Origin of the sequence: Peribacillus simplex, from assembly GCF_001542915.1 — a bacterium.
GTDB lineage: Bacteria > Bacillota > Bacilli > Bacillales > DSM-1321 > Peribacillus > Peribacillus simplex_B.
In genome coordinates, this window is record NZ_LNNH01000056.1 from 1 (window position 1) to 57,294 (window position 57,294).

The window sequence follows — 57,294 nt, forward strand, 5'->3', positions numbered from 1 at the left end:
CTAACGGATTATTCGATTGTTCAGGTTTCGTTGCATGGGCTTATAAACAAGCGGGCGTGAATCTTCCAGCAAGTACGGGAGCATTGACAAGCGCGGGAACTCAAGTTTCTAAAAGCCAAATGCAGCCTGGGGATTTAGTATTCTTCAATACGTATAAAACGGATGGGCATGTCGGCATCTATGTCGGCGGCGGCAAATTCATCGGTTCGCAAAGTTCTACAGGTGTTGCAGTCGCCAATATGTCAAGCGGATATTGGGCGGATAAATTCAACGGCCGTGTGGTACGTGTAAACTAATCTTCTTTAATAAGCAGGGGGCCTGAGGCTCACCTGCTTATTTTTTTTAATAAAATATCAAAAAAAATGAAACTTATTTTGATATTGAACGTAAATACTATAAGATAAAACAAGGATAGGTGATGTGGACTTTCAGTGAATCCGGGAAAACAAATAAGGAAGCATTATTCCATACTAGTAAACGGAGGCAAAAAACATGATGAAAAAATTAATGGCTGCATTACTTACGATTACACTAGCATTCTCGCCAGTTGGTTCTTATGTATTCCAGGACCACTCGGAGTCAGTTGATGCAAGGGGCTACAAATCAGGAAAAAGAAGCTTCAATAGCAACAACAATAATAATTCGAATTTCCAAAATAAACAAACGAACAAATCGGATGCGACGACTACAAATAAAGCAAAAACGAATACGAAAACGGGAAGTTCTTTTGCTAAAGGCGGTTTAATGAAGGGAATCATGCTCGGAGGGTTGGCTGGCTTGCTGTTCGGTGGTCTATTTGCCAATATGGGAGCACTTGGTTCAATTCTTGGCCTAATGGTCAATGTGTTAGCGATCATTGCATTAGTGGTTGTAATCCGTAAAATATTCACTTATTTCAAAGATAAGAAGAAGAAAGAGGATCCAAATCCATGGAGAGGCTAAAGATATCGGAACAAGATATCATCAATGCCGTTTGCGTTTACATTGCTCGTAAAAAGCAGGTACAACCCAATGAAGTAGAAGTGGAATTGATGTATGATGATGATTATGGCTTTTCGGCGGAAGCATTCGTCGATGGGCGAAAACAAGTGTTAATTACCATCAATCTGATAGAAGCACTTCGTTTATGGCTTGATGAATATTTGAATAAAGATCCTTATTCCGGCATTGAACTCGTTCTGGATGATGAAGAAGGCATAGTGGCCATGGTAAGTGAAAGCAATAGATAAAAAAGGGGTGCCGAAAAGGCATCCTTTTTTTTCATGGGTTTAGAATTCTATGAAAAAAGGTGAGAGATTGATAAACTGTTGGGTTTACATTCCATTTGTTGCAAAAAAAGGCTGGTGGAAGTACGATGGAAATGTGGGAAAGCCAAAGGGGGAGAGTATGTGACAGGTTACATAGTAGATACGACTTTCATTAAGGAACAGGCCCTGAAATTCGGTAATGAACATGTGGAAGGAATACTTGTACCAGCATTGGGAAGCAATCTTCTTTCATTGAAGCTCAAGCATAAGGATATTCAAGTGCTGCGGACCCCCGATTGTTCTGAGGACTATAAAAAACTCCCGATATTATACGGGATGCCCATTTTATTTCCGCCAAACCGAATCGAAGATGGCCAATTTACTTATAAGCACACAACTTATAGGTTCCCTATCAATGAAAGGGAGAAGTCGAATCACATCCACGGATTTTTGCATGATAAGCCATGGAACGTCATTAAAAGGGAGGTAATCGGGAATAAAGTCCTCATCAAGACTGAGTTTTCTAGCCGGGATTTTCCTTATCTCAAAAAAAGCTTTCCGCAAGATATCTTGGTCAATATGTCATTGATATTAATCGATGATGGATTGGAGGTTCAATTGGAAATCCTCAATAACGGCCTTGAACCCTTTCCTTGGGGAGCCGGTTATCATACGGTATTCAATTTTCCTTTTGGAGAGGATAGCAAAATCGGGAATTGCCGCATAGCTCTTCCTGTCAACAAGCATTGGGAATTGAATGAACGGTCTTTGCCCACTGGTAAAATCGGGGAATCGGCCAATAAAAAAGAAATCCAAAATGGACTTTGCCTGGAAGGACGGCTGTTTGATGATATATTCAGCTATGATGAGGAAAGCAATCTGAATAACGAATGCATACTTTCGGATCAAGAGGCCGGCGTGCAGGTCATTTATCATGTCGACCATCATTATAAATTTTGGGTATTGTTCAATCAGGATGGGTTCGTATGCCCTGAACCCTATACATGGGTAACGAATGCACCCAATCTTGATTTGTCAGCTGGATTCACCGGGGTGAAGGAGCTGGGAACAGGGGAAAAAGTTTTGCTGAAAACGAAACTGGTGTTGAAGGAGATATGAAAAAACACCCTGGCAGAAGCCAAGGTGTTTGCGGTTATGCTTTTTTTCTCATCCACAGCGGGTATAGAAGCAGTCCAAGTACGTAGAGGGCAATGCCAAGTATGAATGTGTGCATATCGGCTGTGCCTGTCTTGACGACCCAGATGGAGTACACTAATGCTAGGATGGTGATGGCCCCATCGCGAACCCTTGAACCCTTCATGATGTCATAGGTTTCCCCAGTCAAGACCAACTTCAATTGATACAGGACCGATGCAAGATAAGGAATCAAGTAGGCAAGTGTTGCGACGATCATGGAGAATTTATAGGCTTCCAAAATCGTACCGGAAATGGTCGAGAATAAGAAAATCTGTGTCATGATATTCGTTATTGTCATGGATCGGACAGGAGTGCCATTTTTGTTCGCTTTGCCGAAATAGGCAGGAAAAAGATCTGATTTCGCTGCTTGGTATGGAACTTCAGATGCAACGACAATCCATCCGATCGTAGAACCCAATAGCGAGATGACGGCAAGAGCGGCCATCAAATAGGTGCCGCTTGAGCCGACTACCGATTGCAATGCGTCTACGAGCGGTTTTTGTGAAACCTTCAGTTCTTCTTGTGAAATGGCACCCATCGTCAATAAAGTGATGCCTATATAAATGGAAACGGCGATAAGCAAACCAATGATTGTCGCTTTTTTTACATCAGTTTGTGATTTGGCACGGTTTGAAAGCATGACGGCCGCTTCAATCCCGATGAAGGCCCATAAAGCTGAAATCGCAGCAGCATTAACTTGAGCACCTAAAGAAATCGATGTACCTGCCTTATCATAAAATTCGCCGCCGTTTCCTAGGTTGGAAGAATCAAAGATGAATATCGTGATGATGATGAAAAACAAGAATCCGATCACTTTTGTAATCGTAGCAAAAAGGTTCAGTTTACCAGCGCTGTTAAAGCTCCTTACGAGGATTGCCTGAATCCCCCAAAGGACGATGGTACATACTGCGAATGTCAGCGCTCTTCCAAGCTCCAGTTGGAAGGAACCCGCTGAATAAATCACTTTCGTACTATGCATCACAGGAAAAAACGTCGATAGATATCCAGCAAATGAAATGATGACGGATGCTGTCGCCGCCCAATTCGCCGCCCAATATCCCCAAGCCATGCTATAGCCTGAAATCCTTCCTTTTGCAGGGGATTTAAACAATGATTGAGCATAGCTTTGAGGACCTGCCTTCAACTCCGGTTTCCGGACAGCCAAGTTGCCGAATACGAGCGCTATTAAGAATACACCAAGTCCTGTAACGATCCAGGCCAATGTTGCCCCTAATGGACTGGATACCTGTGCTAATTGGGCAGGTAGCATGAAGATTCCGCCGCCGACCATATTTCCAACTACGAAAGTGGTTAAGATCAATAAACCCCATTTTTTATTTACCATATATAATCGTACCTTTCTTGAATGCAATGTGTGTTTGATTTCCGACAACTTATACTAATATAGTATATCGTAAACAGTTTAGTTTGGTAAAGTGGTAAATAAGTAAAATGTTAAAGACGGACTAATCAGAAAATTTCGTTGTGTTCTTGACAAAAGGAAGAGATTGGATTATATTAATTAATACCAAGTTAGTTGGTAAGAATAATAAGCTTTATAGCTTCGTATTTGGAAATTCCTTTAAATATTGCCGATTAGTCAACTAAAGGCGCCCTTACATCTAATTGATTAGATGCTGGGTGCCTTTTGTTTTTCAAGTGCAAGGGAGGGGCTATGTTCGGATTATTCTTATTTCCGAAAAATCAATGAAAATAAAATAGGTAAACCGTTTTCCTCAAGAAAACATGGTAAAGGGGAATCTCTTTTTGACATTAGGCATGTCCGAAGCTTTATTACCAGTAGTAAAGGGGAGATAAAATGGAAAAGAAAGAAGAACTGAAAATCAGGCATATCATTTCAAGTTTGGAAGCTCTTCAATATGGATCCGTGATCATAACGGTCCACGATGGGGAAATCACCCAGGTGGATACAACTGAAAAGAAACGGTTCCCATTAGGAAAGGGCCGGGCTGTAAAAGCTAGATGAATATCGGTGTTAGGGAGCTTTCATGCGAGAGCTCTTTTTTTCGTTCTGATATATAAATTTAGAGAAATTGGAATATTGCAGAAGAAAGTACTGCAATTGACATGGTAGAATAAGTTAGGGAATAGAACCGTCATTAGAGGGTTTGGTTAAACAAGGAGGAAGAGGGATTCGATGACATTACAAATGATCGAAAATGATATATGGGCATTAGTTGATGCATTTGACGGCAACATTGCTTATAAAATTGAATCTGGTTTTGGTGATATGATTGGTTATCAAGAGGAAGACTCGTTTCAATCTGCAAGTTTGATCAAAATACCAATGATCATCGAAGGGTATCGGCAAAGTGAACGAAAAAACATCTATTTGAATCAACCAGTGACCATACCCCCGAATGCAGTGACTGGGGGATCGGGGGTCCTGCATGCATTATCCAATAAAGTATTTTTAACGGTTGAGGACTTATTGACCTTGATGATAACGGTTTCCGACAATACAGCGACGAATATGATGATGAGCTTGTTGGGAATTGATGAAATCAATCGATGCATCCAGGAGCTGGGTTTGAAGAATACCATCCTTGGAAGGAAAATGCAGGATTTTAAGGCATTAAAAGAGGGGCGGGACAATACGATTTCGGCGGAAGATACGATTACTTGCCTAAAAGCGATACATACAGGGGACTTTTTAACGAAAGAAAGCCAGGAAAGAATATTGCGCGTTTTTGACAATCAGCAATTAAGAGATAAACTTCCATCACTGATGGGCAGAGGAGTGAAGGTCGCAAGCAAAACAGGCGGAATTCGGGGCGTTTCCCATGATTGTGCAATCATTCGCTCGGAGACTCAAACTGTTTATGCGGCGGTTCTTACTGAAAATATGAAATCGGAGGAAGAAAGCAGGCAAGTAATCAGCAAAATTGGCAAGCTGATTTACGATCATATGGTGGCGGAATAGATTGTCGCTGTTGTGCCGGGGTATCACGATCTTGGAAAAAGGGAGAGGAGTTTATATGCACGGCTCCCCCTTCCATGGTGATGCCGCTGTCTTATAGGAGGGTTTGGGGAATCATGTTGTATAACGAACGTAAATCGAAACGGTCAAAAGCGGTGAAGAAGGCAGTGAAATCATTAATAATCGTTGCTGTATTGGTAATGGTGTATTTTGGATTTCTGCACCTGAAAATCCAGGAAAGCAAGCACCAGGATATTCCTGAGGGGGCCGATTACCTGATTATACTTGGGGCAAGGGTCAAAGGCTCCGTTCCATCATTATCTTTACAATATCGGATTGATAAAGCGTCCGAGTACTTATTGGCGAATAAGCAGACAGTAGCCATCGTATCCGGCGGCAAAGGCCCCGGTGAGGACATATCTGAAGCACAAGCGATGCAGCGGGGGCTGATTGAAAAGGGGATTGAAGGGACTCGTATCATTATGGAAGACAAATCGACGACAACTTATGAGAATATAGTCTTCTCTAAAGAATTCATTCCTGATCAAGCATCACCCGGCGTGATTGTCAGTAATGATTTTCATATTTACCGGGCAGTTGCAATAGCGACCAAAGAAGGCCTGAATATAAAGGGAATACCGGCAAAAACACCAAAAGTGTCCGTGCCGAAATCATATTTCCGCGAATATCTGGCGATCACGAAATACTATTTGACAGAGTTGATACGTTCGTGAACTCTCCTTCGTCAAAATTCAAATTCCCTTCCCTTTCAAGAAAAGGGCGGGAATTTCTTTTTTTTCATTCGACTTCGATAACAACATGGGGCACTTCCCAAAATTCTTTTTCTTGGTAAATCTCCTGAAGTGTTTTATAAATTGGATAGCCTGTATAGGAAATCTCGACCCGTTCATCGGCATCCACTTCATCCACATCGATATCATCAACAAAGCCAAGTTGCTCATCAATTTCCATTAAATAATACCCAAGGGCTTCATACCCGCTATTGGCTACGATGACCTTACTATCAAAACCGCTATTGGAAACTTTGTAATATTTCATCGCCTGACCTCCTAAGTTGTTATTTTGTATGTTTATTCGCACTTTTTCATATACTCTGATATACCCGTTCTTCCACATCTGAATCATGGTGGGTAAAATAAAGAAAATTAATAATGAAGGATAAACAATGGATTTCCTATGGTCGCATTGAAAATATCATTGGATCATTTGCTATCTTAATCATTTCATGTTAATCTAATAAAGAATTGTTTTTGATTGTGGAAGAGGATACTAGTTATTTTCCAAATGATTGAAAATAGTAATACAATGTGTGTTATGCACTAGGAGGCAACAAATTATGGAACAAGGTACAGTTAAATGGTTTAACGCAGAAAAAGGTTTTGGATTCATCGAGCGTGAAAATGGAGACGACGTATTCGTACATTTCTCAGCTATCCAAAGCGAAGGCTTCAAATCTTTAGACGAAGGTCAAAAAGTAACTTTCGACGTTGAGCAAGGTGCTCGTGGAGCTCAAGCTGCTAACGTTCAAAAAGCTTAATTTATAATTAAATCGTAACCTATATGAACGGATCCCTTGATAGGGGTCTGTTTTTTATTATGAGAAAAAAGAAAAAAGGCATTAAAAAACCCACTCATGAGCCGAGTAGGGTTTTACGACATTATTAGGCCTTTTTTAATTCTTCCTCAAAGAAAAAAGTGGTCGGATGTTCTTTTACAGTATAAGAATATCTTTTCATATTTTTCACATATGCCCATTTATTAATGGTCACTAATTCATCAGTATCCTGAATGGTTACCGTTTCGCCAGTATTATACTTATTGCTTTTCAATTTATGCACCCTCTTTACTAATAGTATAACATATTTGGATATAAAAAATGTGTCCAAGATATTCCAAACATTCATTTAAGTAAAGGCAAGGGCGGAAATGGCGAGGCTTGATTTATGAGTGCCGTCAATTTCCCGCTCATATTTTTCAGGGTATGGGAAAAACTTCATATTCGTTTAACATAAAAGGTTTCCGATAGGGGCGATTTTGTCTCAAATGATGCGGCTTCAGCAGAAAACAGTCCGGCCATGTAGATGATTGCCTGAAGCGTTCCAATTAAACAATAACAGCCACGTGTATACCTTGTTCTAAGGCAACACGTGGCTGTTGCAATTGGGAATGAGTTAATTAAAACGCCCAATCCCCATTACGGAAGACAGGTTCGGAAGTGCCGTCCTGTTTGATGCCGTCGATGTTCATGTGCTCCGAGCCAATCATGAAATCAACGTGTGCAAGGCTTTCATTCAGGCCATTTTCGGCAAGTTCTTCTGGACTCATGTTTTTCCCGCCTTCAATACAGAACGCATAGGAGCTGCCGATGGCGAGATGGTTTGATGCGTTTTCATCGAATAGGGTATTGAAGAATAAGACATTGGATTGGGAAATAGGTGAGTTGAATGGAACCAGTGCCACTTCGCCTAGATAATGTGAACCTTCATCCGTTGCCACCAATTGCTTTAGGATTTCTTCCCCTTCTTCGGCTTGTACTTCGACGATCCGTCCTTCTTTGAAAGTCACGGAGAATTTATCGATGATATTTCCGCTGTAACTAAGCGGTTTCGTGCTTGAAACCGTGCCGTTAACGCCTGTTTTTAATGGGACGGTAAATACTTCTTCGGTAGGCATGTTGGCCATGAACTCATGCCCATGTTGATTGACGCTTCCTGCGCCGACCCAAAGGTGCTTGTCAGGCAATTCGATGGTCAAATCCGTTCCTGGTGCTGTATAATGCAATTTTTGGTAACGCTTTTCATTTAGATAATCAACCTTTTCATGCAGGGTGTCATCATGGCTTTTCCAGGCAGCTACAGGATCTTTCACATCGACGCGAACTGCTTTGAAAATGGCTTCCCATAGCTTGGCGACGCGTGTTCCTTCCGCTTCTTCAGGAAATACTTTAGCGGCCCAGGCCTCTGAAGGGACGGCGACTATTGACCAGCTTACTTTATCGGATTGCATATATTGGCGCCACTTCTTCAGGGCAGTCCCTGATGCTTTTTGGAAGTTGGCCATCCTTTCAGGCTGAACACCTTTCAATAGGTCCGGGCTTGAAGAGATGACGGAAAGATAAGCAGCTCCGTTTTCGGCCAGTTCAATCGTTTCTTCAGCACGCCATTTCGGATATTCATTGAAAACCTCATCCGGTGCCATTTCAAATTTGGTACGTGAAACGGTATCGTCATTCCAATTTACGATGACATTGCGGGCACCGCTTTCATATGCCTTTTTTACGATAAGACGGACAAGCTCTGCGCCTTCTAACGTAGTGTTGATGACTAGCGTTTGATCTGGTTGGATATTAACCCCTACCTTGACGGCAAGTTCAGCGTATTTTTCTAAATTCGTTTGAAAGTCACTCATCACTTCAAAACCCCTTTTCCATTTTCTACATTTATCATTGTACTTTTTGTCAGTAAAAAAAGAAACTTTTACGACATTCTGTGGGGAATAATCCCACAAGGGGTTCATGAAAACTGGCGGAAGTCAGATTCAATGAGCCGTTTTTTAGGAGCAAGATCATTTTTTCAATACATCATGGTCCACATAACGTTCACCATTGATTTCACTGAGGAGGTTAATGGCCACTCTGGCATTATCGCCGGCTTCCCGTAGGCCCTCCTGGTTATGCTGGCATCGGTATCAAGGAGCATGTTTTCCCGAAAAGGTGGCTGCACATCCCCCAGCGGTCCCTGTGCCGACACTAGCAATATCATACATAGGAAAAAAACTCCTTTTCTATCTTTCATTTTATCAAACCTAAAGAGGGAAAGACTATTGAAAAGATTCGAATAAACGAAATAATATAATTATTTGATTTTGTTGGCATAAAGAAAAGAGGATCCCTTTTGGGACCCCCTTTCTAAATCCGAATCAAAAAACTCACTTACTCAAATTGATCCAGACACTTTTGACTTCGGAATAGTTTTCAAGTGCATACGATCCCATTTCACGTCCGATTCCGGATTGTTTGTAGCCTCCGAATGGGGAAGCGGCGTCAAATGCATTGTAACAGTTCACCCAAACCGTACCGGCCCGGAGTTTTCCGGCAACATAGTGGGCATTGGCCAAGTCGCTTGTCCATAAGCCGGCAGCCAAGCCATATTCACTGGCATTTGCCCGATTGATGACATCGTCTAAATCCTCGTATGGCATTGCGGCAATGACCGGCCCGAAAATCTCTTCCTTGGCAATGGTCATTTCCTCTTCAACGCCAGCGAAAATGGTAGGGGAGACAAAGTAGCCTTGTTCACCTGGTTTATTGCCGCCGACAAGAACTTCAGCACCTTCGTTTTTCCCCTTTTCAATATAGCCCATTACCCGGTTTTGCTGTTCCGCTGAAACAAGCGGTCCGATTTGTGTATTGGGATCTAGACCTGCCCCTTGTTTGATGTTTTGGGCATGACTGGCCATATCGGCAACGACATTGTCATAATGTTTCTTTTGAATGTAGACCCTTGAGCCTGCACAGCATACCTGCCCTTGGTTGAACATGACTCCATTAAGGGCTCCGGGGATTGCTTTTGAGAAATCGGCATCGGGAAGGATGATGTTTGGAGATTTTCCTCCAAGCTCCAATGTGACCCGTTTCAAGGAATAGGAAGCGGAACGCATGATCAGTTTTCCGACTTCGGTCGATCCAGTAAAGGCAATTTTGTTTACTTGAGGATGGTCGACAAGTGCTTGTCCGGCCGTTTCACCAAAACCAGGAACGATATTGACGACGCCATCCGGGAAACCGGCTTCCGCGATTAATTCAGCTAAATAAAGGGCGGATAGGGGAGTTTGCTCCGCTGGCTTCAAGATGACCGTACAGCCTGTCGCAAGTGCCGCCCCAAGCTTCCACATCGCCATGAGAAGCGGAAAGTTCCAAGGGATGATTTGGCCCACAACACCGACGGGCTCATGTTTCGTATAATTAAAATAGTTTCCGCTAACGGGAATGGTCTGTCCGACAATCTTGGTGGACCAGCCGGCGAAATATCTCATATGTTCAATCGCCAAAGGAATGTCAGCATTGGTGGTTTCACTGATTGGCTTTCCATTATCCAATGTTTCCAGTTGGGCGAGCTCGGTTTTATTTTCTTCCATTAAATCTGCTAGTTTATACATAAGCCTGCTGCGGGTTGCTGCGCTCATCCTGGACCAAGGACCTTCGTCGAATGCCTTGCGTGCAGCTTTAACGGCTAAATCAATGTCTTCTTTATCGGCTTCATATACATCGGCAAGTTTTTGTCCTGTGGCAGGATTGGGCGTGGAGAAGGTTTTTTTTGAAGCACTTTCTACGAATTGGCCATTAATATAAAGCTTTTTTGGCCCGGTTAAAAATTTTTGCAGCTTTCCACTTACTTCTAACGTTAGATTTGTCATTAATTACCCTCCTGAATTTGATGATCTTGGGCAAAACATGATGACTTCTTGTTAACGCTATATGCCAATTATTATCATAAATCAAAAAGAAGGAATATTCAAATTATATGATTCCAGATTCTGTTAGCGGCGTTGTTTCTATCCGTCAAAACTTTTTGTCATGACATCTGTATTTACTATAGCAAAAAAGAAAGTTAATAGGTAAAATGAATAAGGATAAAATAACGAGAAGGTCTAAAGGTTTCAGGAGGATTATATGGGAAATGATGCGAAAACGATCTCACAGCGGAAATTGCTTGGTGTTGCGGGACTTGGTTGGATGTTCGATGCACTTGATGTCGGTATGCTTTCCTTCATCATTGTTGCATTGAAACAGGAATGGAGCTTAACCAGTGAACAGGTTGGCTGGATAGGAAGCATAAATTCCATCGGGATGGCTGTTGGAGCCGTTTTCTTTGGGATGATGGCCGATAGGGTCGGAAGGAAGAATGTCTTCATCATTACATTATTATTATTTTCGATTGCAAGTGGTTTGTCTGCAGCAGTCAGTACACTCAGTTTGTTCTTGATTTTGCGGTTTTTGATCGGAATGGGATTAGGAGGGGAGCTCCCGGTTGCCTCGACATTGGTTTCGGAAAGTGTTGAAGCAAGTAAAAGGGGGAGGGTCGTCGTCCTGCTTGAAAGCTTCTGGGCGGTTGGCTGGATATTGGCGGCACTGATTTCCTTTTTCATCATTCCGGCTTATGGCTGGCGGGTTGCACTTCTTTTAAGTGCCGTTCCTGCTTTATATGCGCTGTATCTGCGCATAAAATTGCCGGATTCCCCCAAATATAACGAGCTTGAAAAGAAGATGAGGCCTTCTGCATTCAGTAATTTGAAAAGTGTCTGGAAAAAGGAATATCTGCGCCAGACAATCGTATTGTGGATATTATGGTTTTGTGTCGTCTTTTCCTATTATGGAATGTTTTTATGGCTGCCGAGTGTCATGGTCCTAAAGGGCTTCAGCATGATCCAAAGCTTCGAATATGTATTGATCATGACGCTTGCACAGCTTCCGGGCTATTTTTCGGCAGCATGGCTGATTGAAAAGGCAGGACGTAAATTCGTTCTGATCACATACTTGATCGGTACGGCCATCAGTGCCTATTTCTTTGGCTCGGCCGAAGAGTTAGCTCTCCTTATTGCATCTGGAATGTTTCTGTCATTCTTCAATCTGGGAGCATGGGGTGCACTTTATGCATATACACCTGAGCAGTACCCAACCGCGGTTCGAGGTACAGGCACTGGGTTAGCGGCCGGCATCGGCAGGATAGGCGGTGTCCTCGGACCCTTGCTTGTCGGGTATTTGGTTGCTTCAAGCACTCCGATTTCAACGATTTTCACTATTTTTACAATCGCCATTCTCGTGGGTGCCATTGCAGTAGCCTTCGGTAAAGAAACAAAGAATACCGTTTTGACATAAAGATGGAGGGGACTGAATGTTAGTCCCCTCTTTTGCGTCATGTGAATACTTTTATCCTTTCTAAAAGGGATGTGGAAGCCTCCCGCGGATTTTTTGCATTCATGATGGCTGAAACCACGGCGGCTCCGGCCAGGCCTTTATCAGTAAGTGAGGCAATGTTATCGGCATTGATGCCCCCGATGGCCACGGCTGGAATCGATACGCTTCGACAGATTTCCTCCAATTCGCGGATCGCCATTGGCGTTGCATCTTGCTTTGTCTTCGTAGGGAAAACCGAACCAACGCCGATATAGCCCGCTCCATCTCGTTCCGCTTCGAGAGCTTCCTTCAGATTCGAAACGGATACACCGATAATCATTTCTTCTGGGACCATTTGCTTGATGACGGAAAGCGGGAGGTCATCCTGGCCAATATGTATCCCGTCCGCGCCAATAGCAAGGGCTATATCCACCCGGTCATTAATGATCAGGGGAGTGGACAATTCGTTCAACACCTGCTTTAAGGCCGCAGCTTTTCTATAAAAGGACAGGGATGAATTGTTCTTCTCCCTAAGTTGTACAGCCGAAACGCCACCAGCAATCGATTCCGAGATGATTTTGGTCAAGTTTACAATATCTATCGACTCTTCCGTAACTAAATATAGGCTTAAATCAATGTGTGATTTCTTCATTCATTTTCACCTCATTCATCCACATTTCCTTATCCATTCTTGATATTGCGTCAATTAAGCGCACCCGAAAGGTTCCTGTGCCTTCATGCTTTTGCAAGGTTTCAGCAGCGATCTCCCCTGAAATGCTCATCGTCGAGATCCCGGCAACTGCTGCAGCATAATAGTCGTCCGTGATTCCGGAAAAGGCGCCGATAAGTGCGGTGGCCATACATCCCGTGCCTGTTACATTCGTTAATAGAACGTTCCCGTTATCAATGAGGGATGTGTGCTTCCCGTTACTAACAGCGTCGATAGCCCCGCTGACCACGACGACACTATTCAACTCCTTTGCTGCAGAAACAGCAAGAGCCTCATTGCTAATCGCCAGTTCCTCTGAGTCGACTCCCCGTGTAACGATATCGCCGCCGATCAAACGGTGAATCTCGCTCGCATTACCGCGGATGATCTGGAAGGAGACCTTCTTTAGAAGCTCACTGGCTTTCTCTGTTCGATACGGTGTGGCGCCGACTCCCACAGGATCCAAAATGACCGGGATATTTCTGGAGTTTGCCGTCCTACCGGCTATCTCCATGGCTTCCAGGGATTTTTCATCAATCGTACCGAAATTCAGGACAAGTGCATCCGCCAACTTGACCATCGCTTCGACTTCCTTTGGACTGGATGTCATCACAGGTGATCCACCGATGGCAAGCGTGGCATTTGCACAATCGTTGACGGTAACAAAGTTGGTGATTTGGTGTACAAGTGGTTTTCTTTCTTTTACCTTTTCAAACAAGTCAGCTGCCGAAAACTTTATATTCATATGGATTCACTCCGTTCTTTTTTTGAAAATGAATGAAAATGATGGACAGGCCCATGTCCCCCTCCTATTGAAAAACTATTGCGTATCGCTTCGGAGATATACAGCTTGGCCTGCTCGATCGACTCTTGCAGCGATTGTCCATTCGCCAAGTTGGATGCAATGGCGGAGGAGAGGGTACAGCCAGTCCCGTGAGTGTTTTTCGTATGGATTCTTTCTCCTTTTATCCAGTGAAAGTTCTTCCCATCATAAAAGAGGTCGTTAGGGTTTCCCTCTGCATGCCCCCCTTTAAGTAAAACGGCATTGGAACCCAATTCAATCAAGGATAAACAAGCCTTGTAAAAGTCTTGCTCCGTTCGAATCGATAAACCAGTAAGTACCTCCGCCTCCGGTACATTAGGGGTAATGAGCGTTGCAAGCGGGAGCAATTTGGTTTTTAGGGCAGTAACGGCTTTTCCGTCCAGCAAATGGTGGCCGCTTTTGGAAATCATGACTGGGTCAAGGATGACGATGGCCGGTAAGTAGGTATTAAGAGCTTCAGCGACTGTTTCGACGATTTCTTTTGAACCAAGCATGCCGATTTTTACTGCATCGACGTGTATATCTTCGAAAACAGCAGCCATTTGATCAGTGATGATATCCGTGTCGATCGCCTGAACGGAACGTACTTCCTTTGTGTTTTGTGCAGTGACGGCCGTGATGACGGACATCCCGAAGATCCCATGTGCAGAAAATGTTTTGATATCGGCTTGTATCCCGGCGCCGCCCCCTGAGTCAGAGCCTGCGATGGTTAATGCTTTTTTCATGGAAAAACCCCTTCATATAAGTATTTTTCAATAATATTTTCAGTAAAATGAAAGCGAAAATGGCACCTGCCATTGAACTGAGCATAAAAGCTGGCATAAAGCCAAAAAGAGCTGCTTTTTCCCCCAAGAGGAGTACCGCGATCGGATAACAGGCAAGCGAACCTAGAAGGCCGGTCCCCGTCACTTCCCCTAGACAGGCGAAAGTCAATCGCTTTGTTTTACGGTAAAGGAACGCAGCCAGCAGTGCACCGATCATACTGCCAGGAAAGGCGAAAAGTGATCCCGTACCAGATATATTTCTCAACAAGGAAACGAGGAAAGCTTGCGTAACCGCATAGGCAGGGCCGAGTAAAACAGCTGTCAGGACATTGGCCAGGTGCTGAATCGGAAAAGCTTTCACAAATCCTACCGGGATGAATATAAAGGAACTGGTTATAGTCGTTATGGCTGTGATCATTGCCGTCAACGTCATTTTTCTGATTGTGTTGATCATCATGTCTACGACCTACAAGGGCCAATCCTGCTCATTTTGAACCATGTCCCAGAATAAATATTCGTAGCGGGAGGTCACCAAGAAGTGCTTTTCCAGTCTCTGCAGTTCTTTTTCAGGCATCCCTTCCGTCAATTCCTCCAATAAAGCAATCAGCCACTTATGTGCTTCACCGAATTCTGGGGAGGAATAGGATTCAATCCATTTTGCATAGGGGTTGTTATCCAAATTCTTGCCATTTCGTTCTTTTAAAAGCAGACCGATTTCATAATAATCCCAAGCACAAGGGAGAAGACAGGCGATTAAATCTGCCAAAGTACCATGTTGAGCAGCATTCAGCATGTAACCCGAATAGGCAAGGGTAGTGGGAGTAGGTTCCGTATCTTCCAATTGCTGTGAAGTAATTCCGAACTCCAAGGCATAATGCCTATGGATATCCATTTCGACCTGTATCGTTTCATTCAAGATTTCCGCAAACTTTGCCATGGTTTCAACATTATGCGCTTTAATGACACCTAAAGCGAAAAGCTTGGAATAATCCATTAAATAGATATAGTCTTGCTTCAAGTAATAAGCAAACTTATGTTCAGGAAGCGTTCCGGTTCCGATAGCTTGGACAAAAGGATGTGAATGGTTCCTTTCCCAAATTTCCTTTGCGCGTGCATGAAGTCTGTCACTGAAGGTTTCTGTTTTAATATTTTTCATGTTCATCCCCCTTTATATGGAAAGATTATTTAGGGCCAATAAAAAACCCCCGTTCCTGAATAACGGAACGGGGCAGATGGATATAGCCGGAATGGGCGATCTCATCCACTTTCCTCCGCCGGTATGAGCCGGTTCAGGTTCAAAGGGTCCGGAAATTACTTCCATCTCAGTCTTGACAAGACTCCCCTAGTGGTGTGCATTGTATGTAATTACTGCCATCATATCAGAAAGCCAAGAAAATGCAACCCGCCTTTGAAAGGGAAGAGAGTGGAAAAAAGGGGAACGAGGCAATTGACTTTTGTGAATTATTGGGATAAGATAATGTTCACATCATTTATATAATTGAATTCTTATCCAGAGAGGTGGAGGGACTTGGCCCTATGAAACCTCGGCAGCAGACCCATATGGGAACTGTGCTACATCCAACAAGCGATCGCTTGGAAGATAAGAAGAGCCGTCCGGACCCTGTCAGCCTCTTCTTTAATTGAAGAGGCTTTTATTTTTGTAAAATAGTGTTTAAGGACATAATAGAAAAGGTATATATAATTTGGTGAAATTGAAACTTGTTAAGGTAGCTTAGGCTTTAAGCTGACAAGGAAAGGAGCCATTAATATGGCAGAAGTATTTAAGTGGATCGAACAGAGGAAGGCGTTGCTGATAGAAGAGCTATTGGCGAAGGGTGTATACAAAACCTCTGATGAAAGGCACCTTTATGATGCCCCTTTAAAAGTATTGGAAGATGAATATAAGATCGTTATAAATAGGTCTGATAGCGAGTCTCCTACAGAATGGATGACATAGCAAGAGGCAGGCTATCATTCAATAAAGATCATGTATATAGAAGTATAGAAGGAAGCATTCGCAGTGTACAGTGGTGAATGCTTTTTTATATGGAAAGATTGTTGTCACAAAAAATACATATTTTAAGGATGGTATAGGATTTTTGTTACATTTGACCACTAAAATAACACATTTTTACCACTCGAAAATAGTTGATTTTAACTACGAGTTTCATTATGATGGAAAGTGTAAAAATATTGAATATATGGGAGGTGTATATAAATTGCTTTCCAAAAAGGTTACCCCTGAAAGAATAGAAGAGAAGAGACAAGAGATGATGGAGTTGGCAAATATTTTTGGTATAAACAGTCTTCTGACGATTCAAGCTAGTCAAGAATTGGATATCCTTTTAAACGCGTTAACGAAGAATAGGAAAGCTGAATATTCAGGAAATTCCTAGGTTTTCTTGAATTCGTGAATCTGGTATACACATGATGGTGGAGTTTTCCGTGTAAACAAAAAAACTATTGCTGAAAGCAATAGCTTTTGAATAATCATGCTTCTATACGTTTACCAAGGATGACCAAATCCCGTTCAACGCCATCGAGCTCGGCAACTTGCGGTAAGTGCGCCCATTCTTCAAAACCAAATTTGGAGAAAAGCTTCATGCTAGGTAAATTATGAGCAAATATGAAACCTAATAGAGTCTTCACCCCTAATTTTGGGCTTACTTCAATCGCCTGTTGAATCGAAACCTTTCCGATTCCTTTTCCCCGGAAATAATCATCGATATAGATGCTGATTTCCGCCGTAGCATTGTAGGCGGGCCTTCCATAGAAAGATTGAAAGCTCATCCAACCTGCGGTTTGTCCTTCAAAAGTAATGATATATAGCGGTCTGCTTTCTGAATTATGCTCCTCAAACCATTTAACCCTCGATTGTACAGATATCGGGTCCGTATCTGCGGTGACCATTCTGGAGGCAATTGTGGAATTGTAAATTTCCACAATTTTAGGCAAATCCGATAATTCAGCCTCTCTGAATTGTATGTACTCGTTCATCATAAACTCTCCAATCCATTCCTTTTATTAACATCCAGAAGTTCCTATTGCATAATTTGATAGTGAATTGTGGACATAACCAAATCATCTGAAAGTTTTATATTATCATACACTTTCTCCTCATTATCTGCCAATTCATTTTTATTGTTACTTATGCTCATTTTTGGGTATGTAACATATAAAATGCTTCTTAGATATAAAACAAAAGGAGAAACGAATGAAAAAATTAACTGGATTATTAATGATTGTCCTCATTATTTGTTTTGTCGTATATGAATTTCAGCAGGCTGGGGCGTCGAACCGTGTACAGCGGGTCATGGCTTTTGGCGATTCTTTAACATACGGTAAGGGAGATAAGCGTGGGGAAGGCTATGTAAAAGGCTTAAGAGAAGAACTAAACAATCCTGAGTCGAATCAAAAAGTCAGCTTTTGGAATTATGGGATTAAAGGGCAGGAAACGGATGGCGTCCTCGAACAGCTCGATGATTACCGAATCCATACAAAACTCGATAAAGCGGACACTTTCATCGTCTATATCGGCACGAATGACTTCATCAATAGTAACGGCGGCGACTTGACCGAAATAAACGATCGGAAAATCGACGAGGGCAAGCGGGAATACATCAGGCATCTAAAACGGATCACGGAAACACTTTTAAAGGAAAATGATAAGGCCGATATCCTGGTAGTGGGCCTGTATAACCCGATCATTGGCAACCGAAAGATCGAAAAGCACATTCAGGATTATAACCAATCAATCAAGGATGTAGTGAAAAAGGACGAAAGGATGGTATTCATTCCCACCGATGATTTGTTTAAAAAGAAAAAGAAAGCCGATTATTTCAGTGATGAAATTCACCCCAATGAAAAAGGATATAGGCTCATCACAAATCGGATACTGGCAAGCTACGACTTCAAATGATAGCCATGGAATGTAGACAAACTCTAAACTGCCCCTTACCTGTTAAACAACGAATGAACATGTAAGAGGTATTTTACTCTCCTTTTTATCAAATCTTTTCGTTTCATAAGTACAATTATTTTACACATTACTATAGAACATGGAATAATTATGGGAGATTAATCCGGATTATATGAGGAGATGCTAATAATGAATCAAAATGAAAAAACCAGGGAAGAACTTCTGAATGCAGTCAACGGGCTTTCGGATGAACAGCTGAATGCCCATCCTGAAGAAGGACGTTGGAGCATTATCCAAGTATTGGATCATTTATATTTAATGGAGCGGGCCATCACAAAGAGCATTACCGATAAATTGCAAAGTGATGAGAAAGTTCCAGCAGCGGACAAACCGATTGAGCTTACTGTAAATCGTGAAGTGAAGGTAGAAGCGCCTTCATATGTCGTTCCGTCGGAATCATTCCAAACCTTGCAAGAAGTCAAGGATAAATTGGCCGAGTCACGTGCCGCATTGGTACAACTTGTCGACAGCGCAGATGAAAAGGACCTTGAGGAAAAGTCATTTCCTCATCCGTTATTCAAGGATTTAAGTTTGAAGCAATGGATACCGTTCGTGGGATTGCATGAAAAAAGGCATTTACTGCAAATCGAAGAGCTAAAATCTAAATTATAAAAAAAGAAAAACTCATCCGAACCTGGTTGAGTTTTTCACTTTAGACAGAAAGGAACGTTCTGTGAAAGCTAACTGGGTTAAGGCATGTCTGGTCTTGTTTTTTTTCGGATGGTTGGCGGTTGTCTTGTACAAGAATATGCTTCCGCCTGATTTAGATGAAATCGAACTGGCAGATGAGCTGCATCCGATCGTCGCTGAAAAAAAAGATGAGCTCATTCAGCGGGCTAATGAATTAGACATCCCAATAATCATTACCGCCGGATATCGTTCTTTGGAAGAACAAAATAAACTATATGAAAAGGGTCGTTTAAATACGGGGAAAATCGTGACATATGCAAAAGGCGGCGAGTCGCTTCATAATTTCGGTTTGGCGATAGATTTCGCTCTCCTCAACAAACAAGGCGAGGCCATTTGGGATATGGACTATGACGGAAATGATAATCGGAAATCGGATTGGATGGAGGTCGTCACCGTTGCTAAAGGGCTGGGATTCGAATGGGGTGGGGATTGGCCAGGATTCAAGGACTACCCCCATCTGCAAATGACCTTTGGCTTAAGCTTGAGAGAGCTGCAGCAGGGCAAGCAGGCTAGAGGGCAGTGAGGCGGAATCAGCTCATTTCCCTTCTCGAATATTAGACGAAAAGCAGGAAAATAAGCTTGTATATTGCTTTACAGCCGAGAATTCGATAAAGTGGACTAGTGAGAAATCAGACATGAATGAAGGAGTGCAGTCACCATGGAAGAAATAAAGCATTGCCGGGACTCTTTGGTCATCAAAACAAGTCTTGTCCTCCCTCCCGATACAAATAATATTGGTACGATGTTCGGAGGCAAGCTAATGGCATATATTGATGATGTAGCGGCCATATCCGCCATGCGTCATGCCAGGAGCAACGTAGTTACCGCCTCTACCGATTCGGTTGATTTCCTCCACCCTATCCACGAAGGAAATGCCGTTTGTCTGGAAAGCTTCGTGACCTATACGGGCAGAACATCGATGGAAATCATCGTAAAAGTGATTGCTGAGGATTTAGTTACAGGAGATCGCAATTTATGTGTCATTTCCTTTTTGACCTTTGTCGCCATTAATGAACAAGGTAAACCTATACCGGTTCCCCATTTGGTTCCGGAAACCGAAATGGAAATCAATTTAAATGAATCGGCAAAACAACGGGCTCAAATAAGGAAAAAAAGAAGAGAAGATACACAGTTCATTGCAAGCACTTTTGGTGTCAAGCTGCCATGGAGCGAACAATCGAATCCAGGATTATATAAAGATGAAACTAATCATTAAGTGATTGGGCCATTGGCAGACAAAAGGTTTCAGAAAGGTATCCCTTTCCGAAGCCTTTTTGATGTTATTGGACTTCGCTTTTGTTCAGAGGTGTGCATAAGCAAAGCTCGTCCCTGGAAAAGCTGATGCCTGCAAGGGAGACAAACGGGCAAAAGGTACACACCCATAAAAAGAGACGATCGACAAACTCGATTTTCACCTAGTTTTTCAATCGTGTTTGCCAAATCAAACAGAGATTGGGTCTTTTTAACATGGAGTTAAAAGGTATCCAATTCGGAGACTGAACGTCAAAAGACGCTTGGCTGCCTTCCAAGCGTCCTTTTGATCGGAACTAGTCATCACTTGCCAAAATACCAAAAAAGCGTAAGATGTTTATGAAAAGGTTAATGAAATCAAGATAGAGATTCAAGGCCATGAGCGGAACTTCCTCGGCCGTTACACCGTAATGCTTCATTCGATTGAAATCGTAAAGGATATACCCGCTGAAAACCAAAATCCCGATAAATGAAAAGACCAACATGGCTGTAGAGCTTAAAGGAAAGAAAATGTTGAAGATACCGATCACCACTAAAGCAAGCAAAGCGGCAAAGAGCATTCCTCCCAGGAAAGAAAGGTCCCTTTTGGTGGTCGTAGCATAAATGGCTAAACCTCCAAATACGACTGTCGTCGTTACACCGGCTAAAATCACTACATTAGCACCGGCAGCGGCCAAGTAATGAGCGATGATCGGATAGGTGGTGATCCCGGAAATCAACGTGAAGCTATACAGAAATGTGTATCCGATCGCTTTTTTCCTCCGCATGATGAAAGCCCCAATCAACATGGCAATCTCGAGGATCGCTAACGGGATGAACAAGGCCGGAGGAACAAAAGTACCTATGGCCATCCCCAATACTGAAATGGCCAGTGATAATGCGAAGGTCCGCATCACGGATGGCATATAGGTTTGTACAGTTTGTGAATACATGTTTTCACCTCATCATTATTCTTCTACCGATACTTACGAATGGGTTTTAAAAAGGTTTCATTGTCCATAGGGAAATTTAGGTGTTTTTTTTAAAGCTTCTGAAATATATATATGAAAGAAACCTATTTTTATGAGCATCCTACCTTCGTCCTAATTTTTCTGAAATATTAAAATATTCATCTGATTTGTTTACTGATACCCTTTCGCCCAATAATATCAAACAATTCCAATATTTATTGTTTTTGTTATATTAAAATAATGAAGTAGGGAATGGTTAGTCCAAGCTTTTTAACCAGCTTCATGACTTTACTGTGTAACAGCTATAAAGGAAAAGATTTTTTATACCAGAAAATTATTCCTAAAGTTATAAAAAGAGAAAAAATTGTCATTATTTTGTATAAAAACTATTGTGTAAATGTAAAAAATTGATTAAAATCTTAACTAATTATCAGAAGATTAATTATTTTCCCGATAAAATAGTTTAGGGGGAGCAAGGATGAATAAAGCTATTTTGGAAATAGAGAATCTGACAACTTCATTTCGAATCGGAAGTACATATCATGCTGCTGTGGATGATGTTTCGTTTACGGTAAATGAAAACGAAATTGTAGCCGTGGTTGGAGAATCAGGTTGTGGAAAAAGTGCTTTGGCCTTATCCATTATGCAACTACATAATAAACAAAGGACTAAATCAGAAGGAACCATACATTATAACGGGCAAAACCTGCTGAAGTTGAATGAGACACAAATGAATAAAGTCCGCGGAAAGGAATTGGGGATGATCTTCCAGGAACCTTTAACGGCCTTGAATCCGCTCATGACGATCGGAAAACAAATCGAGGAAAACCTTGATTACCATACCAAACTTTCCAAGGATGAAAAAAAGAAAAGGACAATCGAGCTTCTGACTCAAGTGGGAATTCCTTACCCTGAACGTACGTACAAGCAATTTCCGCATGAGCTATCGGGCGGAATGCGGCAAAGGGCGATGATCTCGATTGCCATTGCCTGCAACCCTGCACTGGTCATTGCCGATGAACCCACGACCGCCCTGGATGTCACGATTCAAGCGCAAATACTAGACTTGCTGAAAGATATCCAAAGCAGGACAAGGATGGGAATCATCTTGATTACACACGACTTGAGCGTCGTGGCAGAGGTTGCGGACAGAATCGTTGTCATGTATGCGGGTCAGGTAGTGGAGACGGGGAGCGTCAAGGAAATATTCAACAATCCGCTTCATCCGTATACGAGGTCTTTATTGAATTCGATTCCTTCGGCATCACATGAGAAAAACCGTTTGCATGTTATTGAGGGAATCGTTCCATCCATCGCGAAAATGGATAGGATTGGATGCCGTTTCCAAGACAGGATTCCATGGATTCCAAGGCATGCACATGAAGAGAGGCCTCAGCTTCACGAAGTGGCCAAGGGCCATTTTGTACGGTGTACCTGCTATAAAGAATTTTATTTCCAAGCTGAAGGAGATGAATCGACCCATGACATTACTCAAAGTAGATAACTTGAAAGTGCATTTTCCGATTAGGGGAGGTTTTTTTCGAAGGGTGGTCGATCATGTAAAGGCAGTGGACGGCGTTTCCTTTGAATTGCAGCAAGGAGAAACATATGGATTGGTCGGGGAATCGGGCAGCGGCAAATCGACGACAGGTAAGGCAGTTGTCAAGCTGAATGATGTGACATCGGGACAAATCCTGTTTGAAGGCAGGGATTTAGCGGGCCTAAGTAGAAAAGAGATTAAACCATTCCGAAAAGATATCCAAATGATCTTCCAAGACCCGTATTCTTCATTGAATCCGAAGAAGCGGGTGCTGGACATCATTGCAGAACCGCTGAGGAATTTCGAACGGCTATCACCGGCGGAGGAAAAGAAAATCGTTCAGGACTTCTTGGACAAGGTAGGACTCAGTCCGGAATCGATCCATAAATATCCCCATGAATTTTCAGGGGGACAGCGCCAGCGGATCGGGATTGCCCGTTCATTGACATTGAAGCCAAAGTTGATCATAGCGGATGAGCCGGTTTCGGCGCTGGATGTTTCCGTACAGGCACAGGTATTGAATTTTCTTCAGGACCTTCAGCAGGAATTCAATTTGACTTATTTATTCGTCGGCCACGATTTAGGTGTCATCCGGCATATGTGTGACCGGATGGGTGTCATGTATCGCGGTAGATTGGTTGAGGAAGGCAAAAGCGATGAAATCTATGAAAATCCCCAACATATATATACGAAACGGCTGATTGCCGCCATTCCGGATTTAGAGCCGGAAGTTCGCGGGGAAAAGGTGAAGCTCAGAAAGAAGCTTACGGCGGAATACGAGTCTTCCTATTCAACATTTTTCGATGAAAATGGCCGGGCCTATGATTTGAAGCCAATCTCATCGACCCATAGAGTTGCATTACAATAAGGAGGTGGAAAGGATATGTGGAAGTTTATCCTCAGACGTTTTTTAGTTATGATCCCGCAGCTCTTTTTATTGAGCCTCATCGTTTTCATGATGGCAAAAGCCATGCCGGGAGATGCCCTGTCGGGGCAAGAACTCAACCCTAAGGCCAATCCTGCCGAGCTTGAAAGAGTAAGGGAAGAGCTGGGCTTGAATGATCCTTGGTACCAACAATATGGAAGGTGGGTATCGAATGCTGTACAGGGGGATTTCGGTATTTCCTATACACATAAAACACCTGTTATCGATGTTATCGAGGACAGACTGTGGAACACGGTGTTCCTGGCGCTGGTCACGCTGATCTTTACATATATGCTGGCAATTCCGTTAGGCATACTGAGCGGCAGGTACAACGATACCTGGATCGACAAATCCGTGACGGGCTATAGTTATTTGGGCTTTGGCACACCGATTTTCATCTTTGCCTTGATCATGTTGTTCATTTTCGGTTTTGCCCTGGATTGGTTCCCGTCTGGAGGCAGTGTCGATTCCAAGGTGGATGAAGGGACATTCGCTTATGTGGTAAGTAAGATCAATCATGTGATTTTACCGGCGTTAAGTACGGCTTTAATTGCCACGACAAGCACGATCCAATATTTACGAAATGAAATCATCGACAATAAAATCAAGGACTTCGTCAGGACGGCCCGTTCTAAGGGAGTGCCTGAATCGAACGTATATTCCCGTCATATCCTTAGAAATTCGTTTTTGCCGATCGCGGCATTTTTAGGGTACGAAATTACTGGTTTGATCGGGGGCTCTGTCATAATCGAGACCATTTTCAGTTATCCGGGTCTTGGGCAGCTTTTCCTCAGTTCAGTGAGTCTGCGGGATTTCAGCGTTGTCACGGCCATTGTCATGATGACTGGATTTGCCACGCTGCTTGGCACACTTCTTTCGGACATCATACTCAGTGCGGTCGATCCGCGCATACGGATAGAATAGGAGCGGGGTGAGTCGTATGGAAATGAAAGTGGAGACAGGAAAGAACATACAAGTGCAGGATGTGAGCCCCTCAGGCATGAAAATCATCTGGCAGGAGATTAAAAGGGATAAGCTTGCGATGGGCTCATTGATTATATTGGCAGCTATATTGATTTTTGTTTACGGCGCGGCTTTATTCATGGATGCGAAAGAAATCGCCAAGGTCGATTTTCTCTCCATTTATTTGGAGCCATCTTCCGATTATTGGCTCGGAACCGATTATGGCGGACGTGATGTATTCGGACAGCTGATCGTAGGTACGAGAAATTCATTTACGATCAGCTTGTTCATTACTTTATTCACGGCGATCATCGGGTTGTCATTTGGATTGCTTGCGGGTTACTTCGGCGGAGCCACCGATAATGTGATCATGCGTGTCATCGATTTCGTGATTGCCCTACCGCAATTGATGTTCATCATTGTGGTAGTGACAATCGTTCCGGTATTCAATGTGTATGTTTTCATCTTGATCATGACGATGTTTTTATGGACAGGAAAGGCGAGGCTGATCCGCTCCAAGGCATTGTCAGAGCGTGAGCTGGACTATATCCATGCCTCACAGACACTGGGAACGCCGCATTGGAAGATCATCCTTTTTCAGCTTCTGCCCAATGTCAGTTCATTGATCATCGTGAACTTCATCTTGAACCTGGCAGGCAACATTGGCCTGGAATCCAGTTTGACTTTCTTGGGGTTCGGCCTTCCGGAGAGCACCCCGAGTCTTGGAACGCTCATCAGTTACGCGCGAAATCCAGATGTTCTGGAAAATAAGTGGTGGATTTGGGTACCCGCATCAATCATGATATTAGTGCTGATGCTGAGTATAAATTTTGTTGGCCAAGCGTTAAAACGCGCCGCCGATGCAAGGCAAAGAAGAGGATAAAAAAAGGGGAGTGTTTGATATGAAGATCAAAGGCTATGTTAAAGTACTTAGTGCATTGGCAATTTCATCTCTACTGCTTGCTGCTTGTTCGGATGATACCGAGAAATCGTCAACGCAAGAGAAAAAGGGGAAAGCGGTCCAACAGGTCGATGCTTCTAAATTCCCGACAAAGACGACTAATCAGGGAGAGCCGATCAAAGGCGGACACCTGACATACGGATTGGTATCTAATACACCGTTCGAAGGAATCCTGAATAAAGTTTTCTATCAAGGTGAACCAGATCACCAAATAATCACATTTTTGGATGATGAAGATTTATTGGATACAGATGAAAACTATGTATTCACGAATGATGGCGCCGCTTCTTATGAAATTTCTGACGATCATAAAACGGTTACGCTGACGATTAAAGATAATGTTAATTGGCAGGATGGCAAGCCTGTTACAGGTGCCGATTTGGAATATGCCTATCTTGTAATCGGAAGCAAGGATTATAAAGGTGTGCGCTATGATGAACAAATGGCATTAATTGAAGGTATGGAAGAATATCATGCCGGAAAAGCGGATAGCATTTCAGGCATTAAAGTAGACGGCAAGAAAATCACCTTCACATTCAAGAAAGGAAATCCATCCGTAACGACAGGCTTATGGACATATCCGCTTCACAAAGAATACTTAAAAGATGTGCCGATTGCCGATTTGGAATCTTCGGATAAAATCCGGAAAAACCCAATCGGGTTCGGGCCATTCAAAGTGAAGAAAATCGTCCAAGGCGAAGCCGTGGAATTCGAAGCGAACAAGGATTATTATCGCGGGGCACCTAAATTGGACAGCGTCACTTTGAAAGTCGTGAATCCTTCCGTTGTCGTTAAATCACTTGAAAATGGTGATATTGATGTGGCGGAGGTCCTGGCTGAGCAATATGAACAAGCCAAGGAACTCGATAATGTCGAATTATTGGGGAAAGTTGAATTGGCTTATTCTTATATCGGCTTCAATTTCGGTCAATATGATAAGGAAAAAGAAGAAAATGTCATGGATGAGAATCCAAAATTCAAAGACAAGCGCCTCCGTCAGGCGATGGCCTATGCAATCAATAACAAAGAAGTGGGCGAAAAGATGTTCAAGGGGCTCCGTTTCCCTGCCAACTCGGTCATTACACCTAACTTTAAATATAACAATAAAGATTTAAAAGCCTATGAATACAATCCAGAAAAAGCAAAAAAACTTTTGGATGAAGCAGGATTCGTGGATACAAATAATGATGGCATTCGTGAAGATGCAGATGGGAAAGAATTCAAAATTAACTTTGCATCAATGAGCGGATCCGATGTTTCCGAGCCATTAGCAAGATATTATATTCAACAATGGGAGCAAGTGGGCATAGACGTTGAATTGCTCGATGGAAGGCTTCATGAGTTCAATTCCTTCTATGATCTGTTGAAAAAAGATAATGACGATGTTGATATGTATCAAGCTGCATGGGGCGTCGCTTCCGATCCTGATCCATCCGGTCTTTGGTCAAGATCTGCAGAATTCAACTATACTCGCTGGGTGAATGATAAAAATGACGAGCTTCTGGCGAAAGGAATTTCAGAGGAAGCCTTCGATGATCAATATCGGATCGATACGTACAATGAGTGGCAAAAACTGATTCATGATGAGGTTCCAGTCATTCCGACATTATTCCGTTACCAATTGACGGGAGTGAATGATCGTGTTACTGGTTACGACTTCCTAGCAGGACGCCAATATCAATGGCATAATGTAGGTGTTACTAAATAAGATGATCGCTGATTCCAATCGGCCGCCTGAATGGGCGGCCGATTTTTTTTGTGTTTCAAGGAACTGCATTACGGTTATATAGATAATAGTAATTAATTGGAAGGATGATTTTGATGGAAGTGAGAAATCCTAATGAAACAAAGAGAGAGCTGGAAATATTGTTTACTGAATCGGTTGGCCGATTATTGAAGCCGCTGGAAGAGGAAATCATTGCGGACATTGTTGCCTATCCAGATGAAAAGCGCATAGCCTTCTTGGAATATATGAAGGAAATGTCCAACAAGCAAAGACAATTAAAATAGTAAGGTGAACTTTCATCATCCATCGAGGAGGGTTCTTTATGGGAAGTGAAGATAGAAGCAGATATAAAGTTTGGCGGGATAAGTGGAAAAGGCAAATGAATATGGAGAATATCGCTTTATACGGGATCACGACATTGGTGATGGCGATCATGCCCGTTGTTGCACATATTTAGATAAGCGATCGGAGGGCCGTCTAATGACGGTCCTTTGTATGTTAAAAGCTGGCAGGAAAAGTTATAATAAATAGGAAGGGAGAGATAATCATGAGCATGATCAACGAAAAGGAAATCGTTTCTTACATAAAAGAGTTAGTGACGATACCAAGTCCGTCGGGATATACGGAGGAGGCGATAAAGTACGCGGCCGAATTCATGGGGAACAGGAAGGTTCCATACGAGATCACCAATAAAGGGGCATTGCTTGCTTCAATTAAAGGTGAAGATGATGGCAAACATCGCTTGCTGACGGCTCATGTCGATACGCTGGGAGCGATGGTGAAGGAGATCAAGCCGAATGGCCGCCTTAAGTTGACGATGATAGGCGGTTTCCGCTGGAATTCAGTGGAGGGGGAGTATTGCAAAATCCATACTGCTGATGGGAAAATCATCACCGGGACCATATTGATCAATCAAACCTCTGTGCATGTTTATAAAAATGCCGGGGACGCCAAGCGTGATGAAGAGACAATGGAAGTCCGGATAGATGCTGTCGTGAAAACGAAAGCGGAAACCGAGGCGATAGGCATTTCCGTTGGCGACTTTGTCTCCTTCGAGCCAAGAGTGGAAGTCACGGATGGGGGATTTTTGAAATCAAGGCATTTGGATGATAAAGCAAGCGTCGGAATCCTACTTCATATCATTGATCTCATTTCTGCAGGGAAGATAAAATTGGCCTATACGACCCATTTCCTGATTTCCAACAACGAAGAAATCGGCTATGGCGGCAATTCCAATATCCCCGGGCAGACAGTCGAATATCTGGCGGTCGATATGGGAGCGATCGGTGATGGACAAGCGACGGATGAATTCAGCGTTTCGATTTGCGCGAAAGATTCCTCGGGTCCGTATCATTATCGATTGCGTCAGCATCTTGTCGCCTTGGCCCAAGCCCATGAGATTGACTACCGTGTCGATATATACCCCTATTACGGTTCGGATGCTTCCGCTGCCATCCGCGCAGGACATGATGTCGTCCACGGTTTGATCGGGCCGGGAATCGATGCATCCCATGCCTTTGAACGGACTCACCTTTCATCATTAAAACATACGGCCAATCTGATCCTGCATTATATCGAATCAGAGATGATGTAAACAGTAAAAAGCCCACACTCCTTTCATAGGAGGTGGGCTTTTAAGTGGGCAAATAAAATGGGTATAGCCACGTCCGTTTCTATAATGATAATTCTTGTGGAGGCTCACCATTGTTATTCATCAATCGGATGCTGTCAGGTTTAATTTGCAGAATGATATAGTTAGGGTCTTTGGGACCTTCGAACCAATGTTCAAACGACTCATGCCATAATTTATCCTTCAGGTCCTGTGAATCGTTCACTTTCGAGGTTCCGGATATTTCTAAATAAGAATCACCTAATCCTTCATTTTCATAGCCGATCAGGATATGGACATTAGGGTTTTTTTCGATTTCATCAATTTTTTCCGTCTTGGCACTTGATGGTGTGTATAAAGTCAAATCGTCGTTAAAAAATGTCATGTAGCGTGAATGTGGTTTGTTATTTTCTACAGATGATAAAACTCCAGTCTTAGAATCACTGAGGATATTCAATACTTTTTCTTTTAATTGGTTTTGGCTCATCTTCGCACACTCCTTTTATTTTTTACTCTAATACTTTTCCTCTTTTTTCATAAAGTTAAACAAAATTCTGCAGTTTGCCAATTTAATGAATGAATACTGGCTCAAGATGCCATACTAGTCATTATGTGTTCTGACAGAGTAATTAATGAAGTAAGGGTGATTATAGGAAATGAATTGTGGTGAATTGCTTATCATTGGCGGTGCCGAGGATAAGTGCCTTGAAGGTGAAGTGTTAAATAAATTTGTCGAGCTTGCTCTCCGTCGTTCCGATGGCGGGATTGGAATCCTGCCTACAGCGAGTGAAATTCCTGAAGAGATGAGCAAACAGTATATCAAGATTTTTAGAGCTTTAGGAGTTGACAGGGTTGAAGTGATCAAGCTGGATTCGCGGGAAGAGGCAGATGATCCCCTCATGTGCGAACAGCTGGAATCCCTTTCTGCGCTTTTCATAACGGGAGGCAACCAAAGCCGGCTATCCGAACGGATCGGTCAATCCAAATTCCACCAAGCACTATCCAAAGCATGGCATCAAGGCATGGTGATAGCAGGGACAAGTGCCGGTGCTTCCATTATTGGCAAGCATATGATCGTCGCCGCCGACACGATGCTGAATGATGATAAGTTAAAGGTCGAGATTGGAATAGGTTTCGGGTTCCTGGATGGTTTGCTAATCGATCAGCATTTTTCCCAGCGCGGCCGGTTCGACCGTCTGTTAAGTGCAATAGCGGTAAACAAGGAATTGCTGGGCATTGGCATCGATGAAAATACAGCCATTTTAGTTAAAGACGGCCTTTTTGAAGTCTATGGGCAACATGAAGTACTGGTGCTTGATGGCAGCAAAAGTGATTATATTCACGTCACGACCTCCGATAATGGAAGTGAAGAGCTGACTCTCTCGGGATTCTGCCTTCATGCTCTTACAAGGGGCTATCGTTTTGACCTGGTGACCAGAAAATTGTTAATGAAAAAGGGGATCCAACCATGATAATCAAGAGAGTCCGTTACTTAAAAGGACCCAATTATTTTGCATATACTCCGACGATCTGCATCGATTTGGATTTGGAGGAACTGGAAGAGAAACCTTCCGATACCATTCCAGGATTCAATGAAAACCTGTTGAAAACGCTCCCGAACCTAGGGAATCATACATGCTCCAAAGGGTATCGGGGAGGTTTTGCCGAGAGGCTGCGCAAAGGTACTTGGATGGGGCATGTTTTGGAGCATATGGCGATCGAGCTACAAAACCTGGCAGGAATCGATGTCATTCGCGGAAAAACGATCATGATGGAAAAAAAGGGACATTACCAGGTTACCTTTGACTATCAAGAGCCGGAATCCGGTCTCCAAGCCTTCTTGGCAGCAAAGGAAATCGTCGAAGCCATCCTTAATGATGAGAAAGAGATAAATGTCCAATTCCATGTAAAACAAATAGAAGATTTATATTATAAAAATAAATTGGGACCAAGTACAGAAGCGATTTTTAAGGCTGCATATGAAAAAAACATCCCTGTCGAACGTATTGGCGATGATAGTTTGCTGCGTTTAGGAACAGGTTCAAGGCAGAAGTATGTCCAGGCGACCATTTCAAGCCAAACCTCGAATATCGCCGTCGAAAATGCCTGTGATAAATCTTTAACAAAATCGATCTTAAAAGGGTGCGGCCTTCCGGTTCCTGAAGGGGAAATAGCCCATTCAATCGAAGAGATATTCGAAACGGCGGACAGAATCGGTTTTCCGCTCGTTATAAAACCGTATAACGGCAGGCAGGGACAGGGTGTCATCACCCATATCAAGAATAAGGATGAACTTTTCAATGTCATCAATTGCCTGGAAGCGTACGTGAAGAAATATATCGTCGAACGGCATATTGAAGGACATGATTACCGTATGCTAATCGTGAATGGGGAGCTTATAGCGACCAGTTTGAGGCTTCCTCCCTATGTGATTGGAAACGGAAATGAAACGATACGCAGATTGATAGAAAAGGAAAACCGCAATCCTTTGCGGGGCGATGGCCATGAAAAACCAATGTCTAAAATCCCGCTGACACATACCGTGACATGCTACTTGGAAAAAACGAATCGGACACTCAACTCGATCCCGAAGCAAGGGGAGCTGGTCCAAGTTGCCGGCAACGCAAATCTCTCGACTGGCGGCAAGGCTATCGATGTAACGGAGCAGGTCCATCCAACCATTAAGAAAATGGCGATTGCAGCTGCAAAAGCGATTGGATTGGATATTGCCGGAATTGATTTTATTTGTGAGGATATTTCAATGCCGCTCAATGACTCACGGACGGCAATCATTGAAGTCAACGCTGCTCCCGGTATCCGGATGCACCATTATCCGAGTGAAGGGGAAAAACGGGAGGTAGGCAAAGCCATCATCGATTATTTATTCCCGTCCCGGGAAGATGCGGCGATACCGGTCATCGCAGTGACGGGAACGAATGGAAAAACGACAACGACCAGAATGATTCATTATTTCCTTTCGAATGATGACACCAAGGTTGGAATGACCAATTCAGATGGGGTCTATATAGGTGAAGACATATTGGATCAAGGTGATTGCAGCGGACCGATCAGTGCAAGGATGGTGCTGTCCCATCCTGAAGTCGATGCAGCGGTTTTGGAAACGGCACGAGGAGGAATCTTGCGTGAAGGCCTGGCCTTCCGCCAATGTAATGTGGGTGTCATTACGAATGTGAGTGAAGATCATCTCGGCTGTGATGGTATGGATACGATGGAGGATCTTGTGAAATTAAAGCGTCTGATAGCCGAAGTCGTTCTGGATACGGGGTACTGTATCCTGAATGCCGATGATCCGAAGGTGGCCGCAATGGGGGCATATACAGATGGGGAAGTCATTTATACCTCGACGGACGCCAATCAGCCATTAGTGAAGGAAGCGATTAAAATGGGTCAAAAGGTTTGGTTCGTAAATGAACAAGGGATGATCCTGCATTCATCAGCAGGTGTCACACAGCCGTTCATGGATTGTACCATGATCCCCATCACGATTTCGGGGATGGCCCGTCATAATATCGCCAATTTGCTTCAGGCACTGGCTGCAGCCCATACACAAGGCGTATCCATGGAAGAACTACGAAAGAAGGCAGTGACTTTTATGCCTGATACCAACTTGTCAAAAGGACGTTTCAATTTAAAGAAATTGAATGAGCGGACCATCATCATCGACTATGCCCATAATGAGGCGGGGTTGAAGGCAATATTCGAAACGGTGGGTGCCTATAACAGAAATCGACTTATCACCGTTTTGGCAGGTCCGGGAGACCGTGTTGATGAGGAGCTCATCAGGCTTGCCAAGGTGGCGGCCGTCCATTCCAATTTATTCATCATTAAGGAAGATGACGATTTACGGGGAAGGAAGCCATGCGAAGTAGCCGGGCTGCTCCAGGAAGCTGCGGAAGAAGCAGGGCTGCATAAGAATCGGGCCAGGATCGTTTTGAATGAGTTGGATGCATTCATGGACGCTTGGGAAGCATCTCGACCAGGTGATCTGTTACTTTTCTTCTACACGGATTTCGAATATGTCGAGCAGTTTTTTCAAAAGGTTTCCAGCGACAGCTTATCAAAAAAATGAAAGAACGTGCATTTCGCCCTGCGAAGTGCACGTTCTTTCATGTATGCTTGTTTATAGAGAAACGTACCCCCTAAGCAGAGTTGTTTTAAAGCAACAAGCAACTGCCTTCGAGGGTACGTTTCATGATGAATTAGCTTTTTTTGATAACCGTCTCATTCCCGGCAGGGACACTGACGTGGTCTTTTTTATATACGCGTTGCAGGACGATCGTCTGGGCGATCATGAATAATCCACCGATTGACCAATACAATGGCAAGGCGGCAGGAGCGGAGAAAGAAATGAATAAAATCATCACTGGCGAGAGCAGGCTCATCAGCTTCATTTGTTTCTGCTGTTCCTCGGGCATTTGTCTCATGGATATGACCGATTGGAAATAATAAATGACACCGGCAATAATCGCCATGGCAATATTCGGCTGGCCAAGGCTGAACCAAAGGAAGTTATGTGTCGCAATTTCATGGGATCCTTTAATCGCATAATAAAAACCCATCAAGATCGGCATTTGGATCAATAGTGGCAGACAACCCATGTTTAACGGGTTGACTCCATGCTTTTGGTAAAGCTGCATCATTTCCTGCTGCAGGGCTTTTTGTTTAGCCGGATCTTTCGTTTCCTTAATCTTCTGTTGGATGGCAGTCATTTCAGGTTTCAGGCCATTCATTTTCGTTTTCATGCTGAGCTGTGTTTTATATTGCTTGGCAGTCAATGGAAGCAGGACAAGACGGATGAAAAATGTCATCATGATGATGCTCAACCCATAGTTACCATTAAATAAATTGGCATTGAATTCAAGCATTTTCGTCATTGGATTAACCAAACCTGTATGAAATGGACCGCTTGCAGCTGCAGAGCAACCTGACATAAGGACCGTTGCCAGGATCAGTACCGTAATAAGTAACACGCTTTTCTTTTTCAAATTAATTCCTCCTCAAATTGTTTTTGTTTAAACAACTAGTAGGAGGCTTGGCTCATCGGAATCATCGGGTGAATCCTTTTGCCTGATAAATGTGAAAAAGCGCTGTGCACCGCGCCAGTCAAAAGTGCTGCCTGTATGAACAGGGGATTTACTTTGATCGGAATGGACGGAAGCTTGATATTTATCATTCAAGTGTGATTGCTTTTTATTTAAGAAGTAAAACGCCGCCAGTGGAAAGACAAAGGTCAACAAGTAACCTGCCCATACCGCATGACGAACGGTTTGATAATCAAATTCTAATAATAATTCCCACATAGGAATCCCTCGTTTTTGTCTAAGATAGGAAAATGTCATTCAGTTGACCGCTAAAATCAAATCCGATCTTACTGAGTTTAAATCATTAAGAACACTATATCAAATTCTAATGCAATCATGCCAAAAAATATAGGGATATTTTCAAAAAATAAACAGGGAATATTTTCACTTCGATGAAGTGGATGAGAAAGGCCCAAGGATATTCCAGAAGCATGGAATGGAGGCGGCCATGGCACATATGATCCTTCGCCGACATAAGAATAAAAGGAAGTTCAATCATGAGGTGAAGATGGATGAAACCGTACGATTCGTTCAATCAACATAATAACTATTACCAACCTGAAAATGATGTTTATCAAAATATACACCCACAAACCAATGCTCATGATTTATGGGCAGCACCAGATTTAATTGAAAATCAACAATTGGCTGAAAGGATGCCTGGACCTCCTGGCCCGTCAGGCTCTTACCAGGGCGGGGGACAGGCAAGCCCGCCGCGGCCTCCACAAGGAGGGGGCCCGCCGCATATGGCGCCGCCTTTATTCATTCCAAAGCTTACTGGAAGTATGCTGCAGGCGTTAGATCCTGGTTCAATGAAAGGGTGCTTATACCAAAATACGTATGTTTGGCTAAGAAACGGCCGCTCGTTTTGGTTTTACCCCACTTATGTCGGCTATAATTCCGTAGCGGGCTATCGCTGGAGAAAAAGTCAGCAGCGATGGTCCTATTATGGAACCGACGCAAGTGAAATACAGGCCTTTCAATGCTTTTAAAAGCAATCGCCTTAAGTTGCGCGAACCATCCATAGTTTTGGAGAAATGGGACTTTGAGCGTGTCATTTCACTTTTGCGTCTGTGGAGTCTTCCTTGGACTTGGATTCCCGCAGGAATGTCATTGTGCAACAATTTCATTATGAAAAACAAAAAAGTTACGGAAGCAGCCATTCCGTAACCTTTTTGTTTATTAACCGAACAGAGGGGGCAGGTCCTTCAAGCGTTTCAATCCGAGAAATAATCAGGGAAATCTGAAATGATGCCATCTACCTTCATTTTCTCGAACATGCGCATCCGTTTTTTATTGTTGACTGTCCAGGTATATACCTTCATCCCATGCTTTTGGATCCGCAGCTGAAGCTTCGAATCCAGGATCGTTTGCTTGGGATTTAAAAATGAAGCGAACTTCGCTATTTCCTTTAATGCTTCGTCATTGATCCTCCGCTTTATCAGTACCCCAACTTGTACTTCCGGCATCAGTAAATGAAACCTTCTCATGGAATCCGCATCGAACGAGTGAACCATGATCGGATTGTTAAAGGATGCGCTTCCGATGTACTTCCTTAGCTCTTCCGCTAGCTTTGCTTCAATGCCGGGATAAAGGGATGGGTGTTTGATTTCGATTAAGAACCCAGCCTCGGTCCGGAATCTTTCGAATACTTCACTTAATAAAGGAATCCGCTCGTTTTTGAAACGTGAATGATACCAGCTCCCGGCATCGAATTCCTTTAATTCGGCAGCTGTGTAATCGCGGAGTCTTCCTTTACCGCTTGTCGTCCGATCCAGCGTCGGGTCATGATGAACCACAAGTACATCATCCTTACTGAGATGAATATCCACCTCAAGCACTTCAGCTCCCAATTCGAGCGCCTTCTTATAAGAAGCGACCGTATTCTCAGGGCAATGTCCGGCAGCGCCGCGATGTCCGATTTTGAGGGGGGAATGCTGGATATTGAAGTTCTCTTGGTAGACACTCTTCGAACCGTTCAGCTTAAGGGCGAAGAGGAAAAGTACGATCATCAAAATTATCAAGAAAAATCCAATCACCATTGACACTCCTTTTAATAACAAAAATAAACTTCCTGGTTATCCTTTACCCTAGCTTAAAGAAAATAAAATAAGTTTGTCCATTGTCAGCCTCATTTCATCATTTTACATGTTGGATAAGGAAAAAGCATGGATCTTACTACAGTGATGTCAACCATTGTTCGAGAATGAAAAGGATTTATTGATCAGTGATGGAATACATATAGTTAAAGGAATAATAAGGGGGGAAGCTGATGAAACAGAACCCTGGAAAGTGGAAGGGGAATCTTGGTTTATATTTTTCGGTTCCCGTTCTCTCTTGGGCATTATACGATTTTGCCAATACGATCTTTTCTTCAAATATCAATACGATTTTCTTTCCGTTTTTCCTTCAGGAGCAAATTGGGGATAATGCTGTTCTTGATCAAATTGCCAGTACCTTCATTTCCTACGCAAATGCGATGGCCAGTTTATTTCTTGTTTTGTTTTCACCGTTGTTTGGCGTCATGATCGATCGAACCGGAAAGATGAAAAAATATATCGTGATTTTTACACTCATTTCCGTTATAAGCACATTTTTCATGGGGGTTTTCGGGGGAGCCTCGTTTGATCGACTGTTCCTTGGCATTCCCGTTTCCTTGGCCATTGTCATTCTATTATTCGTCATCGCTAAGTTTTTCTATCATTCCAGTCTCGTTTTCTATGATACGATGATGAGCGATTTAGGTACGAAAGAGCAAATGCCGCTTATATCGGGATTTGGCGTGGCCGTTGGCTACCTAGGAACGTTAGTGGGGCTGTCCATTTATCCATTCATCAGTAAAGGAAGCTCACATGAAGCCTTCATGCCTACGGCCATTTTGTTTCTCGTTTTTTCCCTTCCCTTGTTCTTTTTTGTGAAGGAGACGCCAAAACCGCAAAAAGCAAAACAACCGTTCATATCCGGTTATAAGGAAATCAAGGCAACATTCAAAGAGATGAGGTCCTATCGCTCGATATTCACTTTCATGATCGCCTATTTCTTTTTAAACGACGCCATTGCGACGACGATTGGCATGATGGCTGTCTATGCCAAGACTGTCGTGGGCTTTTCCTCAAGCGGGTTCATTTTGCTTTACTTGGTATCGACGATATCGAGTATTGCCGGCTCTTTCCTTTTTGGATATATCACACAGTCGAAGGGACCTCGGCTTGCTGTGACATATGTGGGGATGCTGCTCTTGGTCGCTTTATTTATCGCGGTATTCGCACAAACCGCTCTTTGGTTCTGGGTTGCAGGGAGTATGTTTGGCGTTTCGCTTGGCTCGATGTGGGTGACCTCAAGGACGTATATCATTGAACTGACGCCCAAGAAGAAGCGAGGTCAATTCTTTGGATTATTTGCTTTCTCTGGAAAGGTTTCTTCCATAATTGGCCCTCTATTATATGGAACGATTACGTTGGTTTTTCATGAGCTTGGGACATTGGCGAGCCGGATGGCATTGGGGTCACTGATCATCATGGCGGTCATAGGACTGGGCTTTTTGTTCAAGTTGAAGAAATTGGAAGAAGTCAAATGAAAAAGGGAATGCCCCCTTTTAACCGGGGGGCATTCCCTTCATCCATCTGTCCTTATACCAAATTAAGGGTAACGTCGACATTCCCGCGAGTTGCTTTTGAGTATGGGCAAGTCGCATGGGCCTTTTTGACAAAGTCTTGGGCTTCTTCCTTGCTCAGGTCAGGAATCGAAATATCCAGCCTTACAGCCAATTTAAAGCCTCCGTCTTGCTCATCTTTACCGATCGTGACATTTGACGTCACGGAAGTATCGGCTTTTTTCTTTTCCTTTTGCAGGACAAGATTCAAGGCACTATCAAAGCAGGCAGCATAGCCAGCTGCAAATAATTGTTCAGGGTTCGTTGCCTTTTCACCGGAACCGCCTAGTTCCTTAGGTGATCTGACATCGAAGTCAAGGATTCCGTCCTCTGACTTAACATGTCCTTCTCGTCCTCCGTGTACGGTAACTGTAGCTGTATATAGTGGTTTCAAAGTAAACATCTCCTTTTTAAATGATTACTACCATTAGTTCCCCACAATACGTCTTATTAAACAAAATGAATGAGAGTTTATGAATGTCAGACGTAAAAGTATTGTTTAAAAATGGTTTTAAATTGGAAGAAAATGTTTTATAATGAACTGTATTAGTATGTGTAATACACCAATATAAGAGGGAGGCTCCTGATGATCGAGTTGGATGTTCAAAGCAGGAAACCCATATATGAGCAATTGATGGATAAATTTAAGGAACTAATGATCAATGAGGTTTTACTGGAGCACAACCAGCTTCCATCGATCCGATTATTGGCACAGGAATTGACCATCAATCCCAATACCATTCAGAAAGCTTACAAACAGCTTGAATCTGACGGATATATATATACACTGCCCGGAAAAGGGAATTTCGTCGCCCCTCCTAAATCCATCAAGAATTCCTTGAAGGAAGTGAAAATCAGAAACGAGCTTGAAAAAGTGCTTGCTGAAGCTATGTATATCGGCATCGAGAAACATGAAATCCATCGATTGGTAAAAGATATCAGTCCATTGAGAAAGGGGGGAGATTCATGATTGAAATAAAGCAGGTGAGTAAGTTATATGAAGGGAAAGAAGCGATCAGGAACGTCACCTTGGCTATAGGAAAAGGCACCATATTCGGTTTGCTGGGTTCCAATGGGGCAGGGAAAACGACTCTTTTAAAAATGCTTTCAGGCAACCTGATTCAGGATAGTGGTGAGGTACTGATTGACCGATTACATGTTTTCGAAAACCGTGAAGTGAAAAATCGTTGTTTCTTCCTTCCTGATACGCCTTATTTCTTGGCTAACTATACGATCTTGCAAATGGCCCTTTTTTACAGCGGTGTTTACCGTAAGTGGAACGAAGAACGCTTCTATCAACTGCAGGAAATATTCCCGATACCCCTCCAATATAAAATACATAAACTTTCAAAGGGGATGCAGAGACAGGTTGCTTTTTGGCTCGCCCTCGCTACGATGCCTGAAGTTCTGATATTGGACGAGCCTTTTGATGGGTTAGATCCGGTCATGCGGAAAAATGTGAGACAGTTATTGGTTCAGGATGTTGCTGAAAGGGACATGACGATCTTGATTTCTTCCCATAATCTCCGGGAAATTGAAGATCTGGCGGATCATGTAGGAATCTTACATAACGGCAAGCTTGTTATCCAAAAAGATCTGGCTGATTTAAAAGCGGATGTACACAAAGTGCAAATTGCCTTTAAACATAAAATTCCTCACGGGATTTACCGCGGAATCCAAATTCTTGACAAGCAAAGACAAGGAAGTGTGATCGTGTGCATCGTTAAAGGAAAGGAACCGAGCATCAAAGCGCACTTCAATCAGTTTCAACCTGACATCTTCGATATGCTTCCCCTTACTTTAGAGGAGATATTCATTTATGAAATGGGGGATATAGGTTATGTCATCCAGAATACCCTGGCCTAATCGGGAACTGATCATCTATATTTTCAGAAGTACCGGCTGGATTGGCTTTCTCTATTTAATTGGCCTCATGTTTGCACTCCCTTTGCAAATATTGACGTATATTTTGAATGAAAAAAATGAATTCGTGGAATTTGAAAACCTTTTCTCCAGTCAGCAAATGATCCAATTTGTCCTGGTCATCGTTATTCCAGTCTTACTTGCAATCTTTCTCTTTCGTTTTTTACAGATAAAACAAGCATCGGACTTTATTCATAGTTTACCCATCACTAGACGTACCGTATATCTTCATATGGTCGGGATGGGCTTTTTGTTCTTAGCCTTGCCCATTATATTCACCGGTTCAATTTTGATCTTGTTCCAATCTGCCATAGATATTGAAAGACTGTTTTCGCTGGCGGATATTTGGTCCTGGATGGGAATTACATTCATTTTGGAAGCGGTCATCTTTTCCGTTGCCGTTTTTATAGGAATGATAACGGGGTTATCGGCTCTGCAAGGCTTGCTGACTTATATATTTCTAGCACTGCCTGTCGGCTTATTTGTGTTGTTTGCAGCAAATATGAAGTTTTTTTTAACAGGATTTTCTGCGGATTACTATTTAAGGACCAACCTGACAGGAATTTCTCCCTTGTTGGCTGCAACCGAGATGGAGAAAATCACATTTTTCTCCTCTCAAACAGTGATCTATGCTTTATTGACCTTGCTTTTGTCGTTTCTGTCGCTGGTCATCTACCAAAGGAGGAAGCTGGAACATGTTTCGCAGGCCTTTGTTTTCCCGAAGCTCAAGCCATTATTCCAATTCGGTCTGACGATTTGCATGCTACTGTTTTCAGGATTTTATTTTAGCGAAACGACCGGTGAAAGGGGCTGGATTTTCTTCGGATATGTCATCGGCTCTTTGTTCGGATATTATTTAGGGGAAATCGTCCTGCAAAAGACTTGGCGAATCAAGTTCAAGCTGAAAGGCTATCTAGTATTTACGATGATCATCATTGTGCTGGCGATCATTTTGAAAATAGATCCCATTCAGTATAAGTCCAACATTCCGGATAAAAGGGAAATCAGCCAGATCTATATTGGCAGCTCCCCTTTGTATTTTGAGGATGAAACCACATATATCGGTCCCACTTTCCTTAAAGAGAAGGGAAACATAGAGGCGGTCACGTTATTGCATCAAGAAATTATCGAAAAGGGGAAAACAGTTTCCGTCGGTGAATTGAATGACGGCCAATCGGTATTCATCCTGTATCAACTAAAGGATGGAAAACGGATAGCGAGAGAGTATCATTTGCAAAACTATGAATCGTACCTGCCGTTACTGGCGAAAATTTATGAATCGAGTGAATATAAAAAAACGGTGAATGAATTGCTGAATGTGGCAGCTAAAGATGTCACTAACATAAGGATAAAAGCGAGCGGGCAAGTGGATAAATCCGTCACGATCAAGGATGGCCATCAGCTCCAAGAAGCCGTCCAGGCACTGTCCGAGGATCTCAAAAATCAGTCGCTCTCACAAATGACGAATTCTTTCGGTGACTATGCCACGATTGATATATATTTGGATCATAACAAAATCATTTATATGAATTGGGATTCCTCTTTCACTCAGTTTTCAAAATGGATGGAGCAAACCGGTAAAGCAGACGAAGCACGACTAGTGGCTAGTGACATCTCCTATATTCTGATTGCCAAGACAGATTCGCCCATTTATAATTCGGTCTCGGCAGAGGAGCTCGCCCGACAAATCGAACAAAAACCCAACCGATTGAAAATCAACACCCTTTCAGAAATCGATACGCTCATTGCCAACGCCCAAGTTGAGTGGAGTGGTGAATATGTAGCTGTTTATCATTATAAAGATAGCAGGGAGGTGGATATCAAGAGTTTTTCCGGCGACCATGTACCCGATTTCGTTTTGGACCATTTTAATGAATGAAGGGCTAAGGAACGAAATCAGTACGTAGACAAAGAGAATGCCGCCCCATTAAAGTGGGCAGCATCCTCTTTGTTTGCATTTGACCTATGATGATGTTTCCAAACTTTATAGTTTTACGACGTTTTTTGCTTGAGGTCCACGGTTACCTTCTTCAATCTCAAACTCGACCTCTTGTCCTTCATCAAGTGTTTTGAAACCATCTCCCTGAATCGCAGAAAAATGTACGAATACATCATCTCCGTCCGGAACTTCAATGAATCCAAACCCTTTGTCACTATTAAACCATTTTACCTTTCCAGTTACTGTCATTCGATGAATCCTCCTAAAAATGTTAAAAAATTAATGGTGAAAATTTTTCCTCGATGGAAGAATCCATTTCACACATTATCAAGAACCCTCACTCAAGCTTGGAATCCATATGGGAAGATGCTTAATAATAAGTGAATGCTAGAAGGCTTTCTTATGGGTGAATTTCCAAACTTTTTACTATATACCCACCTTTATAAAGGATAAAACAAATGAAGGTATTTTATACCTTTTTTCAGGGGAATAATAATGAGGGATGTCCATTATTAGCGCTTAACTAGGTGCCTAATGTTGAATTTTCAAAAAAAAACAATAGCTCAAACACGTTTTCATTGGGAAGTAAGCGGGTAAAGGTTAACGAAGAAAGGACTGATGAATAATGAAGAAACTTTTGAAAAGAGCCTTAATTTTTGCTGCGCCGATCATATTCAAAGAGGTAAAGAAGCGCTGGAAAAATAAACGAAATCAAAAAGCGATGAAAACTGCAAGATAAGTTGCGAAATGAACAAATCATAGAAATAATAAGAAAGGGCGCTGAACAGGCGTCTTTTGTTTGGCTTCGAACAAATCCTCATATGATTCATTCACCTCTACATCTTTCCTTCATATCGTGTTAAAATAGTAAGGTTGATTGAAATGAATGCCAAGTAGACAAGGCTTTAGCCTTGTGATATATGTTCCTAACATATCTTGTGTATGATCAGGATTTTTTACATACAAAGAAAGGTTGACATTCCAATGTAAAAATACAAGAAGTTCACCTATAAATTTTTCTCGAAATTGTTGACTCCACTAACGAAAGGAACATTTTATGACTACATTAAAAGATGAGGTCCAATCGCGTCGGACCTTCGCAATCATCTCCCACCCGGATGCCGGGAAAACGACTTTGACCGAAAAATTATTGCTGTTTGGCGGTGCGATTCGCGATGCCGGAACAGTTAAAGCGAGAAAGACTGGCAAGTATGCAACAAGTGACTGGATGGAGATCGAAAAACAACGTGGAATTTCCGTTACATCCTCCGTCATGCAATTCGATTATGATGATTTCCGTGTGAATATTCTTGATACACCAGGTCACCAAGACTTCAGTGAAGACACCTATCGTACACTGATGGCTGTAGATAGCGCCGTGATGATCATCGATTCGGCAAAAGGAATCGAGGATCAGACGGTTAAATTATTCAAAGTATGCCGCATGAGGGGCATCCCGATTTTCACGTTTATCAACAAAATGGACCGTCAAGGTAAAATGCCGCTCGAGTTGCTTGCCGAGCTTGAAGAGGTATTGGGCATCGAGACATATCCAATGAACTGGCCAATTGGAATGGGAAAAGACTTTGTCGGCATTTACGATAGATTCAACAATCGCATTGAACAGTTCAAGACGGAGGGCGAAGAGCGTTTCCTTCCATTGAATGCTGAAGGTGAACTTGAAATCGACCATGCACTTAAGGATTCCCAGTTGTATGAGCAAACTTTGGAAGAAATCATGCTGCTGACCGAAGCGGGCAACCAATTCTCTGAAGAAAGCATCGCCAATGGCAAATTGAGTCCTGTATTCTTCGGAAGTGCCTTGACGACTTTCGGTGTCCAAACGTTTTTGGATGCTTATCTTCAATTTGCACCAGCTCCACAAGCACGAATGACGACATCTGGTGAAATGAGCCCTGTCAGTAATGATTTTTCAGGTTTCATTTTCAAGATTCAAGCGAATATGAATCCAAAACACCGTGATCGCATCGCTTTCCTGCGCATCTGCTCCGGTAAATTCGAGCGCGGAATGAGCGTCAACTTGAGCAGGACGGGCAAGCCGATCAATCTTTCTTCTTCAACCCAGTTCATGGCTGATGATCGGAATACGGTAAACGAGGCGGTAAGCGGGGATATCATCGGTTTATATGATACAGGGAACTACCAAATCGGCGACACGATCACAACCAGCAAGGATATGTTCCAATTCGAGAAGTTACCACAATTCACTCCGGAACTATTCATGCGGGTTACGGCTAAGAACGTAATGAAACAAAAACATTTCCATAAAGGAATTAACCAACTGGTCCAAGAAGGGGCAATACAGCTCTTCAAGACGGTCCGTATGGAAGAATATCTCCTTGGTGCCGTCGGGCAGCTTCAATTCGAGGTGTTTGAGCATCGAATGAGGAACGAATACAATGTTGAAGTCCTGATGGAGCGCATGGGCAGTAAAATTACCCGCTGGGCCGAAGATGAAAAGCTTGATGAAAATCTTCATAGCTCAAGAAGCATACTTGTTAAAGACCGCTTTGATAAATACGCATTCTTATTCGAAAATGAGTTTGCACTCCGTTGGTTCCAAGATAAAAATCCTGATGTGGAATTATATAATCCCATGGATTTGAAATAATCATGAAAGCCCGTGTCGTATACACGGGCTTTTTTTGATTGTGGAGCCTTTTCTTGCTTACTTTCATTAGTTCTGCTAGCTCGGGAGCCGACTATAGAATCAAACAGCATGGCAAATCCATCTCATCCGAATAATGATGCTCCTAAATTATTCCTTTGACAAACTGCAGCAACTCCTTTATATTTAGCTGGTACTTTAACGCTTAAAAGCGTATCAGTAGACAATGATCGATAACAGTCTTACCTCAAGAATATACAAAATGAAAGCGGGGAAAATACATCATGCGTCTCGAAGATGCCAAGCTAAAACTCTCTTTACCTGAAGCTATTTGTGTTTTAGCGATGCTGTTTTTAATTATTGCAATAGGAATCATCCATTATGAACTTGTACCACATATTCCGATTATTGCCGCCATCCTTTTTTTATTCGTTTATGGAAAAATCAAGAAGCTTCCATTTTCGATCATGGAGGCGGCCATCGTCAAAGGTGCGGTTTCTGGTATGGGAGCCATCTATATATTCTTTTTCATTGGCATGCTCATTTCGATCTGGATGGCAAGCGGGACCATCCCTACCATCATGTACTATGGGTTTGACTGGATTTCTGGGGAATATTTCTATGCGGTCACATTTCTGGTGTGCTCGCTAATCGGGCTCTGTATCGGGAGTTCACTTACAACATCAGCGACGGTCGGTGTTGCTTTCATTGGTATGGCGGCGGCGATGGATTTATCGCTGGCGATTACAGCCGGTGCTATCATTTCCGGTGCATTTCTTGGCGATAAAATGTCTCCGCTATCCGACTCGACCAACCTTGCTTCGGGAACGGTGGGAGTGCCACTATTTGAACATATTAATAATATGCTGTGGACAACGATTCCGGGGTTTTTGCTATCACTTATCTTTTTTTACTTCCTTTCACCGGATGTCAAACTGTCTCGTGTTGAGGAAATTGAAGCCATGACGAAAGCCTTGGAAATGGAAACGAACATTAGCGTATGGAGTTTGATTCCGTTTGTCGTCATCCTGGTCATGGCATTGAAAAAAGTGTCGGCGATTCCGACATTGTCAGCTGGAATCGTTTCGGCGGCTGTCATTGCTTTCATGCAAACGCCAAATATGACCGTTGCAAAACTGGCGGATATTTTATACGGCGGATTTGTGCTGAAGAGCGGGATGGAACAACTTGACACCATCCTATCGCGGGGCGGCATCGAAAGCATGATGTTCTCCGTTTCTATGGTGTTGTTGGCTTTGGCGATGGGTGGACTATTGTTTGAATTAGGAGTCATCCCTTCCATCCTGCATGCGGTCCGGGATTCATTGACGAGTGTAGCAAAATTGATTTCAGCTACCGTTTTTGCAGGAATCAGCGTGAATTTCCTGGTGGGGGAACAGTATTTGTCAGTTATCCTGCCTGGGAAAGCCTTTCAGCAGAAATATGAAGAGCTAGGGTTACAGCCAAAAACGCTTGGGAGGGTACTTGAAGATGCCGGAACAGTCGTGAATCCACTTGTTCCATGGGGAGTCTGCGGTGTATTCCTGACAAAGGTATTGGGTGTTCCAACACTTGAATATGCGCCCTTTGCATTCTTTTGTTTAATTTGCCCTTTGCTCAGTTTGATTTCGGGCTTTACGAAAGTAGGCATCCACTATAAATGAAAAAAACAGGCGGTCGAATTGCGACTGCCTGTTTTTTCATGAAGAATTCCTTATTTCGTTGAAGCGATCTCATCCTTTGGTATGGAGATGACCTTTTCTTTCTGTTCCAGTAGATTCATTCGCATGATGACATTTTGGAATATCCCCATAGAAATCATGAGCAGCAATAGGGATGAACCGCCATAGCTGATGAACGGAAGCGTGATCCCGGTGATGGGAATCAGTCCAGTCGCCCCGCCAATATTGATGCCAACCTGAATGCCGATCATGGAAGAGATCCCGATCAATAATAGGCTGCCAAATGGGTCTTTACACTTTGCTGAGAGTATGAATCCTCTAAGGACGATAAAACCTAAAGTCAATAAAACGAAGCCCACTCCGAATATCCCAAGCTCTTCTGCAATGACGGAAATGATGAAATCCGTATGGGATTCAGGCAGGTACCCGTATTTTTGTACACTATCACCAAGCCCGACACCTGTAAGGCCGCCTGATCCTATCGCATACAATGAATTCACGAGTTGGTACCCATTTCCACCCTCTTGGCCAAAAGGATCTGCAAACCCTGTAAAACGGGACACTTTATTTTCCGAGAAAACCGATGACAAATTTCCTGTCAGAATGATCCCCAATGCAAATATGGCAACGAATATCGAAGTAATCAATGAGAGCTTGAATATACTCTTGAAGGACATGCCAGATGATATGATCATGGTACTTGAAATCAGGAAAATGACAGCTGCCGTTCCATAGTCAGGTTGTATCCCGATTAAAAAACAAATGAATACGAGAAAGAAAATCGGGGGGATGACGGCTTTATCAATGCTGTTGATTCGATCCTGCCTTTTTCCGTAAATGGCTGCAAGATAAATGATCATGGCAAGCTTCGAAAATTCTGCTGGCTGTATCGATTTTGTTCCTATCTTAAACCAGCTTGTGGCATTCCCGGCTGTATGGCCAAAGATAAAGAGCAGCAAAAGGATACCGGCCATTCCCAACATCATAAGCATTAAGAAGTTTTTGTTTTTGTACATCTTATAAGGAAGAATCATCGTCACGATCATTGCTAAAAATGAGATGATAAAAGCCATTTTTTGTTTCTCAAAGAAGAAATCCATGGGCTCCTTGTATCGAGCGACAGCCGTGATCATGCTCGAGCTATAAATCATCACTAAACCAAACAAACAGAGTAATACGACAGCAATGAAAATAGGGAAGTCGTATGCTTTAATTATTCTTTTCACTTGTGCGCTCACCTCAAATATGTATGCGCGAAAAAATCGCCTTCTTATATAGTAACGGAAAATCAGTTATTTAGATAATAATTTTTATTGTGTAACATGAATTTATCCTCCAAGAAACAATAGTAAACACTTTATCCGATGAAATTGAAGTGATTGTCATTTCAACTACTCGCAAAATATCCATTCCTACATCTATTATCTTCGATAGAATAGATGAATTATCCTTTAGGAAAACAAAAAAATTTACTATATATTCCATTTTGATAGTACTATTATGTCTAGAAGAACATAAGACAAGTGAAATGATGAGAGGGTGGATTTCATGGGGCACATTCATTTTTTCACCGGGTTTCCAGGTTTCATCAGTAATCAATTAATCAGGGAGCTGGTTCGGCGTGATGAAAGGATAAATAAGATTTATTTGCTCGTTTTACCTCAGCAAAGGGCAAAAGCAGAAAAGGAGACCAAAAGGATTGAAGATGAATGGGATGGTATGAAAATCGCCTTTGAAATCGTGACGGGGGATATTACGAAGGAGCATCTTGGTTTTTCATTGGAGGTATCCATGAACTTCAGCAACAAGTCACGCAACTTTTCCATCTTGCCGCGATATACGATCTGGCTGTCCCGGAAAAATTGGCCAGGCTTGTCAATGTAGTGGGAACCAAGCAAGTAAACGAATGGGCCAAAGGGGTGATTGCACTTAAGCGATACACCTATTTCAGCACCGCTTATGTAGCGGGGATGCGGGAAGGGTGTTTATACGAGCGTGAATTGAAGCTGCCGATGAGCTTCAGGAACCATTATGAACGGACGAAATAGGAAGCTGAATTAATGGTAGAGGAGCTTAAAAAAGAAATTCCCATCACGATAATCAGGCCCGGTATCGTAAAGGGACATTCTCAGACAGGGCAAACGATTAAATTCGATGGCCCCTATTTTATCCTTAATTTTCTTGATCGCTTAAGCTTCCTTCCTTTTTTTCCATACATCTCTTCGGAGAGGGAAACGGTCGTGAACCTTGTTCCAATCGATTATATTATACAGGCAACTGCATTTCTGGCATTATATAAAGAAGGTGCAGGAAAAACCTATCATCTGACCGATCCCAACCCGTGTACGGCTAAGGAAATTTATGAGCTTTTCGTTGCTGAATTGTACAAGAAAAAACCAAAAGGCCATGTCCCTCTGTCACTAAGTAAGGCGTTTTTATCCATACGTCAGGTGCGGAGATTCTTAGGCGTGGAAAAAGAGGCTCTTGATTATTTCTCACTTGGAAAGGGCGTTTTGACTGCTCTTGTGCGCAAGCGGATTTAATCGCTTAAGGGATCATTTGTCCTGGCTTTAAAGAAGCTGTTCCTGCCATGGTCGAGTATTATTCAAAACACAAACATGATGAAGGGCACCAAATTAAAATAAGGTAAGGCAAGGGGAGTAATTATGGAAGAAATACATGACAAGTGGGAAGTGTTTTCCCCGGCAACAGGTGAGAAGATTGCCGAAATCGAGCCGACGCCACTGTCGTCAATTCCACTTATCTATACAAAATCAAGACATTCGTTCCAAACATGGTCGAAGCTTTCCATAAGTGAACGACTGCATTATTTACGACAGCTTCGCCTGCTTATGGTCGAAAAGATGGATGAGATAGCTGAAATCATTTCCAAAGATACGGGAAAATTGAAAATTGAAGCGCTGGTGGCAGACATCATGCCAACCATTGATGCGATCAAGCATATCGAAAAACATGCGATTAAATCTCTTTCCGGAAAAAAGGTTGCCACTCCGCTCATGTTGATTGGAAAAAAATCTTATATTGAATACATGCCACGTGGGACCGTGCTGGTCATCTCGCCGTGGAATTATCCGTTCCAGCTGGCGATGGTCCCCATTCTTAACGCACTTGCAGCAGGAAATACGGTCATTGCCAAGCCATCGGAGGTAACTCCACTGGTTGGAGTATGCATCGAAAATTTGTTTGTTAAAACTGGTTTCCCTAAGGATACGATTCAATTTGCCCATGGTGGGAAGGAATTGGGCGCAGCGTTGACGGAGCAAAAACCAGATTATATCTTTTTTACCGGATCTGTAAGGACTGGAAAAATAATTGGCGAAGTTGCGGCAAAACATTCAATACCGACCACTCTCGAGCTTGGAGGGAAGGATCCGATGATCGTCCTGCGTGATGCGAACCTGGAACGGGCAGTGAACGGCGCACTTTGGGGAGCCTTTACGAACAGCGGGCAGGTCTGTATGAGTGTCGAAAGGGTTTATGTGGAGCGCCCGGTTTATCAGGAATTCCTCGCGCTGCTTAAAGAAAAAACGGAGGCCATGAGGCAAGGGACGAATTTAAAGGATGATATCGGTTCGATGACGTTTCCGGGCCAGGTGGATATTGTGGCTGCACACTTGGAGGATGCCCTCGATAAGGGAGCGATACTTGAAGCTGGAAAACTCCCAAAAGAGTGGAAAACCGGTGGGACCCATTTCATTCCACCCATGATTTTGTCCAATGTCGACCACTCCATGAGGATCATGAAAGAAGAAACATTCGGACCCGTATTGCCCGTTATGCCTTTTGATTCCGAGGAGGAAGCGGTCGCCCTGGCAAATGAAAGTGAATATGGCCTTAATTCAAGCGTATGGACAATCGATAAGGAAAAAGCAAGACGGATTGCCTCACAGTTAGTAACCGGAGCGGTAACGATCAATGATGTACTCATTACGGTTGCCAATCACCATTTACCATTTGGCGGTGCGAAACAAAGTGGCGTTGGCCGTTATCATGGCGAACAGGGACTGAAGATTTTTTGCCATGAAAAGGCGATCATGGTAGACAATGGTCACAAAAATACAGAAATTCAATGGTATCCATATGAGGGGAAATACCCAACCTTCTTATCATTGTTCAAGAACTATTTTTCCGGTAAACCGAACTGGATTGAATTTGGAAAAGATTATATGAAATTGATCAAAATATCCAAAGCGAAACGAAAAGATTGATTCATTTTAAAAAAAGATTGTTATTTTCATAATACTTGCGTATACTATTAATATACTTAATAACTGATTTTCCTTTTCAAAGGGGAGTAGCGTTAGGGTTCGCCCTAAAACAAAGTCGTCATTACGTGGATGGAAACATCCATCGGCTTTGTTGACATGATTTCATGTTCAGCAAGACCTTTGCCTATATGGCAAAGGTCTTTTTATTTTGCCGATGCCGATAGGAAGGGAATACAAACTATTGGAGGTTGAATGGATGGAAGCATCATTACTATTGGAATATGGCTGGGTCCTTCTCATTTTGGTCGGTTTGGAAGGAATACTCGCTGCGGATAACGCAGTCGTCATGGCTGTCATGGTTAAGCATTTACCGAAAGAACAACAACGTAAAGCCTTGTTTTATGGACTGATGGGAGCTTTCGTTTTCCGCTTTGCAAGTCTATTCCTGATTTCCTTTCTTGTCGACGTGTGGCAAATTCAAGCAATCGGTGCGATTTACTTGCTGTTCATTGCTTTTCAGAACATTTATAAAAAATACGCTCATAAAGGTAAGAAGGAAATCACGAAGCCTAAAAAGCAATCTGGCTTCTGGATGACCGTAGTAAAGGTTGAAGCGGCCGATATAGCTTTCGCAATCGATTCAATGCTGGCTGCCGTCGCGCTTGCGGTTACACTTCCTGCAACAGGCTGGATGAAAGTCGGCGGTATTGACGGAGGGCAATTCGCTGTCATGTTCCTCGGCGGTCTGATTGGATTGATCATTATGCGATTTGCAGCCAATGGATTCGTGAAATTGCTTCATCAGCGTCCTTCACTGGAAACCGCAGCATTTTTGATTGTGGGTTGGGTTGGAGTGAAATTGGCGGTACACACACTCGCACACCCTTCGCTGGCGGTCATCGACCACCATTTCCCTGAATCCACCCTTTGGAAATCGATTTTCTGGGTGGTATTGATTGGCATAGCGGTAGGTGCGTGGATCATCTCAAGTAAAAAAGAGAAAAATGAGAAAAAAGAAAAACAAATACAAGAAGCATAAAAATACCGACGAACTAAAGCAAGACTCAGCTTGCAGATCAAAGGGTTTTGGGATGATTACATTCCAAAACCCTTTTTGATGTTACAAGAATCATTGTTCGGCTCAAGCACATGTATAAGGCAATCGGGGTTCCACCTTCGTTTACAATGCGGAGCGGAGAGGAAAGCAACGGTTAGCGAGTTTGGGCTTTGCATCGAATTTTGGGGCGGGGTCATTTAAAACTTGGGCTTTTCGCATGCTCTTTGTACGGTTTCTCTTCAGCTGATGTGGACAATCGGGATTCCATTTTTCCATCCAGCAGAGTGGAAAGAAACGGGCACTGTACAAGTCAATTAAACTGTAGGAAATGGAGAAGCTCCCTTTATTTTCACGCTAAGTGGAATGGAGTAGGTGTGCGACACTCCAGCGCGAAATGCGTGACTACGTGGACCCGATAAACGCAAAGCTTGAGGAGGGTCCCCGAACGGCCCTGGAAAGGGAGAGCCTGCCGAACAATGGAACGGTCGTGGTACAAATCGCCAACACAATAGGCAATGAAGATTTTATCTTTCTCCTCGTTACGAACATAACGATGACCAAAGAAACTGCAGCTCACTCATTATCACCTGTTTTTTTACAAGAATCTTCTATACACGATATTTTTCTAACATAAAAAACGGATTTATGGACAATACCCACATAACGCTAAGAGTGTTTTCGAATGATATGTTAAAAGCTGTGAATATTAAATTATGGTTAGAAAAATGACAATTGTCCCATTGATTTAGACAAGGATACGGAAAAAGATAATGTAATGTAATGGCACTGTAATAAACGAGAAAAAACTAAGCACTTTGTCATGTTGCGTTATGATGTGATTTCAACAATTCGGCAAAAATGGTTCTTTTGGTACTGTCTTTTAGACTCTCTCCGCTTAAGATAAGTATGTTGATTCATATTTTTATCAACAGAAGCGAGGTGAGCAAATGCTTGGATTGTTGTTTACAGCATTTAAAAAAAAGCGTTCTTTAGAAGAAACCGTATTGAAAATTCAACAAGGCGATATAAGCCTTCGCAATGATACGATAGAGTCATTCAAACCTTTTATAGCGAAAACCGTCTCGTCAGTGTGCAGACGTTACATATATGAATCAGATGATGAATTCAGTATAGGTCTGATTGCTTTTAACGAAGCGATCGACAAATACTCCCCTGACAAAGGCCGTTCGTTATTGGCATTTGCCGAAACCCTCGTTAAACGAAGGGTTATAGATTATTTAAGAAGCCAGTCGAAGCGGAAAGAAATCCTTTTGGATCTATCGCTTAATGATGACAATGATCAAAGCCATATATATATCGATAACGAAAATTCCATCCATGAATACGAAAAGCAAAAGGAAGCAGGGAAAAGGAAAGAAGAAATTCACCTATATATAAGCCATCTACAGGATTTTGGGCTGACATTTGAAGATCTCGTTGAAAACTCTCCAAAACATGCTGATGCCAGAAAAGGTGCGATCATGATCGCCAAGCTGCTAATGGATGACGACGAACTGAAAGAAATCCTGTTTGCAAAAAAGCGGCTGCCAGTTAAACAGCTTGAGGGAAAAGTGGAAGTAAGCAGAAAAACAATTGAACGGAACCGAAAGTACATCATTGCTGTGGCAATCATAATAAACGGAGATTTTTTGTACTTGAATGATTATATAAAAGGGGCTATCAATGGATGAAAAAAGGAGTTATTCTGTCAGTAAATAAGCGTTTCGTAACCCTATTGACCCCCGAGGGTGAATTCCTAAAAGCGAAGAGAGACGAACGGGCATATGAAGTGGGGGAGGAAATCACTTTTTCCCCTGTCAAACACAAGACAGCTTTCACCATTTCCAGTTTCCAATCAACTTTCAGGAAAAAGGCCGTGTTAAGTATAGCCACCACCTTTCTTATTCTTTTTTCAATCCTGCCGTCTTATTTCACTGGGCATGTGTCGGCTTATATGACGATCGATGTGAATCCCAGCATTGAATTGGAGCTGGATGACCAGTTGGCTGTGCTTAAGCTTACCGGTTTAAACGAAGACGGCAAGCTTGTCATCGGTCAACTGAAAGATTGGAAAGGCAAGGGAATCAAGACTGTTACAAACCGGATTGTTGAAACGACAAAGCAACTTGGATATTTAAAAGGCAAAAAACAAATAGTCGTGTCGACCACGTTATTGGATAAAGATAAAAAACTGGATAAGAATTTAAAGGAAGAGATTAAAGAAATAACCGAGCAGGAAAACCTAAAAACAAAGATGAAGGTGATTCAGGCAACGAAAAGTGATCGGGAGCAAGCCAAGGCACAAGGCATCTCGACAGGTAAATATGTCGAAAAGAAATTGAAAATGAATCAAGACAAGACAAAAGTGAATAAAAGGGTACCTGATCCTGAACAAGATAAACCGATAGAAGAGAAAAATGGCACTTCCCAAAAGCAGGGTGAAAATCAGGACAAAGAAAGGCAGTCGGACAGAGAAAACAAAAAAGTGAACGATGCGAATGCCGTCAAGCAAAATCGTTTGACTGAGGTCAAACAGCCAGTAGCTGAACATTTAGTGACAAAGCCAGACGAAAAAAACGAAAAAACCAACCGGGATGATAAAAGCGCCAAACACCCTGGAATAAAACGGTTTAAGGAAAAAAACAACAAGACAGAGAATAAACCATTCAGCAGCCGAAGCATACAAAACAAAAGAAGCGATCCAAACATTCAAGGCAACCGACACAGCCGAACCATTGAACGCAAACGAAACGATCAAAGCAATCGAGAGTTTCAAGCCAATCAAAGGCGCCGTGAGGAACGAAGCAATCATGCCAGAGACAAACAGAAGCATGAAAAGGCGAAACAGGGTGGAAAAGGGCAGCCATCATTCCAGGAAAAGAGAAAGGGACAAGAAAAGAATCATCTGGATCATGAAAGGCACAATCTAAAAAAAGGCAACCGAGAGATGAAGACACAGAAAAGAGGTAAGGATCATGAGGAAAACCGGCATGAATGGAATCATTAAAAAGAGTCCAGCAGGAAGCTGGACTCTTAGCCATGGATATTCAATTGTGTGAATTATTGACCTTTAAGTTGAGATTGAGCTTGTTGTACAAGGCGTTTGGTGATTTCTCCACCAACGGAACCATTGGCACGTGCTGAAGTATCGGAACCTAATTGTACACCGAATTCTGATGCGATTTCATATTTGATTTGATCTAATGCTTGTTCGATTCCAGGAACAAGAAGGTTATTGCTGCTGTTAGCCATTTGAATCTCCCCTTTACATGTTCAACGGCTTCTGCCGCTGTAATGATAGTATAAGTAGAATGAGGAGTTTTACTTATGGTAGCAGGATCAAACTTTTTGGTAAACCTGCCTTATTGTTGCAAGGAAGTCAGTTTTAAAAGAGAATGGAAAAAAGAATGAAAAAAGGGTAAACTATATTATTAATGGGTTTGTGGTCCATCTAGTTATAAAGGAGTAAGAAAGGAAACGCTTAATGGTTGCTATAAAAAAAATATTATCAAAGTTAACACCTGCTCAGCTTATTGTCGGTTATTATTTTTTAGCTGTCAGCATTTCAACAATCCTTCTTAGTCTGCCGGTTGCCCTTAAGCCTGGTGTTGAGTGGGAATTCATGGACGCACTATTTACGGCCGTCAGTGCGGTCAGTGTAACTGGCTTGACGGTGGTCAGTACACCTGATGTGTTCAGTGAAGCTGGCTACTTCATCCTGATGTTCGTCCTCCAATTCGGCGGAATTGGCATCATGACGCTCGGAACGTTTTTTTGGCTGATCCTAGGAAAAAAGATCGGTTTGAAGGAAAGGCAATTGATCATGACGGATCAAAATCAATCGAATCTTTCAGGCCTTGTGAAATTATTGATCCAAATCATTCAGATATTTGTTGTAATTGAAATGATTGGCGCACTGGTTTTAGGGGTTTATTTTTTAAATTATTACCCAAACTGGAAAGAAGCTTTTATCAATGGGCTGTTCTTGGCAATCAGTTCCACCACGAACGCTGGTTTTGACATAACCGGCATTTCGATGATTCCTTTTAAAGGGGACTATTTTGTTCAGTTCATCACGATAATCCTGCTTACCCTTGGAGCCATCGGATTTCCAGTCTTGATTGAGTTGAAAGAATTTTTATCCAATGGTGCCCGTACTTATAAGTTTCATTTTTCCTTATTCACGAAATTGACATCCGTCACATTCTTTTCGCTCATCATTGGCGGCACGATCATGATCTTCCTCCTGGAAGTGAACGGATTCTTTAAAGACAAGAATTGGCATGAATCGTTCTTCTATTCTTTATTCATGTCTTCCAATACACGGAGCGGCGGTTTAACAACCATGAATGTGAGCGACTTTTCGGAGCCGACCCTGTTATTGATGAGCATCCTGATGTTCATTGGAGCCTCCCCAAGTTCAGTCGGAGGGGGTATCCGCACGACAACCCTGGCCATCATGATTCTTTTCTTGTGGAATTTCATGCGGGGAAGGCGCTCCATTAAAGTATTCAAGCGGGAGATACATCCAGATGATATCCGGAAGGCAACAGCCGTTATGATCATGGGTTCACTTCTATGCATAATAGCGATCTTCATTTTGACGATTACCGAGAACTTCACTTTGACCCAAATCATCTTCGAAGTATGCTCTGCTTTCGGGTCTGTTGGTCTTTCGATGGGCATCACTCCAGATCTTAGCCATACAGGTAAGATTGTCATCATGATCATCATGTTTATTGGCCGTGTCGGGATAACCTCCTTGCTTTATATCATAGGTCACAAGGAAATCAGGGAAATTTATCATTATCCAAAAGAACGTGTCATCATTGGTTAAAACAATGGCCGACCATGAACCTTTCCTATCAGGAAAGGTTTTTTGTGTTGGTGGCAGGAATCAATGATAAAATGTTGAAATTTACCTACAAGAGAGTTATTTCCCATTTATAAATATAGTCGTCCAATATGCTTCCCGTTCAGGTAGAGCAAATGCCGTTTAGAGGAGTCACGTAAAGGAGGTGGAGGAAATAAAGAAATATACTGGAAGAATCATGGTTCCTGCACTGTTCATCTTATTGATTTTGCCGATTTTAGCATCGACCGTCCTCAAGGAAGGCGGATTCCCTGTGTTACTGGGAATTTATTTATTTGTCGTCTTAGCCTTGGCCTGGTGTTTGGGTGCGATTTATGATGATAAACGGAGGACCATCTCACTATTGCAGGATAGCGAAGGACGATATCGCATTTTCTCCAAGTACTCCAAGGAATTGATCAATAGCTTCAATGAGGTCATTTTCCAAACGGATCATAAAGGGAAGTGGCTGTACTTAAACCCGGCCTGGAAGTCGATGAGCGGTGCAACCGTTAATGAATCACTCGGGCTGCATTTTTCAAAACATATGGATAATGCTTCATATCAAGACGTATTGAAGGCGTTTGCGGAATCCTTTCATCAAGGAAATAAATATTTTCGCGTTGACATTAAGTTACGCGATGGCAAAAAGGGAAGCAGTTGGGTCGAAGCATTTGTTAAACTGATATACGATGAAACGGGGAAATTCATCGGGACTGCAGGGATATTATCCGAAATCAATGAACGTAAGCATGCAGAAGAAGAACTAGTAAACCTGAACGAACATTTGGCAATCACATCAAGCAAGCTATCCACAGCTGCCCAACTTGCCGCAGGAATAGCGCATGAGGTAAGAAACCCGATGACGGCGATATTGGGATTCGTCAAGTTGATCAAAGATGGAGGGGCGGATAAACAGGAGTATTATGACATTATTTTTTCGGAAATAAATCGAATCGAACAAGTCTTGAATGAACTCCTGCTGCTTTCCAAACCGAGCGGTGCAGTTTTTCTTGAGAAGGATTTGAAAAAAAGCTG

At 42.6% G+C, this 57,294-nt stretch carries 59 protein-coding genes, 2 pseudogenes and 2 riboswitches (1 of these 63 only partly in view); of the genes and pseudogenes, 40 read left to right on the forward strand and 21 right to left on the reverse strand.

All coding sequences use genetic code 11. The features are described 5' to 3' along the window. The 4 genes from AS888_RS23115 to AS888_RS23130 form a co-directional block, all read left to right on the forward strand. Positions 1-296 (forward strand): C40 family peptidase (locus AS888_RS23115; protein WP_155645594.1); only part of this gene is annotated, 296 nt, incomplete at its 5' end. Positions 297-495: 199 nt separating this feature from the next. Next, positions 496-942, forward strand: a complete 447-nt coding sequence (locus AS888_RS23120) for a hypothetical protein (protein ID WP_061144506.1) — start codon at positions 496-498, stop codon at positions 940-942. Next, the gene (locus AS888_RS23125; RefSeq protein WP_061144444.1) at positions 930-1,229 is read left to right on the forward strand and encodes a YxcD family protein; all 300 of its coding nucleotides are present in this window, start codon (positions 930-932) and stop codon (positions 1,227-1,229) included. Before AS888_RS23120 ends, AS888_RS23125 begins: the two co-directional genes overlap by 13 nt. Positions 1,230-1,388: 159 nt before the next feature. After that, a complete protein-coding gene (locus AS888_RS23130) occupies positions 1,389-2,366 on the forward strand; it encodes an aldose 1-epimerase (protein ID WP_061144445.1) in 978 nt (325 codons plus the stop codon). 34 nt (positions 2,367-2,400) lie between these two features. Here the strand turns inward: AS888_RS23130 and AS888_RS23135 are convergent, their stop codons facing one another. After that, positions 2,401-3,789: an amino acid permease gene (locus AS888_RS23135; RefSeq protein WP_061144446.1), complete on the reverse strand. Its 1,389-nt coding sequence runs from the start codon at positions 3,787-3,789 to the stop codon at positions 2,401-2,403. Positions 3,790-4,263: 474 nt separating this feature from the next. Here AS888_RS23135 and AS888_RS25375 point away from each other — a divergent pair, with 474 nt between their 5' ends. The 3 genes from AS888_RS25375 (at position 4,264) to AS888_RS23145 (ending at position 6,119) form a co-directional block, all read left to right on the forward strand. Further along, complete coding sequence (locus AS888_RS25375; protein ID WP_081092579.1) at positions 4,264-4,431, forward strand: YezD family protein; 168 nt, start codon at positions 4,264-4,266, stop codon at positions 4,429-4,431. A 171-nt stretch (positions 4,432-4,602) separates the two neighbouring features. Beyond that, on the forward strand, positions 4,603-5,388 hold the full coding sequence (locus tag AS888_RS23140) for a serine hydrolase (RefSeq protein WP_061144447.1): 786 nt from the start codon (positions 4,603-4,605) through the stop codon (positions 5,386-5,388). A 113-nt stretch (positions 5,389-5,501) separates the two neighbouring features. Then, positions 5,502-6,119 (forward strand): YdcF family protein, encoded by a 618-nt coding sequence (locus AS888_RS23145; protein ID WP_061144448.1) that lies wholly within the window; start codon positions 5,502-5,504, stop codon positions 6,117-6,119. A gap of 64 nt (positions 6,120-6,183) precedes the next feature. Here the strand turns inward: AS888_RS23145 and AS888_RS23150 are convergent, their stop codons facing one another. After that, entirely contained in the window at positions 6,184-6,444 is a 261-nt protein-coding gene (locus tag AS888_RS23150) for a hypothetical protein (protein ID WP_061144449.1), read from the reverse strand. A gap of 298 nt (positions 6,445-6,742) precedes the next feature. Here AS888_RS23150 and cspC point away from each other — a divergent pair, with 298 nt between their 5' ends. Then, entirely contained in the window at positions 6,743-6,943 is a 201-nt protein-coding gene (cspC, locus tag AS888_RS23155) for a cold shock protein CspC (RefSeq protein WP_010331195.1), read from the forward strand. 124 nt (positions 6,944-7,067) lie between these two features. On the opposite strand, the gene AS888_RS26220 is transcribed toward cspC, so the two are convergent. From AS888_RS26220 to AS888_RS23170, 4 genes and pseudogenes are all read right to left on the reverse strand, one after another. Further along, the gene (locus tag AS888_RS26220) at positions 7,068-7,235 is read right to left on the reverse strand and encodes a hypothetical protein (RefSeq protein WP_169792904.1); all 168 of its coding nucleotides are present in this window, start codon (positions 7,233-7,235) and stop codon (positions 7,068-7,070) included. A 346-nt stretch (positions 7,236-7,581) separates the two neighbouring features. After that, complete coding sequence (locus AS888_RS23160; RefSeq protein WP_061144450.1) at positions 7,582-8,814, reverse strand: aminopeptidase; 1,233 nt, start codon at positions 8,812-8,814, stop codon at positions 7,582-7,584. 156 nt (positions 8,815-8,970) lie between these two features. Next, a pseudogene (locus tag AS888_RS26985) lies at positions 8,971-9,057 on the reverse strand (pyridine nucleotide-disulfide oxidoreductase); the annotation flags it as partial. Positions 9,058-9,333: 276 nt separating this feature from the next. Continuing rightward, positions 9,334-10,821 carry an aldehyde dehydrogenase family protein gene (locus AS888_RS23170; protein WP_061144452.1) on the reverse strand — a complete coding sequence of 496 codons (1,488 nt, stop codon included), beginning with the start codon at positions 10,819-10,821 and terminating at the stop codon, positions 9,334-9,336. A gap of 256 nt (positions 10,822-11,077) precedes the next feature. Here AS888_RS23170 and AS888_RS23175 point away from each other — a divergent pair, with 256 nt between their 5' ends. Then, complete coding sequence (locus AS888_RS23175; protein ID WP_061144453.1) at positions 11,078-12,283, forward strand: MFS transporter; 1,206 nt, start codon at positions 11,078-11,080, stop codon at positions 12,281-12,283. A gap of 37 nt (positions 12,284-12,320) precedes the next feature. Here the strand turns inward: AS888_RS23175 and thiE are convergent, their stop codons facing one another. From thiE to tenA, 5 genes are read right to left on the reverse strand one after another with little or no spacing between them, the layout of a single operon-like run. Continuing rightward, positions 12,321-12,953, reverse strand: coding sequence for a thiamine phosphate synthase (thiE, locus tag AS888_RS23180; RefSeq protein WP_061144454.1), 633 nt, complete (start codon positions 12,951-12,953; stop codon positions 12,321-12,323). Next, positions 12,934-13,755, reverse strand: a complete 822-nt coding sequence (gene thiM / locus AS888_RS23185) for a hydroxyethylthiazole kinase (protein ID WP_061144455.1) — start codon at positions 13,753-13,755, stop codon at positions 12,934-12,936. Before thiM ends, thiE begins: the two co-directional genes overlap by 20 nt. Continuing rightward, positions 13,752-14,558 (reverse strand): bifunctional hydroxymethylpyrimidine kinase/phosphomethylpyrimidine kinase, encoded by an 807-nt coding sequence (gene thiD, locus AS888_RS23190; RefSeq protein WP_061144456.1) that lies wholly within the window; start codon positions 14,556-14,558, stop codon positions 13,752-13,754. Before thiD ends, thiM begins: the two co-directional genes overlap by 4 nt. Next, positions 14,527-15,054 (reverse strand): energy coupling factor transporter S component ThiW, encoded by a 528-nt coding sequence (gene thiW, locus AS888_RS23195; RefSeq protein WP_397252453.1) that lies wholly within the window; start codon positions 15,052-15,054, stop codon positions 14,527-14,529. Before thiW ends, thiD begins: the two co-directional genes overlap by 32 nt. Before the next feature lie 9 nt (positions 15,055-15,063). Next, positions 15,064-15,753, reverse strand: a complete 690-nt coding sequence (gene tenA / locus AS888_RS23200; RefSeq protein WP_061144457.1) for a thiaminase II — start codon at positions 15,751-15,753, stop codon at positions 15,064-15,066. A gap of 93 nt (positions 15,754-15,846) precedes the next feature. Next, positions 15,847-15,951, reverse strand: a riboswitch (TPP riboswitch). A gap of 149 nt (positions 15,952-16,100) precedes the next feature. Next, positions 16,101-16,204: riboswitch (SAM riboswitch) on the forward strand. 161 nt (positions 16,205-16,365) lie between these two features. On the opposite strand from tenA, the gene AS888_RS23205 reads away from it, so the two are divergent. Continuing rightward, a complete protein-coding gene (locus tag AS888_RS23205) occupies positions 16,366-16,554 on the forward strand; it encodes a Fur-regulated basic protein FbpA (protein WP_061144458.1) in 189 nt (62 codons plus the stop codon). 70 nt (positions 16,555-16,624) lie between these two features. After that, complete coding sequence (locus AS888_RS26990; RefSeq protein ID WP_260320343.1) at positions 16,625-16,993, forward strand: aspartyl-phosphate phosphatase Spo0E family protein; 369 nt, start codon at positions 16,625-16,627, stop codon at positions 16,991-16,993. 94 nt (positions 16,994-17,087) lie between these two features. On the opposite strand, the gene AS888_RS23215 is transcribed toward AS888_RS26990, so the two are convergent. Continuing rightward, complete coding sequence (locus tag AS888_RS23215) at positions 17,088-17,594, reverse strand: GNAT family N-acetyltransferase (RefSeq protein ID WP_061144459.1); 507 nt, start codon at positions 17,592-17,594, stop codon at positions 17,088-17,090. A gap of 217 nt (positions 17,595-17,811) precedes the next feature. Here AS888_RS23215 and AS888_RS23220 point away from each other — a divergent pair, with 217 nt between their 5' ends. The 4 genes from AS888_RS23220 (at position 17,812) to AS888_RS23235 (ending at position 20,482) form a co-directional block, all read left to right on the forward strand. Continuing rightward, positions 17,812-18,516, forward strand: coding sequence for a DUF459 domain-containing protein (locus AS888_RS23220; RefSeq protein ID WP_061144460.1), 705 nt, complete (start codon positions 17,812-17,814; stop codon positions 18,514-18,516). A 189-nt stretch (positions 18,517-18,705) separates the two neighbouring features. Next, positions 18,706-19,188 carry a DinB family protein gene (locus tag AS888_RS23225; protein ID WP_061144461.1) on the forward strand — a complete coding sequence of 161 codons (483 nt, stop codon included), beginning with the start codon at positions 18,706-18,708 and terminating at the stop codon, positions 19,186-19,188. 136 nt (positions 19,189-19,324) lie between these two features. Continuing rightward, positions 19,325-19,789, forward strand: coding sequence for a M15 family metallopeptidase (locus AS888_RS23230; protein WP_081092580.1), 465 nt, complete (start codon positions 19,325-19,327; stop codon positions 19,787-19,789). Positions 19,790-19,924: 135 nt separating this feature from the next. After that, entirely contained in the window at positions 19,925-20,482 is a 558-nt protein-coding gene (locus tag AS888_RS23235; protein WP_061144463.1) for an acyl-CoA thioesterase, read from the forward strand. Positions 20,483-20,813: 331 nt separating this feature from the next. Here the strand turns inward: AS888_RS23235 and AS888_RS23240 are convergent, their stop codons facing one another. Then, positions 20,814-21,449 (reverse strand): Bax inhibitor-1/YccA family protein, encoded by a 636-nt coding sequence (locus AS888_RS23240; RefSeq protein WP_061144464.1) that lies wholly within the window; start codon positions 21,447-21,449, stop codon positions 20,814-20,816. 496 nt (positions 21,450-21,945) lie between these two features. Here AS888_RS23240 and AS888_RS23245 point away from each other — a divergent pair, with 496 nt between their 5' ends. From AS888_RS23245 to AS888_RS23275, 8 genes are all read left to right on the forward strand, one after another. Next, complete coding sequence (locus AS888_RS23245; protein ID WP_061144465.1) at positions 21,946-22,971, forward strand: ABC transporter ATP-binding protein; 1,026 nt, start codon at positions 21,946-21,948, stop codon at positions 22,969-22,971. After that, positions 22,949-23,875, forward strand: a complete 927-nt coding sequence (locus AS888_RS23250; protein WP_061144466.1) for an ABC transporter ATP-binding protein — start codon at positions 22,949-22,951, stop codon at positions 23,873-23,875. The genes AS888_RS23245 and AS888_RS23250 overlap by 23 nt, the downstream gene beginning before the upstream one ends. Before the next feature lie 15 nt (positions 23,876-23,890). Next, on the forward strand, positions 23,891-24,856 hold the full coding sequence (gene opp4B, locus AS888_RS23255; protein WP_061144467.1) for an oligopeptide ABC transporter permease: 966 nt from the start codon (positions 23,891-23,893) through the stop codon (positions 24,854-24,856). A 22-nt stretch (positions 24,857-24,878) separates the two neighbouring features. Continuing rightward, positions 24,879-25,778, forward strand: coding sequence for an ABC transporter permease (locus AS888_RS23260; RefSeq protein WP_061144509.1), 900 nt, complete (start codon positions 24,879-24,881; stop codon positions 25,776-25,778). Between the two features lie 19 nt (positions 25,779-25,797). After that, the gene (gene opp4A / locus AS888_RS23265; protein WP_061144468.1) at positions 25,798-27,564 is read left to right on the forward strand and encodes an oligopeptide ABC transporter substrate-binding protein; all 1,767 of its coding nucleotides are present in this window, start codon (positions 25,798-25,800) and stop codon (positions 27,562-27,564) included. Between the two features lie 113 nt (positions 27,565-27,677). Continuing rightward, a complete protein-coding gene (locus AS888_RS23270) occupies positions 27,678-27,866 on the forward strand; it encodes a hypothetical protein (protein WP_034314269.1) in 189 nt (62 codons plus the stop codon). Between the two features lie 38 nt (positions 27,867-27,904). Then, positions 27,905-28,039, forward strand: a complete 135-nt coding sequence (locus tag AS888_RS26995) for a hypothetical protein (RefSeq protein ID WP_260320344.1) — start codon at positions 27,905-27,907, stop codon at positions 28,037-28,039. 96 nt (positions 28,040-28,135) lie between these two features. Further along, a complete protein-coding gene (locus AS888_RS23275) occupies positions 28,136-29,176 on the forward strand; it encodes a M42 family metallopeptidase (protein ID WP_061144510.1) in 1,041 nt (346 codons plus the stop codon). Positions 29,177-29,255: 79 nt separating this feature from the next. Here the strand turns inward: AS888_RS23275 and AS888_RS23280 are convergent, their stop codons facing one another. After that, positions 29,256-29,678: a pyridoxamine 5'-phosphate oxidase family protein gene (locus AS888_RS23280; RefSeq protein WP_061144469.1), complete on the reverse strand. Its 423-nt coding sequence runs from the start codon at positions 29,676-29,678 to the stop codon at positions 29,256-29,258. Between the two features lie 169 nt (positions 29,679-29,847). Between AS888_RS23280 and AS888_RS23285 the strand changes: the two genes are divergently transcribed. After that, entirely contained in the window at positions 29,848-30,663 is an 816-nt protein-coding gene (locus AS888_RS23285) for a cyanophycinase (RefSeq protein ID WP_061144470.1), read from the forward strand. Beyond that, positions 30,660-33,281 carry a cyanophycin synthetase gene (gene cphA, locus AS888_RS23290; RefSeq protein WP_061144471.1) on the forward strand — a complete coding sequence of 874 codons (2,622 nt, stop codon included), beginning with the start codon at positions 30,660-30,662 and terminating at the stop codon, positions 33,279-33,281. Before AS888_RS23285 ends, cphA begins: the two co-directional genes overlap by 4 nt. A 130-nt stretch (positions 33,282-33,411) precedes the next feature. Here the strand turns inward: cphA and yidC are convergent, their stop codons facing one another. Together yidC and AS888_RS23300 are read right to left on the reverse strand one after the other, a co-directional pair. After that, complete coding sequence (gene yidC / locus AS888_RS23295; protein ID WP_260320345.1) at positions 33,412-34,197, reverse strand: membrane protein insertase YidC; 786 nt, start codon at positions 34,195-34,197, stop codon at positions 33,412-33,414. A 27-nt stretch (positions 34,198-34,224) separates the two neighbouring features. After that, positions 34,225-34,512, reverse strand: coding sequence for a hypothetical protein (locus tag AS888_RS23300; protein ID WP_061144472.1), 288 nt, complete (start codon positions 34,510-34,512; stop codon positions 34,225-34,227). Positions 34,513-34,805: 293 nt separating this feature from the next. Here AS888_RS23300 and AS888_RS23305 point away from each other — a divergent pair, with 293 nt between their 5' ends. Next, on the forward strand, positions 34,806-35,285 hold the full coding sequence (locus AS888_RS23305) for a hypothetical protein (RefSeq protein WP_061144473.1): 480 nt from the start codon (positions 34,806-34,808) through the stop codon (positions 35,283-35,285). A 225-nt stretch (positions 35,286-35,510) separates the two neighbouring features. Here AS888_RS23305 and AS888_RS23310 read toward each other — a convergent pair whose 3' ends face one another. Next, complete coding sequence (locus AS888_RS23310; RefSeq protein WP_221408624.1) at positions 35,511-36,317, reverse strand: glycerophosphodiester phosphodiesterase; 807 nt, start codon at positions 36,315-36,317, stop codon at positions 35,511-35,513. A gap of 248 nt (positions 36,318-36,565) precedes the next feature. Between AS888_RS23310 and AS888_RS23315 the strand changes: the two genes are divergently transcribed. Continuing rightward, positions 36,566-37,870 (forward strand): MFS transporter, encoded by a 1,305-nt coding sequence (locus AS888_RS23315; RefSeq protein ID WP_061144475.1) that lies wholly within the window; start codon positions 36,566-36,568, stop codon positions 37,868-37,870. 52 nt (positions 37,871-37,922) lie between these two features. Here AS888_RS23315 and AS888_RS23320 read toward each other — a convergent pair whose 3' ends face one another. Beyond that, positions 37,923-38,339 (reverse strand): organic hydroperoxide resistance protein, encoded by a 417-nt coding sequence (locus AS888_RS23320; protein WP_061144476.1) that lies wholly within the window; start codon positions 38,337-38,339, stop codon positions 37,923-37,925. A 192-nt stretch (positions 38,340-38,531) separates the two neighbouring features. Between AS888_RS23320 and AS888_RS23325 the strand changes: the two genes are divergently transcribed. From AS888_RS23325 to AS888_RS23335, 3 genes are read left to right on the forward strand one after another with little or no spacing between them, the layout of a single operon-like run. Then, a complete protein-coding gene (locus AS888_RS23325) occupies positions 38,532-38,915 on the forward strand; it encodes a GntR family transcriptional regulator (RefSeq protein ID WP_061144477.1) in 384 nt (127 codons plus the stop codon). Then, the gene (locus AS888_RS23330; protein ID WP_061144478.1) at positions 38,912-39,811 is read left to right on the forward strand and encodes an ABC transporter ATP-binding protein; all 900 of its coding nucleotides are present in this window, start codon (positions 38,912-38,914) and stop codon (positions 39,809-39,811) included. Before AS888_RS23325 ends, AS888_RS23330 begins: the two co-directional genes overlap by 4 nt. After that, the gene (locus AS888_RS23335; protein WP_061144479.1) at positions 39,786-41,747 is read left to right on the forward strand and encodes a DUF6449 domain-containing protein; all 1,962 of its coding nucleotides are present in this window, start codon (positions 39,786-39,788) and stop codon (positions 41,745-41,747) included. Before AS888_RS23330 ends, AS888_RS23335 begins: the two co-directional genes overlap by 26 nt. Positions 41,748-41,852: 105 nt before the next feature. Here the strand turns inward: AS888_RS23335 and cspD are convergent, their stop codons facing one another. After that, a complete protein-coding gene (gene cspD, locus AS888_RS23340) occupies positions 41,853-42,056 on the reverse strand; it encodes a cold-shock protein CspD (protein ID WP_061144480.1) in 204 nt (67 codons plus the stop codon). 808 nt (positions 42,057-42,864) lie between these two features. Here cspD and AS888_RS23345 point away from each other — a divergent pair. Together AS888_RS23345 and nhaC are read left to right on the forward strand one after the other, a co-directional pair. After that, on the forward strand, positions 42,865-44,439 hold the full coding sequence (locus AS888_RS23345) for a peptide chain release factor 3 (protein ID WP_061144481.1): 1,575 nt from the start codon (positions 42,865-42,867) through the stop codon (positions 44,437-44,439). Between the two features lie 281 nt (positions 44,440-44,720). After that, positions 44,721-46,100 carry a Na+/H+ antiporter NhaC gene (nhaC, locus tag AS888_RS23350; RefSeq protein WP_061144482.1) on the forward strand — a complete coding sequence of 460 codons (1,380 nt, stop codon included), beginning with the start codon at positions 44,721-44,723 and terminating at the stop codon, positions 46,098-46,100. A gap of 50 nt (positions 46,101-46,150) precedes the next feature. On the opposite strand, the gene AS888_RS23355 is transcribed toward nhaC, so the two are convergent. Next, on the reverse strand, positions 46,151-47,344 hold the full coding sequence (locus tag AS888_RS23355) for an FtsW/RodA/SpoVE family cell cycle protein (RefSeq protein WP_061144483.1): 1,194 nt from the start codon (positions 47,342-47,344) through the stop codon (positions 46,151-46,153). 322 nt (positions 47,345-47,666) lie between these two features. On the opposite strand from AS888_RS23355, the pseudogene AS888_RS27090 reads away from it, so the two are divergent. The 6 genes and pseudogenes from AS888_RS27090 (at position 47,667) to AS888_RS23385 (ending at position 54,411) form a co-directional block, all read left to right on the forward strand. Then, a pseudogene (locus tag AS888_RS27090) lies at positions 47,667-48,661 on the forward strand (SDR family oxidoreductase). Positions 48,662-48,784: 123 nt separating this feature from the next. Further along, positions 48,785-50,347: an aldehyde dehydrogenase family protein gene (locus AS888_RS23365; RefSeq protein ID WP_061144484.1), complete on the forward strand. Its 1,563-nt coding sequence runs from the start codon at positions 48,785-48,787 to the stop codon at positions 50,345-50,347. Positions 50,348-50,603: 256 nt separating this feature from the next. Further along, entirely contained in the window at positions 50,604-51,386 is a 783-nt protein-coding gene (locus AS888_RS23370) for a TerC family protein (protein ID WP_061144485.1), read from the forward strand. Positions 51,387-51,762: 376 nt separating this feature from the next. Continuing rightward, complete coding sequence (locus AS888_RS26550) at positions 51,763-52,038, forward strand: hypothetical protein (RefSeq protein ID WP_155645596.1); 276 nt, start codon at positions 51,763-51,765, stop codon at positions 52,036-52,038. A gap of 313 nt (positions 52,039-52,351) precedes the next feature. After that, positions 52,352-53,095 carry an RNA polymerase sigma factor SigI gene (gene sigI, locus AS888_RS23380; RefSeq protein WP_061144487.1) on the forward strand — a complete coding sequence of 248 codons (744 nt, stop codon included), beginning with the start codon at positions 52,352-52,354 and terminating at the stop codon, positions 53,093-53,095. Continuing rightward, on the forward strand, positions 53,092-54,411 hold the full coding sequence (locus tag AS888_RS23385) for an anti-sigma factor domain-containing protein (protein ID WP_061144488.1): 1,320 nt from the start codon (positions 53,092-53,094) through the stop codon (positions 54,409-54,411). The genes sigI and AS888_RS23385 overlap by 4 nt, the downstream gene beginning before the upstream one ends. Positions 54,412-54,464: 53 nt before the next feature. On the opposite strand, the gene AS888_RS23390 is transcribed toward AS888_RS23385, so the two are convergent. Further along, positions 54,465-54,656 (reverse strand): alpha/beta-type small acid-soluble spore protein, encoded by a 192-nt coding sequence (locus tag AS888_RS23390; RefSeq protein WP_061144489.1) that lies wholly within the window; start codon positions 54,654-54,656, stop codon positions 54,465-54,467. Between the two features lie 232 nt (positions 54,657-54,888). On the opposite strand from AS888_RS23390, the gene AS888_RS23395 reads away from it, so the two are divergent. Further along, positions 54,889-56,241: a TrkH family potassium uptake protein gene (locus tag AS888_RS23395; protein ID WP_061144490.1), complete on the forward strand. Its 1,353-nt coding sequence runs from the start codon at positions 54,889-54,891 to the stop codon at positions 56,239-56,241. A 181-nt stretch (positions 56,242-56,422) separates the two neighbouring features. Beyond that, positions 56,423-57,294: the 5' portion of an ATP-binding protein gene (locus tag AS888_RS23400; protein ID WP_061144491.1), read on the forward strand. 481 nt of this gene lie beyond the right edge of the window; 872 of the gene's 1,353 nt are visible here — the first part of the coding sequence; the start codon lies at positions 56,423-56,425; its stop codon lies beyond the right edge, outside the window.

What these genes read in the sequence shown, in the direction of transcription:
- AS888_RS23315 (WP_061144475.1), top strand. Translation starts at nt 36,566, where the DNA reads ATGAAACAGAACCCTGGAAAGTGGAAGGGGAATCTTGGTTTATATTTT.
- AS888_RS23150 (WP_061144449.1), bottom strand. Translation starts at nt 6,444, where the DNA reads ATGAAATATTACAAAGTTTCCAATAGCGGTTTTGATAGTAAGGTCATC.
- AS888_RS23245 (WP_061144465.1), top strand. Translation starts at nt 21,946, where the DNA reads ATGAATAAAGCTATTTTGGAAATAGAGAATCTGACAACTTCATTTCGA.
- cspC (WP_010331195.1), top strand. Translation starts at nt 6,743, where the DNA reads ATGGAACAAGGTACAGTTAAATGGTTTAACGCAGAAAAAGGTTTTGGA.
- AS888_RS23385 (WP_061144488.1), top strand. Translation starts at nt 53,092, where the DNA reads ATGAAAAAAGGAGTTATTCTGTCAGTAAATAAGCGTTTCGTAACCCTA.
- thiD (WP_061144456.1), bottom strand. Translation starts at nt 14,558, where the DNA reads ATGAAAAAAGCATTAACCATCGCAGGCTCTGACTCAGGGGGCGGCGCC.
- AS888_RS23175 (WP_061144453.1), top strand. Translation starts at nt 11,078, where the DNA reads ATGGGAAATGATGCGAAAACGATCTCACAGCGGAAATTGCTTGGTGTT.
- AS888_RS26995 (WP_260320344.1), top strand. Translation starts at nt 27,905, where the DNA reads ATGGGAAGTGAAGATAGAAGCAGATATAAAGTTTGGCGGGATAAGTGG.
- AS888_RS23140 (WP_061144447.1), top strand. Translation starts at nt 4,603, where the DNA reads ATGACATTACAAATGATCGAAAATGATATATGGGCATTAGTTGATGCA.
- AS888_RS23275 (WP_061144510.1), top strand. Translation starts at nt 28,136, where the DNA reads ATGATCAACGAAAAGGAAATCGTTTCTTACATAAAAGAGTTAGTGACG.
- AS888_RS23205 (WP_061144458.1), top strand. Translation starts at nt 16,366, where the DNA reads ATGGCAGAAGTATTTAAGTGGATCGAACAGAGGAAGGCGTTGCTGATA.
- AS888_RS23235 (WP_061144463.1), top strand. Translation starts at nt 19,925, where the DNA reads ATGGAAGAAATAAAGCATTGCCGGGACTCTTTGGTCATCAAAACAAGT.
- AS888_RS23395 (WP_061144490.1), top strand. Translation starts at nt 54,889, where the DNA reads ATGGTTGCTATAAAAAAAATATTATCAAAGTTAACACCTGCTCAGCTT.
- cphA (WP_061144471.1), top strand. Translation starts at nt 30,660, where the DNA reads ATGATAATCAAGAGAGTCCGTTACTTAAAAGGACCCAATTATTTTGCA.
- tenA (WP_061144457.1), bottom strand. Translation starts at nt 15,753, where the DNA reads ATGAAAAATATTAAAACAGAAACCTTCAGTGACAGACTTCATGCACGC.
- AS888_RS23145 (WP_061144448.1), top strand. Translation starts at nt 5,502, where the DNA reads ATGTTGTATAACGAACGTAAATCGAAACGGTCAAAAGCGGTGAAGAAG.
- AS888_RS23390 (WP_061144489.1), bottom strand. Translation starts at nt 54,656, where the DNA reads ATGGCTAACAGCAGCAATAACCTTCTTGTTCCTGGAATCGAACAAGCA.
- thiM (WP_061144455.1), bottom strand. Translation starts at nt 13,755, where the DNA reads ATGAATATAAAGTTTTCGGCAGCTGACTTGTTTGAAAAGGTAAAAGAA.
- AS888_RS23215 (WP_061144459.1), bottom strand. Translation starts at nt 17,594, where the DNA reads ATGAACGAGTACATACAATTCAGAGAGGCTGAATTATCGGATTTGCCT.
- opp4A (WP_061144468.1), top strand. Translation starts at nt 25,798, where the DNA reads ATGAAGATCAAAGGCTATGTTAAAGTACTTAGTGCATTGGCAATTTCA.
- AS888_RS23225 (WP_061144461.1), top strand. Translation starts at nt 18,706, where the DNA reads ATGAATCAAAATGAAAAAACCAGGGAAGAACTTCTGAATGCAGTCAAC.
- AS888_RS23220 (WP_061144460.1), top strand. Translation starts at nt 17,812, where the DNA reads ATGAAAAAATTAACTGGATTATTAATGATTGTCCTCATTATTTGTTTT.
- opp4B (WP_061144467.1), top strand. Translation starts at nt 23,891, where the DNA reads ATGTGGAAGTTTATCCTCAGACGTTTTTTAGTTATGATCCCGCAGCTC.
- AS888_RS23270 (WP_034314269.1), top strand. Translation starts at nt 27,678, where the DNA reads ATGGAAGTGAGAAATCCTAATGAAACAAAGAGAGAGCTGGAAATATTG.
- AS888_RS23250 (WP_061144466.1), top strand. Translation starts at nt 22,949, where the DNA reads ATGACATTACTCAAAGTAGATAACTTGAAAGTGCATTTTCCGATTAGG.
- AS888_RS23300 (WP_061144472.1), bottom strand. Translation starts at nt 34,512, where the DNA reads ATGTGGGAATTATTATTAGAATTTGATTATCAAACCGTTCGTCATGCG.
- AS888_RS23280 (WP_061144469.1), bottom strand. Translation starts at nt 29,678, where the DNA reads ATGAGCCAAAACCAATTAAAAGAAAAAGTATTGAATATCCTCAGTGAT.
- thiE (WP_061144454.1), bottom strand. Translation starts at nt 12,953, where the DNA reads ATGAAGAAATCACACATTGATTTAAGCCTATATTTAGTTACGGAAGAG.
- AS888_RS23345 (WP_061144481.1), top strand. Translation starts at nt 42,865, where the DNA reads ATGACTACATTAAAAGATGAGGTCCAATCGCGTCGGACCTTCGCAATC.
- nhaC (WP_061144482.1), top strand. Translation starts at nt 44,721, where the DNA reads ATGCGTCTCGAAGATGCCAAGCTAAAACTCTCTTTACCTGAAGCTATT.
- AS888_RS23260 (WP_061144509.1), top strand. Translation starts at nt 24,879, where the DNA reads ATGAAAGTGGAGACAGGAAAGAACATACAAGTGCAGGATGTGAGCCCC.
- thiW (WP_397252453.1), bottom strand. Translation starts at nt 15,054, where the DNA reads ATGATGATCAACACAATCAGAAAAATGACGTTGACGGCAATGATCACA.
- cspD (WP_061144480.1), bottom strand. Translation starts at nt 42,056, where the DNA reads ATGACAGTAACTGGAAAGGTAAAATGGTTTAATAGTGACAAAGGGTTT.
- AS888_RS23125 (WP_061144444.1), top strand. Translation starts at nt 930, where the DNA reads ATGGAGAGGCTAAAGATATCGGAACAAGATATCATCAATGCCGTTTGC.
- AS888_RS23330 (WP_061144478.1), top strand. Translation starts at nt 38,912, where the DNA reads ATGATTGAAATAAAGCAGGTGAGTAAGTTATATGAAGGGAAAGAAGCG.
- sigI (WP_061144487.1), top strand. Translation starts at nt 52,352, where the DNA reads ATGCTTGGATTGTTGTTTACAGCATTTAAAAAAAAGCGTTCTTTAGAA.
- AS888_RS23365 (WP_061144484.1), top strand. Translation starts at nt 48,785, where the DNA reads ATGGAAGAAATACATGACAAGTGGGAAGTGTTTTCCCCGGCAACAGGT.
- AS888_RS23335 (WP_061144479.1), top strand. Translation starts at nt 39,786, where the DNA reads ATGTCATCCAGAATACCCTGGCCTAATCGGGAACTGATCATCTATATT.
- AS888_RS23285 (WP_061144470.1), top strand. Translation starts at nt 29,848, where the DNA reads ATGAATTGTGGTGAATTGCTTATCATTGGCGGTGCCGAGGATAAGTGC.
- AS888_RS23240 (WP_061144464.1), bottom strand. Translation starts at nt 21,449, where the DNA reads ATGTATTCACAAACTGTACAAACCTATATGCCATCCGTGATGCGGACC.
- AS888_RS23325 (WP_061144477.1), top strand. Translation starts at nt 38,532, where the DNA reads ATGATCGAGTTGGATGTTCAAAGCAGGAAACCCATATATGAGCAATTG.
- AS888_RS23230 (WP_081092580.1), top strand. Translation starts at nt 19,325, where the DNA reads ATGCTTCCGCCTGATTTAGATGAAATCGAACTGGCAGATGAGCTGCAT.
- AS888_RS25375 (WP_081092579.1), top strand. Translation starts at nt 4,264, where the DNA reads ATGGAAAAGAAAGAAGAACTGAAAATCAGGCATATCATTTCAAGTTTG.
- AS888_RS23370 (WP_061144485.1), top strand. Translation starts at nt 50,604, where the DNA reads ATGGAAGCATCATTACTATTGGAATATGGCTGGGTCCTTCTCATTTTG.
- AS888_RS23160 (WP_061144450.1), bottom strand. Translation starts at nt 8,814, where the DNA reads ATGAGTGACTTTCAAACGAATTTAGAAAAATACGCTGAACTTGCCGTC.
- AS888_RS23170 (WP_061144452.1), bottom strand. Translation starts at nt 10,821, where the DNA reads ATGACAAATCTAACGTTAGAAGTAAGTGGAAAGCTGCAAAAATTTTTA.
- AS888_RS23120 (WP_061144506.1), top strand. Translation starts at nt 496, where the DNA reads ATGAAAAAATTAATGGCTGCATTACTTACGATTACACTAGCATTCTCG.
- AS888_RS23305 (WP_061144473.1), top strand. Translation starts at nt 34,806, where the DNA reads ATGAAACCGTACGATTCGTTCAATCAACATAATAACTATTACCAACCT.
- AS888_RS23135 (WP_061144446.1), bottom strand. Translation starts at nt 3,789, where the DNA reads ATGGTAAATAAAAAATGGGGTTTATTGATCTTAACCACTTTCGTAGTT.